Annotated in this window: 52 protein-coding genes (2 of these 52 only partly in view); 27 read left to right on the forward strand and 25 right to left on the reverse strand. The window is 71.9% G+C overall.

Annotated features, from left to right (window positions below; all coding sequences use genetic code 11):
* The 3 genes from OHA65_RS19735 to OHA65_RS19745 all read right to left on the reverse strand — a co-directional run.
* On the reverse strand, positions 1 to 1,027 hold the 5' portion of the coding sequence (locus OHA65_RS19735; protein WP_327284403.1) for a hypothetical protein. 386 nt of this gene lie to the left of the window's left edge; only the first 1,027 of its 1,413 coding nucleotides appear in the window; it begins with the start codon at positions 1,025 to 1,027; the stop codon falls past the left edge of the window.
* Entirely contained in the window at positions 1,024 to 2,256 is a 1,233-nt protein-coding gene (locus OHA65_RS19740; protein ID WP_327284404.1) for a hypothetical protein, read from the reverse strand. The genes OHA65_RS19735 and OHA65_RS19740 overlap by 4 nt, the downstream gene beginning before the upstream one ends.
* Positions 2,257 to 2,399: 143 nt before the next feature.
* Positions 2,400 to 3,341 carry an NADP-dependent oxidoreductase gene (locus tag OHA65_RS19745; protein ID WP_327284405.1) on the reverse strand — a complete coding sequence of 314 codons (942 nt, stop codon included), beginning with the start codon at positions 3,339 to 3,341 and terminating at the stop codon, positions 2,400 to 2,402.
* Between the two features lie 118 nt (positions 3,342 to 3,459).
* On the opposite strand from OHA65_RS19745, the gene OHA65_RS19750 reads away from it, so the two are divergent.
* Both OHA65_RS19750 and OHA65_RS19755 read left to right on the forward strand, forming a co-directional pair.
* Positions 3,460 to 4,464 carry an aldo/keto reductase gene (locus OHA65_RS19750; RefSeq protein WP_327284406.1) on the forward strand — a complete coding sequence of 335 codons (1,005 nt, stop codon included), beginning with the start codon at positions 3,460 to 3,462 and terminating at the stop codon, positions 4,462 to 4,464.
* Between the two features lie 2 nt (positions 4,465 to 4,466).
* Positions 4,467 to 5,321, forward strand: a complete 855-nt coding sequence (locus OHA65_RS19755; RefSeq protein ID WP_371644198.1) for an arylamine N-acetyltransferase — start codon at positions 4,467 to 4,469, stop codon at positions 5,319 to 5,321.
* A 232-nt stretch (positions 5,322 to 5,553) separates the two neighbouring features.
* On the opposite strand, the gene OHA65_RS19760 is transcribed toward OHA65_RS19755, so the two are convergent.
* From OHA65_RS19760 to OHA65_RS19780, 5 genes are all read right to left on the reverse strand, one after another.
* Positions 5,554 to 6,039: a hypothetical protein gene (locus tag OHA65_RS19760; RefSeq protein WP_371644200.1), complete on the reverse strand. Its 486-nt coding sequence runs from the start codon at positions 6,037 to 6,039 to the stop codon at positions 5,554 to 5,556.
* Between the two features lie 167 nt (positions 6,040 to 6,206).
* Positions 6,207 to 7,049: an arylamine N-acetyltransferase gene (locus tag OHA65_RS19765; protein WP_327284409.1), complete on the reverse strand. Its 843-nt coding sequence runs from the start codon at positions 7,047 to 7,049 to the stop codon at positions 6,207 to 6,209.
* Complete coding sequence (locus tag OHA65_RS19770) at positions 7,046 to 8,467, reverse strand: FAD-binding oxidoreductase (RefSeq protein WP_327284410.1); 1,422 nt, start codon at positions 8,465 to 8,467, stop codon at positions 7,046 to 7,048. The genes OHA65_RS19765 and OHA65_RS19770 overlap by 4 nt, the downstream gene beginning before the upstream one ends.
* Positions 8,468 to 8,496: 29 nt before the next feature.
* Positions 8,497 to 9,711, reverse strand: coding sequence for an MFS transporter (locus OHA65_RS19775; RefSeq protein ID WP_327284411.1), 1,215 nt, complete (start codon positions 9,709 to 9,711; stop codon positions 8,497 to 8,499).
* 72 nt (positions 9,712 to 9,783) lie between these two features.
* Positions 9,784 to 11,484, reverse strand: coding sequence for a carboxylesterase family protein (locus OHA65_RS19780; RefSeq protein WP_327284412.1), 1,701 nt, complete (start codon positions 11,482 to 11,484; stop codon positions 9,784 to 9,786).
* Positions 11,485 to 11,735: 251 nt separating this feature from the next.
* On the opposite strand from OHA65_RS19780, the gene OHA65_RS19785 reads away from it, so the two are divergent.
* The 4 genes from OHA65_RS19785 (at position 11,736) to OHA65_RS19800 (ending at position 16,428) form a co-directional block, all read left to right on the forward strand.
* Complete coding sequence (locus tag OHA65_RS19785) at positions 11,736 to 12,536, forward strand: arylamine N-acetyltransferase (protein WP_327284413.1); 801 nt, start codon at positions 11,736 to 11,738, stop codon at positions 12,534 to 12,536.
* A 102-nt stretch (positions 12,537 to 12,638) separates the two neighbouring features.
* Positions 12,639 to 13,742, forward strand: a complete 1,104-nt coding sequence (locus OHA65_RS19790) for a phenazine antibiotic biosynthesis protein (protein ID WP_327284414.1) — start codon at positions 12,639 to 12,641, stop codon at positions 13,740 to 13,742.
* A complete protein-coding gene (locus OHA65_RS19795; RefSeq protein WP_327284415.1) occupies positions 13,742 to 15,115 on the forward strand; it encodes an aldehyde dehydrogenase family protein in 1,374 nt (457 codons plus the stop codon). The genes OHA65_RS19790 and OHA65_RS19795 overlap by 1 nt, the downstream gene beginning before the upstream one ends.
* Before the next feature lie 119 nt (positions 15,116 to 15,234).
* Positions 15,235 to 16,428, forward strand: a complete 1,194-nt coding sequence (locus tag OHA65_RS19800) for an acyltransferase (protein WP_327284416.1) — start codon at positions 15,235 to 15,237, stop codon at positions 16,426 to 16,428.
* Between the two features lie 84 nt (positions 16,429 to 16,512).
* Here OHA65_RS19800 and OHA65_RS19805 read toward each other — a convergent pair whose 3' ends face one another.
* From OHA65_RS19805 to OHA65_RS19845, 9 genes are all read right to left on the reverse strand, one after another.
* Positions 16,513 to 17,733, reverse strand: a complete 1,221-nt coding sequence (locus tag OHA65_RS19805) for an FAD-dependent oxidoreductase (RefSeq protein ID WP_329314068.1) — start codon at positions 17,731 to 17,733, stop codon at positions 16,513 to 16,515.
* Entirely contained in the window at positions 17,730 to 19,121 is a 1,392-nt protein-coding gene (locus OHA65_RS19810) for an FAD-dependent oxidoreductase (protein ID WP_371644204.1), read from the reverse strand. Before OHA65_RS19810 ends, OHA65_RS19805 begins: the two co-directional genes overlap by 4 nt.
* Complete coding sequence (locus OHA65_RS19815) at positions 19,118 to 21,220, reverse strand: molybdopterin oxidoreductase family protein (protein WP_371644206.1); 2,103 nt, start codon at positions 21,218 to 21,220, stop codon at positions 19,118 to 19,120. Before OHA65_RS19815 ends, OHA65_RS19810 begins: the two co-directional genes overlap by 4 nt.
* Positions 21,213 to 22,628 (reverse strand): nitrate/nitrite transporter, encoded by a 1,416-nt coding sequence (locus OHA65_RS19820; protein ID WP_327284424.1) that lies wholly within the window; start codon positions 22,626 to 22,628, stop codon positions 21,213 to 21,215. The genes OHA65_RS19815 and OHA65_RS19820 overlap by 8 nt, the downstream gene beginning before the upstream one ends.
* A gap of 118 nt (positions 22,629 to 22,746) precedes the next feature.
* Positions 22,747 to 24,183, reverse strand: coding sequence for a 3-carboxy-cis,cis-muconate cycloisomerase (gene pcaB, locus OHA65_RS19825; protein ID WP_371644208.1), 1,437 nt, complete (start codon positions 24,181 to 24,183; stop codon positions 22,747 to 22,749).
* Complete coding sequence (locus OHA65_RS19830; protein WP_327284426.1) at positions 24,180 to 26,177, reverse strand: FAD/NAD(P)-binding protein; 1,998 nt, start codon at positions 26,175 to 26,177, stop codon at positions 24,180 to 24,182. Before OHA65_RS19830 ends, pcaB begins: the two co-directional genes overlap by 4 nt.
* Positions 26,174 to 27,379 (reverse strand): FAD-dependent oxidoreductase, encoded by a 1,206-nt coding sequence (locus OHA65_RS19835; protein WP_327284427.1) that lies wholly within the window; start codon positions 27,377 to 27,379, stop codon positions 26,174 to 26,176. Before OHA65_RS19835 ends, OHA65_RS19830 begins: the two co-directional genes overlap by 4 nt.
* Positions 27,379 to 28,989: an AMP-binding protein gene (locus OHA65_RS19840; RefSeq protein ID WP_327284428.1), complete on the reverse strand. Its 1,611-nt coding sequence runs from the start codon at positions 28,987 to 28,989 to the stop codon at positions 27,379 to 27,381. The genes OHA65_RS19835 and OHA65_RS19840 overlap by 1 nt, the downstream gene beginning before the upstream one ends.
* A gap of 89 nt (positions 28,990 to 29,078) precedes the next feature.
* A complete protein-coding gene (locus OHA65_RS19845) occupies positions 29,079 to 29,618 on the reverse strand; it encodes an SRPBCC family protein (protein WP_327284429.1) in 540 nt (179 codons plus the stop codon).
* A gap of 165 nt (positions 29,619 to 29,783) precedes the next feature.
* Here OHA65_RS19845 and OHA65_RS19850 point away from each other — a divergent pair, with 165 nt between their 5' ends.
* On the forward strand, positions 29,784 to 30,455 hold the full coding sequence (locus OHA65_RS19850) for a TetR/AcrR family transcriptional regulator (RefSeq protein ID WP_327284430.1): 672 nt from the start codon (positions 29,784 to 29,786) through the stop codon (positions 30,453 to 30,455).
* 131 nt (positions 30,456 to 30,586) lie between these two features.
* Entirely contained in the window at positions 30,587 to 31,138 is a 552-nt protein-coding gene (locus OHA65_RS19855) for a DoxX family membrane protein (protein WP_327284431.1), read from the forward strand.
* Between the two features lie 83 nt (positions 31,139 to 31,221).
* On the opposite strand, the gene OHA65_RS19860 is transcribed toward OHA65_RS19855, so the two are convergent.
* Together OHA65_RS19860 and OHA65_RS19865 are read right to left on the reverse strand one after the other, a co-directional pair.
* The gene (locus OHA65_RS19860; protein ID WP_371644213.1) at positions 31,222 to 31,428 is read right to left on the reverse strand and encodes a hypothetical protein; all 207 of its coding nucleotides are present in this window, start codon (positions 31,426 to 31,428) and stop codon (positions 31,222 to 31,224) included.
* A gap of 122 nt (positions 31,429 to 31,550) precedes the next feature.
* On the reverse strand, positions 31,551 to 32,444 hold the full coding sequence (locus OHA65_RS19865; protein ID WP_371644215.1) for a pirin family protein: 894 nt from the start codon (positions 32,442 to 32,444) through the stop codon (positions 31,551 to 31,553).
* A 292-nt stretch (positions 32,445 to 32,736) separates the two neighbouring features.
* Here OHA65_RS19865 and OHA65_RS19870 point away from each other — a divergent pair, with 292 nt between their 5' ends.
* The 6 genes from OHA65_RS19870 (at position 32,737) to OHA65_RS19895 (ending at position 39,971) form a co-directional block, all read left to right on the forward strand.
* Complete coding sequence (locus OHA65_RS19870) at positions 32,737 to 33,315, forward strand: NADPH-dependent FMN reductase (RefSeq protein ID WP_327284434.1); 579 nt, start codon at positions 32,737 to 32,739, stop codon at positions 33,313 to 33,315.
* Between the two features lie 182 nt (positions 33,316 to 33,497).
* Positions 33,498 to 34,481, forward strand: a complete 984-nt coding sequence (locus tag OHA65_RS19875; RefSeq protein ID WP_327284435.1) for an NADPH:quinone reductase — start codon at positions 33,498 to 33,500, stop codon at positions 34,479 to 34,481.
* 101 nt (positions 34,482 to 34,582) lie between these two features.
* Positions 34,583 to 36,061, forward strand: coding sequence for an MFS transporter (locus OHA65_RS19880; RefSeq protein WP_327284436.1), 1,479 nt, complete (start codon positions 34,583 to 34,585; stop codon positions 36,059 to 36,061).
* A gap of 246 nt (positions 36,062 to 36,307) precedes the next feature.
* Positions 36,308 to 37,495 (forward strand): hypothetical protein, encoded by a 1,188-nt coding sequence (locus OHA65_RS19885; RefSeq protein WP_371644217.1) that lies wholly within the window; start codon positions 36,308 to 36,310, stop codon positions 37,493 to 37,495.
* A 235-nt stretch (positions 37,496 to 37,730) separates the two neighbouring features.
* Positions 37,731 to 39,623: a C1 family peptidase gene (locus tag OHA65_RS19890; RefSeq protein ID WP_327284438.1), complete on the forward strand. Its 1,893-nt coding sequence runs from the start codon at positions 37,731 to 37,733 to the stop codon at positions 39,621 to 39,623.
* 18 nt (positions 39,624 to 39,641) lie between these two features.
* Positions 39,642 to 39,971 (forward strand): protease inhibitor I42 family protein, encoded by a 330-nt coding sequence (locus OHA65_RS19895; RefSeq protein ID WP_327284439.1) that lies wholly within the window; start codon positions 39,642 to 39,644, stop codon positions 39,969 to 39,971.
* Here the strand turns inward: OHA65_RS19895 and OHA65_RS19900 are convergent.
* Positions 39,934 to 41,130, reverse strand: a complete 1,197-nt coding sequence (locus OHA65_RS19900) for a DUF418 domain-containing protein (protein ID WP_327284440.1) — start codon at positions 41,128 to 41,130, stop codon at positions 39,934 to 39,936. The genes OHA65_RS19895 and OHA65_RS19900 overlap by 38 nt on opposite strands.
* 145 nt (positions 41,131 to 41,275) lie before the next feature.
* Between OHA65_RS19900 and OHA65_RS19905 the strand changes: the two genes are divergently transcribed.
* Positions 41,276 to 41,974 (forward strand): GntR family transcriptional regulator, encoded by a 699-nt coding sequence (locus OHA65_RS19905; RefSeq protein ID WP_405762213.1) that lies wholly within the window; start codon positions 41,276 to 41,278, stop codon positions 41,972 to 41,974.
* An 8-nt stretch (positions 41,975 to 41,982) separates the two neighbouring features.
* A complete protein-coding gene (locus OHA65_RS19910) occupies positions 41,983 to 43,329 on the forward strand; it encodes an MFS transporter (protein ID WP_327284442.1) in 1,347 nt (448 codons plus the stop codon).
* 128 nt (positions 43,330 to 43,457) lie between these two features.
* Here the strand turns inward: OHA65_RS19910 and OHA65_RS19915 are convergent, their stop codons facing one another.
* Together OHA65_RS19915 and OHA65_RS19920 are read right to left on the reverse strand one after the other, a co-directional pair.
* Positions 43,458 to 44,480, reverse strand: coding sequence for a helix-turn-helix domain-containing protein (locus tag OHA65_RS19915; RefSeq protein WP_328763252.1), 1,023 nt, complete (start codon positions 44,478 to 44,480; stop codon positions 43,458 to 43,460).
* Positions 44,481 to 44,601: 121 nt separating this feature from the next.
* Positions 44,602 to 45,432 carry a maleylpyruvate isomerase family mycothiol-dependent enzyme gene (locus OHA65_RS19920; RefSeq protein ID WP_327284444.1) on the reverse strand — a complete coding sequence of 277 codons (831 nt, stop codon included), beginning with the start codon at positions 45,430 to 45,432 and terminating at the stop codon, positions 44,602 to 44,604.
* 149 nt (positions 45,433 to 45,581) lie between these two features.
* Here OHA65_RS19920 and OHA65_RS19925 point away from each other — a divergent pair, with 149 nt between their 5' ends.
* A complete protein-coding gene (locus tag OHA65_RS19925) occupies positions 45,582 to 46,361 on the forward strand; it encodes a carbon-nitrogen family hydrolase (RefSeq protein WP_327284445.1) in 780 nt (259 codons plus the stop codon).
* An 83-nt stretch (positions 46,362 to 46,444) separates the two neighbouring features.
* Here OHA65_RS19925 and OHA65_RS19930 read toward each other — a convergent pair whose 3' ends face one another.
* The gene (locus OHA65_RS19930; protein ID WP_327284446.1) at positions 46,445 to 46,942 is read right to left on the reverse strand and encodes an LURP-one-related family protein; all 498 of its coding nucleotides are present in this window, start codon (positions 46,940 to 46,942) and stop codon (positions 46,445 to 46,447) included.
* Positions 46,943 to 46,974: 32 nt separating this feature from the next.
* Here OHA65_RS19930 and OHA65_RS19935 point away from each other — a divergent pair, with 32 nt between their 5' ends.
* From OHA65_RS19935 to OHA65_RS19975, 9 genes are all read left to right on the forward strand, one after another.
* Positions 46,975 to 47,778 (forward strand): hypothetical protein, encoded by an 804-nt coding sequence (locus OHA65_RS19935; protein ID WP_327284447.1) that lies wholly within the window; start codon positions 46,975 to 46,977, stop codon positions 47,776 to 47,778.
* 28 nt (positions 47,779 to 47,806) lie between these two features.
* Positions 47,807 to 48,334 carry a DUF4240 domain-containing protein gene (locus tag OHA65_RS19940; RefSeq protein ID WP_327284448.1) on the forward strand — a complete coding sequence of 176 codons (528 nt, stop codon included), beginning with the start codon at positions 47,807 to 47,809 and terminating at the stop codon, positions 48,332 to 48,334.
* A gap of 114 nt (positions 48,335 to 48,448) precedes the next feature.
* Positions 48,449 to 48,610: a hypothetical protein gene (locus OHA65_RS19945; protein WP_327284449.1), complete on the forward strand. Its 162-nt coding sequence runs from the start codon at positions 48,449 to 48,451 to the stop codon at positions 48,608 to 48,610.
* Between the two features lie 42 nt (positions 48,611 to 48,652).
* Complete coding sequence (locus OHA65_RS19950) at positions 48,653 to 50,227, forward strand: recombinase family protein (RefSeq protein ID WP_327284450.1); 1,575 nt, start codon at positions 48,653 to 48,655, stop codon at positions 50,225 to 50,227.
* A 468-nt stretch (positions 50,228 to 50,695) separates the two neighbouring features.
* Positions 50,696 to 50,938, forward strand: a complete 243-nt coding sequence (locus OHA65_RS19955) for a hypothetical protein (protein ID WP_327284451.1) — start codon at positions 50,696 to 50,698, stop codon at positions 50,936 to 50,938.
* 10 nt (positions 50,939 to 50,948) lie between these two features.
* Positions 50,949 to 51,467, forward strand: coding sequence for a DUF6879 family protein (locus OHA65_RS19960; RefSeq protein ID WP_328763253.1), 519 nt, complete (start codon positions 50,949 to 50,951; stop codon positions 51,465 to 51,467).
* A 12-nt stretch (positions 51,468 to 51,479) separates the two neighbouring features.
* Entirely contained in the window at positions 51,480 to 52,328 is an 849-nt protein-coding gene (locus tag OHA65_RS19965) for a helix-turn-helix transcriptional regulator (protein ID WP_327284452.1), read from the forward strand.
* Positions 52,329 to 52,417: 89 nt separating this feature from the next.
* A complete protein-coding gene (locus OHA65_RS19970) occupies positions 52,418 to 52,618 on the forward strand; it encodes a hypothetical protein (RefSeq protein WP_405762217.1) in 201 nt (66 codons plus the stop codon).
* A complete protein-coding gene (locus tag OHA65_RS19975) occupies positions 52,615 to 52,845 on the forward strand; it encodes a hypothetical protein (protein WP_327284453.1) in 231 nt (76 codons plus the stop codon). The genes OHA65_RS19970 and OHA65_RS19975 overlap by 4 nt, the downstream gene beginning before the upstream one ends.
* Before the next feature lie 6 nt (positions 52,846 to 52,851).
* Here the strand turns inward: OHA65_RS19975 and OHA65_RS19980 are convergent, their stop codons facing one another.
* Entirely contained in the window at positions 52,852 to 53,457 is a 606-nt protein-coding gene (locus OHA65_RS19980) for a hypothetical protein (RefSeq protein WP_327284454.1), read from the reverse strand.
* 186 nt (positions 53,458 to 53,643) lie between these two features.
* On the opposite strand from OHA65_RS19980, the gene OHA65_RS19985 reads away from it, so the two are divergent.
* Positions 53,644 to 55,491 carry an NHL domain-containing thioredoxin family protein gene (locus OHA65_RS19985; protein ID WP_327284455.1) on the forward strand — a complete coding sequence of 616 codons (1,848 nt, stop codon included), beginning with the start codon at positions 53,644 to 53,646 and terminating at the stop codon, positions 55,489 to 55,491.
* A gap of 50 nt (positions 55,492 to 55,541) precedes the next feature.
* Here the strand turns inward: OHA65_RS19985 and OHA65_RS19990 are convergent, their stop codons facing one another.
* Positions 55,542 to 56,077 carry the final stretch of a hypothetical protein gene (locus tag OHA65_RS19990; protein WP_405762220.1) on the reverse strand. Its footprint extends 1,030 nt past the window's final position, so the window shows 536 of its 1,566 coding nt (coding positions 1,031–1,566); the start codon falls outside the window, past its right edge — the gene reads right to left on this strand; the stop codon is at positions 55,542 to 55,544.

Raw genomic sequence — 56,077 nt, forward strand, 5'->3', positions numbered from 1 at the left:
CGCTCAGTTCACTGACCGTCAGGCCCTGCCCGTAGCCCTCCATGAGGACGGGGTGGTCACTCACGCTCAGCTGCCAGTTGGCTCCGGATTCGAAATAGGTGTAGGCGCACGTCTGGCCCGCGGGCGCGATCAGGTGGTTGTTCGGGCGTGCCGCGTAGACCCGGGCTCCGGCGGGCAGCTTGACCTGGTTCGGCAGGCGGACCGAGGGCGCTACGGACGGCAGCGCCTCCGGCGGTACGGTCGGGAGGGGATACTCGGACGGCGCGTCCTGCGTACAGGCGGTGACGGGGACCTCCTGGGCGGGCACTTCGATCGGCTTCGCCTCGGGCAGGGTGGGGACCACGAGCTTCTCCAGCACCGCGTTCAGTTCGGCGGCGTCTTGGGTGAACTGCGGGGCGGCGCTGCGGGTCGCCGACGCCAGCCGGGTCAGGACCTCCTTCTCCGCGACGGGTACCCGGTAGCCGACGAAGCGGAACTCCAGGTGCAGGCCCAGGCGGTCCATGCGGTCGCGGACCTTCTCGTTCATCGCGACCGGGTCGCCGCCGCAGCCGTCGGTGCCCTGGGTGGTCACCACGACGATCCGGTTGCGCTTGCTGCCGCGGAAGGGGTAGCGCCCGGAGAAGTCGTCGATCGCCGCCAGGAGCCCGCTGCTCAGGGTCGCTTTCCCGCCGGGCGTCAGCGCGCGTGCCGCCGCGCCGATCCGTTTCCCGTTCCCGGTCGCGCTGCTGACGAGTTCCTCCGTGTTGTCCGGTTCGCCGCAGCCGCCGCCGAAGCGGCGCAGGGAGAGCGCGTCGCCGTCCCCGGCGTTGCGGACCGCCGCGCCGACCGAGTCGGCGAGGGCGCCGAAGTCCCGCTGCGCACCGGACGGTCCGGGGTCGGAGGTGTCGACGAGGAACGCGGTGCGGTACTGCGGGGTGGACCGGACGACGTACACGACGGTCGCCCCCATGCCGATCACGACCACCGCGAGGGCGGCCAGGGCGATCCGCAACCAGCGCCTGCGAGGCCGGGCCGCAGGGGTCGTCATCGAGCCGCCGGGGCTTTGGCGCGCAGTGCGGCGAGTGCCTTGTTCATCGCTTCCACCCGGGTGTTGTAGTCGGCGGCGGCCTTCTCGAAGGCCTCGTGCCGGGGGCCCAGCGGGGCCTTGGAGCGCGCCGCCTCCAGCAGCCGGTCGGCGGTGTCGAGCACGGTCTCCTGCTGCTCCCGCAGGTCCGCCGCCCGGTCGTTGATGTCGCGTCCCTCCGGGGTCTTGGCCCGTCCGCCGAGGTCTTCGAACTCGGTGCCGATGTGCGGTTCCCGGGCCCGGTCGAGGTTGCGGCCGGCCTCGTCCAGCCGGCCGTCGGTGATCTCCTGTACGGCGGTGTTGATGCGGGTCACGGTGGGGTTGAGGACGTCCACGATCTTCGTGGCGTTCCGCAGGACCGGTTCGGTGTTGGTCGACCATTCGAGGGCCGCGTCGAGGTCCGCCTGCGTGTTCGCGAAGACCGGTTCGGTCGGGTTGGAGCCGGCGCCGGCGATCGACTTCAGGCCTTCGCTCTGGTCCTCCGGTACCTGGTAGCCGATCAGGCGGAATTCGATGTCCAGCCCGGCTGCGCGGATCCGTTCCCCGATCTCGCGCCGGACGAAGTCGGTGTCGTCGTCGCAGGCGTCCTTGCCGTGTCGGGTGACGACGACGATGCGGTTCACCTGTTTGGCGCGCTGACCGGCGCCGATCGCGAACGTGGTGGTGAAGTCGTCCACGGCCTGGACGATGCCCCGCAGCAAGGTGGCCCGGCCGCCCACCGGGGCCTGCCGTGCGGCCCGGACGATGTCCTGCCGGTTGTCGGTGCCGAAGTCCACCAGCAGCTTGGTGTTGCCGTCCGCTCCGCACTCGCCGCCGAAGCGGCGCAGGGCCAGGGCGTCGGAGTCGCCGGAGTTGCCCAGGACGGTCCCGAGGGAGGCGGCGACGGCGGCCGCGTCCGCGGCATCGGCGGCGGTGGCGTCCATGAGGAACTGCGTCTTGTAGGTCGGCGCGTAGGACGGCAGCACCCAGTGCACCACTGCCCATGCCCCGCCGCCGAGCAGCGCCAGGACCAGCAGGACGAGGAACGTGTTCCGGATGCCGCGAGGGATGCGGATGTCGAGGACGCGCATGTCGCGGCCGGCCTGGTACACGCGGGCCTCGCCCGACGCGGTGGCCTCTTGCCGCACCCCTGCCCGTTGCGCCTCGGCGTCGTCGTCCGCACCGCCGGAGTCCGATGGGGGAGATCCCTTCATGCCGACCATCGTCGGCGACAACACATGATCACTTTAAGTGGTCGTCACATGTGTTTTTGTCACCATCGCGCCACCCGTCACCACGGCGCCACCCGTCACCGCCGTACCGCCCGTCGGCCGAGGGGCGGTACGGCGGCTGCGGATCAGACCGTGAGGACGATCTTGCCCGTCGTGTGCTGCGACTCGCCGAGCTCGTGGGCCTTGCGGACCTCCTGGAGCGGGAAGGTCTCCGCGATCAGCGGGCGCAGCCGGCCCGAGTCCGCGAGGGCGGCCAGTTCGGCCAGCACCACGTGGTCGGGGGCCACGTTGACCGTGATGGCGCGGACGCCCGCCGCGGTCGCCTTCACCGTGATCTCCTCGATGGCGAGGGGGTTCGTCACGCCGATGTAGAGGCCGCCGGGGCGCAGGGTGCGCAGCGAGCGGTCCTCGTAGTCGCCGCCGATCAGGTCGAGCACGACGTCGACGTCCTGCACGGCGGTGGCGAAGTCCTGCGCCGTGTAGTCGATCAGCTCGTCGGCGCCGAGCTCGCGCAGCAGTTCGTGCTTGGCCGCGCTGGCCGTGCCGATGACGTACGCGCCGCGGGACTTGGCGATCTGGACGGCCAGGTGGCCGACGCCGCCGGCCGCCGCGTGGATCAGCACCCGCTGGCCCACCTGGATGTCCGCGCCGTCGATCAATGCCTGCCAGGCGGTGGACCCGGCGAGCGGCAGGGCGGCCGAGGAGACGTGGTCCAAGGTGCCCGGCTTGCGCGCGAAGTGGCGGGCGGGTGCCGCGACGTACTCCGAGTACCCGGCGGCCTCGTGCGGGAAGGAGGGCAGGCCGAAGACCTCGTCGCCGACCTTGAAGCGGTTCTCGCCCGCCGCGACCGCGACGACGGTGCCGGAGACGTCCCAGCCGACGCCGAACGGCGGGGTCAGCCACAGTCCGTACGCTCGGATCTTCCAGTCGATGGGATTGACGCCGGCGGCGTGGGTCTTTACCAGAATTTCCGTGGAGCCGGGAATCGGGAGCGGGGAATCCGTCAAGTTCAGTACTTCAATTCCGCCGAGGGACTCCTGGCGGACGGTGCGCATGGTTTCTGTCATGCATTCGATGATCTCAACTCGCAAAGCCGAATCCCCATCGATATCCGGCCATTCACGACCTGACAGACCGGGGTGGAATGGTTTTCGAGCCGCAGTGGCCTGCTCAATGCTGGGGTATATGACTCAGCTGCGATCACTTGGTTCGGCCGGCCCCGAGGTATCCGCTCTCGGCCTCGGCCTGATGTCCATGTCCGACTTCTACGGGCCCGCCGACCGGGCCGAGGGAGTCGCCACCGCGCACGCCGCCATCGAGGCCGGGATCACCCTCCTCGACACCGGCGACTTCTACGGCAGCGGCCACAACGAGCTCCTCCTGCGCGAGGTGCTGGAGAGCCACGACCGCGAGCAGCTCACCCTCAGCGTGAAGTTCGGCGTCCTGCGCGACCCCTCCGGCGGCATCCTCGGCGTCGACTGCCGCCCCGAGGCCGTGAAGAACTCCCTCGCCCAGACCCTCCAGCGGCTCGGCACCGACTACGTGGACGTGTACCGGCCGGCGCGCCTCGACCCGGCGGTGCCGATCGAGGAGACCATCGGCGCCATCAAGGAGATGGTCGACGCCGGGCACGTCCGGCACATAGGCCTGTCCGAGATCGGTGCGGAGACCCTGCGCCGCGCCTCCGCGGTGCACCCCATCGCCGACCTCCAGATCGAGTACTCGCTGCTCTCCCGCGCCATCGAGGACGAGATCCTGCCGACCGCCCGCGAGCTGGGCACCGCCATCACCGCGTACGGGGTGCTCGCCCGCGGCCTGCTGTCCGGCCGCTGGAACCACCAGCGGGCCGCCGCCTCCGACGACGGCCGCAGCAACTTCCCGCGGTTCAGCGGCGAGAACCTCGACCGCAACCTCCAGCTGGTCGAGGCGCTCGGCAAGGTGGCCGAGGCCAAGGGCGTCACCACCTCGCAGCTGGCGATCGGCTGGGCCATGGCCCAGGGCGTCGACGTCGTCCCCGTCGTCGGCTCCCGCCGCCGCGACCAGCTGACCGAGGCGCTCGGCGCGCTCTCCCTGGAGCTCACCGCCGAGGACGTCGCCGAGATCGAGCGGGCCGTCCCCGCCGACGAGGTCGCCGGCACGCGCTTCGACGCCGAGGGCATGGCCATGCTCGACAGCGAGAAGAAGGGCTGAGCATGCGGCCCATCGGCAGCGCCGCCCAGTGGCAGGCCGACCGCCTCGACGTCGGGGCGTACCTCGACCGCCTCGGCATCACCGGGCCGCTGGAGCCGGACGCGCAGACCCTGCGGCGGCTGCACCGCGCGCACGCCCTGACCATCCCGTTCGAGAACCTCGACATCCTGCTGGGGCGGGGCATCGACCTCGACGTGGACGTCATGCAGGACAAGCTCCTGCGCAGCAGGCGCGGCGGGTACTGCTACGAGCACAACATGCTCTTCGCCCTCCTGCTGGAGCGGCTGGGGTACGAGGTCACCCGGCTGTACGCGCGCCCGATCCTCGACGCGCCCAAGCCGCTGCCCCGCACGCACCTGATCCTGAGCGTGGCCGTGGGCGACGAGACGTACCTCGCCGACGTCGGCTTCGGAGACGAGGGCCCGCTGGAGCCGCTCCTCGTCTCCGACGGGATCGTCTCGGAGCAGAACGGCTGGGTGTACCGGTTGGCCCGGGTCGGGGGCGCCGACAAGGAGTGGGTGCTCTCGCTGAAGCGGGACGACGACTGGTTCCCCCTGTACTGGTACGCCACGGAGGGGCACCACCACATCGACTGCGTGGTGGCGAACTACTTCATCTCCACGCACTCCAGCTCGCCGTTCACCGGCCGGGTCTTCCTGGAGCGGATCGCGGAGGACTGGCGGCTCAACCTCAACCACCGCAAGCTCACCCTGACCCGGGCCGACGGCACCGGCGAGGTCCGGTACGTGGTGGACGCGGAGGTGCGCGAGCTGCTGGCCAAGCAGTTCGAGATCGAGCTGACCGAGGAGGAGGTCGCGGTGGTCGTGGCCGCGCTGCCCGCCCCCGAGCCCTCCTGAGCCTGCGTACGGACCCTGCGGGGCCCGTGGCGCGCACCCGGCCGGTGCGCACCGCGGGCCCCGTTCCGTTCGCCGTCGGGGCCGCGGGGGCGCAGCCGCCCGTTCACGGCAAAGCCGTACGGGCCCGGCTGGGGGGAGCCGGGCCCGTACGGCGGACGCCTGAGGGGGGTGCAGCGGGGGTGCGGGTGGTGCGGGGGTGGTGCGCAGGGGGGGTGCGCAGGGGGGTGGGGGGTCAGCGGGGCTGGACGGCGATGCGGGTGGCCTTGCCGGTGGAGGCGCCGCTGGTGACGAAGGAGCCGTCGAGGTTGTTGATGGTGAAGGCGAAGTCGAAGTTGGCGGTGTTCTTGCCCGTCACCGTGATGTTGGCCTTGAACGTGATGGTGGAGGCGGCCTTGCCGTCCGTGCCGATCAGGAAGGCGGTGTCGGTGTCGGAGTAGGTGCCGCAGCCGGTCTGGCGCCATTCGCCGTGCGAGGCGGTCGTGGTGTTGTTCGGCGAGGTGAAGTTGACGACACCGGTGGTGGCGGTGGCGCTGCCGTAGTAGCTGCCGAGGAAGGTGTCGTGGGTGTTGTCGTCGACGACCTTCCAGCTGCCCGGCAGGGTGTAGCAGCCGCTGCCGCCCTCGACCGCGGCGTTCGCCGAACCCGTGACGGCCGTCGCGGTGGCGAGCGCGGCGACGCCCGCGAAAACGGCGACCTTGATGCGGGTGCTCTTGCGCATGTGAATCTCTCCCAAGGAATCGATGTGTATTCCGGCAATTCCTATGATGGCGCAGTGAATTCATAGGAGGTATAGACCGGATGTCGATTCGTCAGGTCCACGAAAAACCCCTGTGCCGCACGCAGGACGCGTGCGGCACAGGGGTGTGTGAACAATGAAAAGAGAAATCAGTCGATCTGCATGATGATGCGGATCGCCGGGTCGACGTCCGGCTGCTTCGGCATGGCCGCCGGGTCGATGACGATGCCGAAGTTCTCCTCGTAAGCGGCGCGCAGGGCGGCGTCGTCCGCGAGCAGGGTCGTCACGGTGCCGTTCTCGTCCGTGCGCGTCAGCTCGCGGCCGTTGACGGTGACCCGGCCGGCGTCGTTCTGCATCGAGCAGATCAGGTTGTGCAGGAACACCGAGTCCGGCGCGCTGCGGTACCACCACAGGGTCGGGTAGAAGTCCCCGATCCGCACCGGCCGCTCGTCGAGGCGGTACTGGACGTTCCCGTTCAAGTGGACCTGGAGGAAGCCCTCCTCGGGCCGGGTCACCTGGTATGCGCCGTGCGGGTCCTTCTGGACCTCCGCCGATGCGGTCTGGAGCGGGAACCGGCTGTTCTTGCCGAAGCCCACGTCGACCAGCCAGTCCTGGTCCTCCAAGCGCACCCGCAGCGCCAGGTGGCACAGCGGGGCGCCGAACGCGCCACCGAGGAAGACCTGGCCGGCGAGGATCTCCACGGAGAAGCCGAGCGCCTCCAGGAGGTGCCCGAAGGAGGGGTTCAGCTCGTAGCAGCCGCCGCCGCGCCGGCGGGTGACGATCTTGTCGTAGAGGAACTCGCGCTCAAGGCCCAGCTCGGCGCCCTCGACGTGGTAGTCGATGTTCTCGAAGGGCACCGACAGCACATGGCGCTCCTGGAGGTGGCGCAGGGCGTGGATGTCGGCCTTCTCGGGCCGGCGCGCGCCGATGCGCTCCAGATACGCGTCCACCATCGCATCGCTGAGCATGGTCTTCGTCCTCTCCTCCGTCATCGGGACCACCCCGTCGGCGGGATGTTGTGGTTCACGCGGAACACGTTCTGCGGGTCGTACGCGTCCTTGACCGCGACGAGCCGGGCGTACGTCGCCTCGTCGTACGCCGAGCGCAGGTGCTCGGGGGTGCTCTCCAGGGCGCTGATGAAGCTGAGGAACGGGCCGCCGATGCGCCAGGGCTCCATCGTCTCGATCAGCCGCTCCTGGAACTCCCGTACGTCCTCGATGTGTTCGGGCCACACCGGGGCGCCCGCGAACAGCGTGTACGCGGTCTCGCGGTGCGGCAGGGCGTTGGGGTGCTCGGGCTGCCGGCCCAGGGCTCCGCCCAGGTGGCGCAGTTCGATGCCGGGTCGGACCGCGTCCACGCCCTCCTTGATCAGCGGGAGCAGCGTGTCGATGGCGGCGTCGTCGAGCTCGCGGATCCGGGTGGAGCGCTCGAAGTACACGAACGGCATGGTCGGGTCCATGTTGATCTCGGCGACCCGGGTGTACGGCATGTCCGCGACGGTGTCGAGGACGGCCGGGGCGATCTCGCGCAGCGGGCGCAGCAGTTCCTCGCCCTCCTCGTTCGACCCGTTGAAGGCGATCCGGACGTGGGCGAGGAAGCGGCCGCGGACCGGCTCGGGCAGGACGTCGATGTCGGGGAAGCGCATCACGGCGATGGAGGACTGCATCGCGTCGGGGACGGTCCGCGTCCAGTCGCGCCAGGTGCGCAGGATCTCGTCGATGTGCTCGCCGGGCAGGAACAGGCCGCCGCCGTAGAGCCGGGTGACGGGGAACAGGCCGATCTCGATGGAGGTGACCACGCCGAAGTTGCCCTTGCCGCCGCGCAGCGCCCAGAACAGGTCCGGGTGCTCCTCGGGGGACACCAGGCGCAGTTCGCCGTCCGCGGTGACGAGGTCGATGTTCTTCACGTGGTCGGCGGAGTAACCGTACGAGCGGCCGAGCGGGCCGAGGCCGCCGCCGAGGGTGTACGAGACCACGCCGACGCCGGGGGAGGCGCCGTTGAGCGGGGCCAGGCCGAAGGCCGCGGCCTCCTCGATGACCCGGCTCCACTGGACGCCGGGCTCGATGCGGGCGGTGCGGGTGCGCGGGTCGATCCGTACGCCGCGCAGGTTGCGGGTGTTGATCAGCAGCGCGCCGTCGGCGGGCCGTGCGACGCCGTGCCCGGTGGCCTGGACGGCGAGGGCGATGCCGCGGCGCGCCGCGAAGCGCACGGCGGCGATGATGTCGGCGGTGCCGTCGGCGAGGATCACGGCGGCGGGCCGGCTGTCCGCCAGGATCCGGTTGAAGCCGGTCTCCGTCTCGTCCTGGTAGGCGTCGGTGCCGGGCAGGAGCAGCGGCCCGCGCAGCTCTGCGGCGAGCGCGGCGAAGTCGTCGGTGGTCACGGCGGTGGTGGTCTCGGCGGTGTTGGTCACGGATGACGTTCCTTTCGCTGACGGGGTGCTCACCGGGCGTCCTTGCCGGCGGTGCGCAGGCTCGGGAGCGTGAGCGCGGTGAGCAGCACCACGACGCCGCCCAGCCATGCCACGGTGATCAGCTCTACCTGGTCGACGATCAGACCGCCGACGAGCGCGCCGAGCGCGATGGCCAGGTTGAAGACGGAGACCCACAGGGCGGAGGCGGCCTCCATCGCGTCGGGCGCGGACTTCAGCATCCAGGTCTGGAGGCTGACGGAGACGCCGCCGAAGGCCAGGCCCCACAGGACCAGCAGGGCGATGCCGCCGGCCTGGGTCTTGCCGAGGACCGGGAAGAGCAGCATCGCGGCGGCGAGCGCGACGATGATGACGGCCATGGTGCGGCCCAGGTTCTTCGCGACGGCCGCGCCGGCGACGAAGTTGCCGATGATGCCGGCCACGCCGAAGCCCAGCAGCAGGACGCTGATCAGGTCCTCGTCGATGCCGGAGACCTGCTGGAGCATCGGGCTGACGTACGTGTACGCGGCGAGGTGCCCGGTGACGATGAGGGCGGTGGCGATGATGCCGGAGCGGACGCCGCGGTTGGCGAACTGGCCGATCAGCTCGCGCACGCTGACGGGCTGGGTGGCGGGCAGCGAGGGCAACAGGGCCAGCAGGGCGACGAGGACGACGAAGGCCAGGACGCCGAGCGTGGCGAACGCGGTGCGCCAGCCGGCGAGGCCGCCGATCAGGGTGCCGGTCGGTACGCCGAGGACGTTGGCGGCGGCGACGCCGCCGAAGATCAGCGCGGTCGCCCGGGGGATCGCCGCCGGCTGCACCAGCCGGAACGCGAGACCGCCCGCGACGGCCCAGAAACCGCCGATGGTGACGCCGACCAGGACGCGGGAGGCCAGCAGGATGCCGAAGCTGGGCGCGAGGACGGTGACCAGGTTGGCGACGGCCATCACGGTCATCAGGCCGACGAGCAGGAAGCGGCGGTCCATGCGGCCGACGACCACGGGGATCAGCGGCGCGGACAGTGCGGCGACGAGGCCGGGCACCGTCACCATGAGGCCCGCGGTGCCCTCGGAGACGTGCAGGGCGCCGCCGACCGAGGTGAGCAGGCCGATGGGCAGCTGCTCGGCGGTGACGAGGGTGAAGATGCCGACGGCGACGGAGATGACGGCGAACCAGCTCTTCAGGGAGGTGCGTTCCGGCACCGGTGCCGGTGTGACGGTCTCGGCGGGTGTTTCGAGTGTTGCCATGACAGGAACCTCATTCGTGTCTGGGGGCGGGAGCCGGCCTGCTGGGAGGCGGCAGGGCGGCCGCGGGGCAGGTCAGGTGCGCGGGACCCAGCCGGACTCGTCCCAGAACCGCAGCTGCCGCAGCTTCGACGTGGTGGCGATCTCGGCGATCCGCTCACCGCCGAGGACCAGCGTGCTGGGGTGCTCGGGATCGAAGACCGGCCAGGCGGGGGCACCGGGGCCGGTGGGCACGCCGTCGCGGGCGAAGGCGGCCACCAGGTCCATGAAGGTCTCGGAGACGGCGCGCTCGTGCGGCCCGTCGTGGAACAGCGGAGTGGTCTCGGGTACCGGGTAGGTGGCGGAGATCGCCGCGGGGTCGGCGTACGTGCCGAACAGGAACGGCGAGGTCGCCTCGTGCGGGGTGCCGTGGTGGGGGGCCCGGACGGGCTGCGCGAACTCCATGACGTACTGCGGCGAGCGGCCGTGGCGGGCGTGCCGCTCGGACAGCCGCACGATCTGGTAGCGGAACAGCGCGTCGCCCCAGATCTCCGTCCACAGCGACAGCGGGTCCCGGGGCAGCCCGTCGGCCTCCGCGGCCTCGCGGTACGCGGCTATGCAGGCATCGGTCAGCTCGTACGGGACCTTCTCCATCCCCTTCTCCAGCACGCCGCGGACGGCTTCGCGGAGCTCGGCCGCGTCGGTGGGGGGCGGGGTCGGGGTGGGCTGCGGCGGGCAGGGGCCGGTGTAGAACGAGCCCTCGGTACGGGTGTGGACGGCCAGCACCGGGACCTCGGGGGTGGGCAGTTCGTAGTCGAAGGCGCTCATCCAGCGCCCGTCGACGACCGGGCCGCGGAACTCGCGGCCGCTGCCGACCTCGCGTTCGCCGGGCAGGCCGCCGAACACCTCCTCCCAGGCGTCCATCAGGGCGGCCGCGGGGACCTCCCGCAGGCCGGCCACGGTCGTGCCGAGCCGGCGCGCGACGGCCTCGTACGCCTGCCGGGAGTCGGCGGGGGACATTGAGGTGGCGGGCTCCCAGACGTGGCAGGCGCTGATGGGGACGATGCGGCGGATGATGCCCCGCAGTTCGGGCAGCAGCGCGAACTGCCAGGTGCTCGCGCCGCCGGCGGAGGTGCCGGCGACCGTGATGTTGCCCGGGTCGCCGCCGAAGGCCGCTGCGTTCTCGTAGACCCAGCGCAGCAGCGCCGCCTGGTCCTGGAGGCCCCAGTTGGCGAAGTCGCCGGTGTCGGAGTCGGTGAACTCCTCGTGCAGCCCGAAACCGAGGGCGCCGAGGCGGTAGTTGAAGGTGACGACGACGAGGTCGCCGCGGTCGGCGAGGCGGGCGCCGTCGTAGACGGGCAGGCTGCCGCCGCCGACCATCCACCCACCGCCGTGGATGTAGACCAGCACCGGCTTGGCGGCTTCCTCGTCGGCGTCGGCGTCGGTGTCCGGGCCGGCGTCGACGGAGCCGGTCGGGGCGGGCGTCCAGACGTTCGCGTACAGGGAGTCCTCGCCGCTGCCGGGGATGATCGGCTGGAGCGACTCGGGGGCGAACGCCGTGGCGTCGCGCACCCCGCTCCACGGTTCGGGCGGCCGGGGCGAGGCGAAGCGCAGGGTGCCGACCGGCGGCGCGGCGTACGGGACGCCGCGGAAGACGGACAGCCGGCCGGAGCGCTCCCCGGCGATCACGCCGGCGCTGGTGCGGGCGAGCACGGCTCCGGCGGGCGCGGCTGCGGCTTCGGCTCCGGCTTCGGCTCCGGTTTCGGGCGAGGGGCTGGGGGCGGCAGAGGTAGCCATTGCCGTGGGTTCTCCATCGTCATCGGCGGGCGGTCAGTCACGCCGACTCCACGGTGCCCATTCGAACCGAATGTGCCGCGTCGGATGACTCCGGACCATCCGATGCTGGTAACCGCGCAAGAACCCGGCAACAAGTGGCGGGGCACTTTGTCAGGTGCCGGATTGTCCGTCAGATCGATTCGGGTACCACCGGTGGCCGTGTATTTTCATTCGGCGTACGCTGCCGGGTTCGAATCGTCAAGGAGAATGCCATGCTGGACGACGCAGGAGTGGCCGAATACCTCGACCGAATTGGCGCGAAAAGGCCGGAGCGGCCCGATTTCGCGGGTCTGCGCCACCTTCAGGAGCGGCATGTCCTCTCGGTGCCCTTCGAAAACATCGACTACCACCTCGACCGCGAGATCCACCTCGGCGAGCAGGTCGTCGACAAGATCGTTCGGCAGCGCCGCGGCGGCGGCTGCTACGAGGTGAACTCGGCCTTCGCGGTCCTGCTGGAGGCCCTCGGCCACCAGGTCGAGATCCTGCCCGGCCGGGTCTACCGGCCCGACGGGCTGGGGCCGGCGATGTGCCACCTCGCCCTGCGGGTGACCTTGGACGGGGAGCCCTGGCTGGTCGACGCCGGGTTCGGCCGCAACAGCCGCCATCCGCTCCGCTTCAGCACCGCTGACGTGCAGCGGGACCCGCACGGCGAGTACCGGGTCGAAGCGGCCGGGGAGGGCGGGTTCGACGTGTCCCTGAACGGGAGCCCGCTCTACCGGATCGACGACCGTGCCTGCCGCCTCGACGACTTCGGGCCCACCCTGTGGTGGTGGCGCAGCAGCCCGGATTCGCCGTTCCTCCAGGAGCTGTTCTGCTCGCTGGCGCTCGCGGACGGCCGGGTCACCCTGAAGGGGAACCGCCTGGTCAGGGTCGAGGGCGGACAGCGCACGATCGAGAAGCCCGAGAGCGACCAGGACCTTCTGGACGCCTACCGCACCCACTTCGGAATGGTTCTCGACGAACTCCCCGACAGCGGTGGCGCAAACCGGACCATCGGGATCCAGCTGACCTGACACAGACAGTTGACGTACTCACCCGAATAACGTGGACCGCCTCGTTCGGCCCGGCGCACGATGCCCGGAGTACGGCGTTACTCCGTATCCGGAAGGAGCATTGTGTCCATCGTTGATCCCTTGCTGGAATTTCCACTCGACACCCAGCCGGACCCCGACGAATTCCTGCGCGCCGCCCTGCGGTGGCATTTCTCCCCGGAAACGGGTTCGCCGTTCTGGCTGGAACGCGCAGGAACTCTCGGGTTCGATCCGCTGACCGACATCAGCGGTTTCGCCGACCTGAACAAGTTCCCCAACCTCGCCAACGAACTGCGCGACGTACGGGCCGAGGACCTCATACCCCGCGGCTACGGGGACAAGCCCGAGGTCGTCGGCGTCTACGAGAGCGGCGGCACCACCGGCGCCCCCAAGCGGATCGTCCTGCTGCAGGAGTGGTTGGACCGGCTGCTCGCCTGGAGCAGCGCCCAGCTGGACCGCCACGGTGTTCCGCAGAACGTGAACTGGCTGGTCGTCGCCCCGACCGGACCCCACATGGTCGGTGACGTGATCAAGCGGCAGACCGCCTTCCGCGGTGGCCTCGCCTTCACCGTCGACCTCGACCCGCGCTGGGTCAAGAAGCTCATCTCCGACGGCAAGGGCGCCGAGGCCGGCGCGTACGCCGAGCACATCGTCGACCAGGTCGCCTTCCTGCTCCAGACCCAGGACATCGGTGTCCTGATGTGCACGCCGCCGGTCCTGGAGCGCCTGGCCCGCCGTGACGACCTCGCCAAGCTCATCGACGAGAAGGTCAAGGCGATCAACTGGGTCGGCACGCAGATGGACGCCGACACCCGCTACCTGTACCGCACCGAGGTCTTCCCCAAGGCCCACCTCTACAGCGGCTACGGCTCGACGATGATCCTCGGAAACGCCAGCGAGCGCCCGGGCCTGTCCGACGACGACCCGTGCGTCTACGACCCGTTCTCCCCCCACATGATCTTCGACGTGGTCGACCCCGAGACCCGCGGGACCGTCCCGTACGGCGAGCGCGGCCAGGTCGTCATGCACCACATCAGCAAGAGCCTGTTCATGCCGAACAACCTGGAGCGCGACTACGCGACCCGTGTGCCCGGCCCCGAGGGCATCTGGCAGCTCGGGGACTCCGTGGCGGACATCGCGCCGGTCCAGGAATTCGACAACGAGACCGTCATCGAAGGGGTCTATTAATGAATGCCGGCCTGATCACGCTGGACGCGCTCGGGCCCGCCGGACCGTTCCGCGCGCGCAAGCGCACGACCGTCACCGATGTGACGGGCGCGCCGGTCGCCGAACTCAGCCTGGTCCCGAAGCTGTTCGTGACCCGTGCCATGGACGCCCTGCGCAAGGCCGACTCGCTGCCGGCCGACGAGCGGACGGCGGCGCTGGCCCGCGCCGGGAAGATCTTCGCCGAGGAGACGATCGACGGGCTGTCGTTCGCCGAGTACGAGCGCACGGTCGCCCGGGTCTCCGGCGTGCCGATCGGCGTCGTGCAGGCCGCGACCGCCGCCATCATCGAGGCGACCGAGCAGTCCCGGTTCGCCGCGTACCAGGCCCGGCCGGCCGGCGCCGTGGACGACTGGCGCGCCGAGGACACCCGCAGCGGCAGCGCCGTGTGGACCCGGCGCGGTGACGTGTTCGCGGTGCACGCCGCGGGCAACCACCCCGGACCGCACTCGCTGTGGGTCGAGGCCCTCGCGCTCGGCTACCGCGTCGCGGTGCGGCCCTCGCGCCGCGAGCCGTTCACCCCGCACCGGCTGATCTCCGCGCTGCGGGCCGCGGGCTTCGGCAGCGACCAGGTCGTGCTGCTGCCCACGGACTACGAGGCGGCGGACGAGATCCTGCGCAGCGCCGACTACGGCCTCGTGTACGGCGGTGACGACGTGGTGCGCAAGTACGCGGGCACCAACGTGCTGCCGCAGGGTCCCGGCCGCTCCAAGATGCTGGTCCCGGCCGGTGTCGACTGGCGCGACCACCTCGACACCATCGTGGACTCCATCAGCCACCAGGGCGGTGTGGCCTGCATCAACGCCACGACCGTGCTGATCGACGGCGACCCGGAGCCGCTCGCGCAGGCCATCGCCGAGCGCCTGGCCACGATCCCCAGCCTGCCGCCGGAGGACGAGAAGGCCGTCCTCGCGGTGCAGCCGGTGGAGGGGGCGCGGGCGATCGAGAAGTTCCTGCTCGCCAAGGCGGCCGGGACCACGGCGCACCTCGGCGGCGACGGCGTCGTGGAGGAGCTCGGCGACGGCAGTGCCGTACTGCGTCCGGCCGTGCACCGGCTGGAGCGCCCGGACGCCGAGCAGGCCGGCATCGAACTGCCCTTCCCCTGCGTGTGGGTGGCTCCGTGGTCGCCCGCCGACGGGATCGGGCCCCTGCGCAACTCGCTGGTGCTGACCGCGTTCACCGAGGACGAGGCGCTGATCGACGCGCTGCTCCAGGAGCCCACCATCAGCAACGTCTATCTGGGCGACCACCCGACGTACTGGATCAGGCCGGGCGTTCCGCACGACGGCTACCTCGGCGAGTTCCTGATGCGGACCAAGACCGTCATCCGCGACTGACACACCCGACGGGTCCGGGCCGCGGCGGCCGCCCTGCCGGCCGCCGCAGCCCGGACCCGCCTTTCGTACGGCCACCGTTCCCGCCACCTCCCCGTCACCGCACAAGGAGCACTGTTGTCATGCCCATGAACGGAACGACCGGTTCCAGACCTGCGAGACCGCCGCGGCTCCCGTCGCTCACCGGACTGCGCTTCCCCGCGGCCCTCCTGGTCTTCTTCTTCCACGCCTCCCTCGGCGTCCCGTGGATCCGCCTCTTCGCCGACGACTCCGCCAACGACGCGTTCGCCACGTACGCCTCGCAGGCCGGCGCCCTCGGCGTCACCTTCTTCTTCGTCCTCAGCGGCTTCGTGCTCACCTGGTCCGCCCGCGACCAAGACACGATGCGCGCCTTCTGGCGCCGCCGCTTCGTCAAGATCTACCCGAACTACGTGATCACCTGGGCGCTCGCGCTGGTCACCTTCGCGGCCGTCATGACCAAGCCCTGGCAGGCCGTGGTCAACCTGCTGATGGTGCAGGTGTGGGTGCCCGACTTCGCCACCAACTTCAGCGTGGACCCGCCGAGCTGGTCCCTCGGCGCCGAGGCGATCTTCTACCTCGCCTTCCCGGCGCTGTTCCTGTTCATCAAGAAGATCGACCCGGCGCGGCTGAAGTACTGGATAGGCGGCGTCGTCGCCGCCATATTCCTCACCCCGACGCTGACCTACGCGGTCATCCCGGGCGGCGGCATGCAGATGCCCGGCGCCGACGGGACCTCGACCGTGCAGTACTGGTTCGCGTACGTCCTGCCGCCCGTCCGGCTGCTCGACTTCGCCCTCGGCATCCTCGTCGCCCGCGCCGTGCTGGCGGGCCGCTGGCGCAACATCGGCACGACCTGGTCGGCGCTGCTGCTGGCCGTCACGTACGGCATCGCGATGAACGTGGAGCACCTGTACGCGCAGCGCGCGGTCACCCTCATCCCGATCGTGCTGCTGATCGCGGCCGTCGCCCAGCGCGATGCGGAGAACAAGCCGACGCCGTTCAACAACCGGTTCATGATCTGGCTCGGCGAGATCTCCTTCGCCTTCTACCTGCTCCACTACATCGTCCTGGCCTACTCCCGCGAACTGCTCGGGGACCAGCTCTACTCGACCCCGGTCGCCGTCGCCCTGATCGCCGCCCAGATCGTCGTCGCGGTGCTGCTGTCCTGGGCCCTGTACGCCTGGGTGGAGGCGCCGATCACCCGCCGCTTCTCCAGCTCGCGCAAAGCCAGGGCCGCGAAGGCCGCGGCGGCCGAAGCAGCCGTCCGGGACGACCGCACCCTGGAAACCGTCTGACCCGCCGTTCCCCGCGCCGCCCTTCGGGTTCCCCGGAACCCGGAGGGCGGTGTCGTGCGTCCCGCCCCGCACGGCGTGCGCCGCTCAGGCCGCGGGGGCCAGCACCCGGTGTCCCGCCGCCGGCAGGCCCAGGCCGACGTACGGCCGCAGCTCCCCGTACGCACGGGCGTCCCCGACCAGGATGCCGCCGAGCAGGGTCGCGCAGTCCGCGTCCAGCACGAGCTTCGCGTACGTGCCCGCCGCCTCGTCCAGCCGGCTCAGCTCCACCGCGCCCGCGGTCGCCGCATGGGCGTCGCCGAAGCTCGCCACCTCCACGCCGAGCAGCTTGAGCTTGGTGGACAGGTCGGCCTCCCCAAACGGCTCCCCCTCCTCGCCCAGCAGCTGCCGGGCCACCGAGGCCGCCATCCGGTAGCCCGGTGCGGCCAGCCCGTGGCAGCGCCCCGACACGGCCGCGCACTCGCCGATCGCCCAGATCCGCTCGTCCTGCGTCCGGCACCGTTCGTCGACGAGGAACCCGCCGCGCTCGCCGGTGGCCAGGCCCGCCGGGCCCGCGAGCTCGTCCCGCGGCCGCACTCCCGCCGAGAACACCACCACGGAGGCGTCCAGGGTGCTGCCGTCGGCCAGGGCCACCGAGGCCACCGCGCCGTCCGGGCCCGCCTGGAGCGCGGCCGTGGCGACCCCGCAGTGGACGTGCAGCCCCTGCTGAGCCACGCGGCGCCCGAGGACACCGCCGCCCGCCGCATCCACCTGCAACGGCATCAGTCGGGGGGCGAGTTCCACCACGTGCGGCTCCATGCCGAGCAGCCGCAGCGCGTTCGCGGCCTCCAGGCCGAGCAGCCCGCCACCGATCACCACGCCGGGGCGGCCCGGTACGGCGGCGGCGCGGATCGCGTCGAGGTCGGTGAGCGAGCGGTAGCCGAAGGCGCCGGGCAGGTCGTGGCCCGGCACGGGCGGGATGAAGGGCCGCGAGCCGGTGGCCAGGACGAGGGCGTCGTACCCGAGGACGTCGCCGGCGGTGGTGGTCACGGTGCGCGCCGCCCGGTCAACGGCGGCGACGCCGGTGTTCAGCCGCAGCTCCAGCAGCGGGTCGTCCGCGAAGCCGGGTCCGGCCAGGGCGAGGTCCGCGGCGCTGCGGCCGTCGAGGTACGAGGACAGCGCGACCCGGTCGTAGGCGGGGTGCGGCTCTTCCCCGAGGACCACGATCCGCCAGAGCCCGGCGGTGTCCAGGGACCGCAGGTCGGCCACGAGCCGGTGTCCGGCCATGCCGTGCCCGGCGATGACGAGGGTACGAGCGGTACGGGTCATGACGTGCTGCTCCCTTCGGTGCGTACGACGCCGCAGAGGGCGCGGACGACGTCCGTGCAGCCCCCGCAGCCGGTGGTGGCGCGGGTCGCCGCGGCGACCCGCGCCAGATCGGCGGCCCCGGACCGGCAGGCCTCGGTGATGGTGTGCTTGGTGACGTTGTTGCAGCGGCAGACCACCGCGTCGTCGGGGAGCGCGTCGGGCCCCGGCGCGGCCGGTGCGATGCCGAGCAGGAACTCCAGCCGTCCTGCCGGCACCGGCAGGTCGAGCTCGTGGAGCCGGCTCACGGCGGCGATGGCCCGCGGCAGTCCCAGCAGCACCCCCCCGGTGATCCGCCCGCCGTGCAGGGTGAGGCGGGCGTAGCGGCCGCGCGCCGGGTCGGTGAACGCGACCACCTCCGCACCCTCGGGCTCCGGCCCGCCCCGCCCCAGGCGGACGAGGTCGATGCCGGGCACCCGCAGCCGGGTGATCTGCCGGGTGCCGTGGTGGTGCACCGGGGTGTGGGTGAGGGTCCTGGCCAGGGACTCGGCCTGCGCCCAGGCGGGTTCGAGGTACCCGGCGGTGTCCCCCGGGTGCTCTGCGCAGTCGCCGATGGCGTGGACGTGCGGGTCGTTGGTGCGCAGCAGCCCGTCGACGACCACACCGGTGCGGACGTCGAGTCCGGCCCGGCGGGCGAGCCCGGTCTCGGGGACGGCGCCGGTGCACAGCAGCAGCGTGTCGGCGGCGAGGACCCGGCCGTCGTCGAGGGTGAGCTTGCCGGTGCAGTACGCGGCCGCCGTGCGGCCGGTGTGGACCTCGACCCCGAGGCCTTCCAGGCTGCGGGCGAGCAGCGCGCCCGCGGTGGCGTCCAGGTGCCGGTCCAGCAGGTGCGGGCCGCGGTGGACGAGGGCCACCTCGTGCCCGGCCCGGCGCAGCGCGGCGGCCGCCTCGATCCCGAGCGGCCCGCCGCCGATGACGACGGCGGCCCCCGTGGGCTCCGCCGCCAACCGCTCGGCATCGGCGAGGGTCCGCAGCACGGTCGCCGCGCCGGCCGGCAGCCCGGGGATGCGGGGGACGGCGGGGCGGGACCCGGTGGCCAGGACCAGCGTGTCGTAGTGGTGCACGGAGCCGACCGTGCCGTGGGTGGAGTGGACGAGCCGGCGGGCGCGGTCGATCCGGGTCACGGTCACCCGGGTGTGCAGGCGGGTGCCCGCGGGCAGCGCGGGCAGGGCGAGGGCGGGGGCCGGCAGCGTCCCGTCCAGGACGGAGGACAGCAGCGGCCGCTGGTACGGGGCCTGCGGCTCGGCGCCGAGCAGGGTCACGCCGCCACGGTGTCCGTGGTGGTGCAGCCGCTCCGCGAACCGCTGCGCGGCAGGTCCCGCGCCGACCACCAGCACCTCGCCCACGCTCACGGCCGCACCGCTTCCGCGTTCTGGGGCGCGGGCTCGATCCGTACCGCGCACACCTTGAACTCCGGCATCTTGCTGCGCGGGTCGAGCGCCGCACTGGTGATCAGGTTGGCCCGGCCCGCCCCGGCGAAGTGGAACGGGAGGAACACCGTGTCGGTCCGTAGCGAGGGGACCAGCCGGACCCGGGCGAGCGTGCTGCCGCGCGCCGAGCTGACCCGGGCTGCGGCGCCGTCGGTCAGCCCGTACCGCCCGGCCGTGTCGGGGTGCACCTCCACGAAGGCCTCCGGCGCGGCCGCGGCCAGCTCCGGGACCCGACGGGTCTGCGCGCCCGACTGGTACTGGGCGAGCACCCGCCCGGTCGTGGCGTACAGCGGGAACGCCGCGTCGGGCGTCTCGGCCCCGTCGCGGTGCTCGACCTCGGCGAACCGGGCCAGCCCGTCCGGGTGGGCGAAGCCATCGAGGAACAGCCGCGGGGTGCCGGGGTGCGCCGCCTCGCCCTCGGCGGTCGCGGGGCACGGCCAGTGCAGGGCCTCGCCCGCGTCGAGCCGTTCGTAGCTGATGCCGGAGTAGTCGGCGCGCCCGCCGTGCGAGGCCCGCCGCAGCTCCTCGAAGACCTCGCGCGGCGCGGTCGGGAAGCGGTGCGCGGGCTGGCCGAGCCGGACCGCGAGGCCGTGCAGCACCTCCAGGTCGCCGCGGGCCTCGCCGGGCGGGAACAGCAGCCGGCGGCGGCGCAGCACCCGGCCTTCGAGGTTGGTCATCGTGCCCTCCTCCTCGGCCCACTGGGTCACGGGGAGGACGACGTCCGCGATCTGCGCGGTCTCGGAAGGTACGAAGTCGGCGACGACCAGCAGGTCCAGGGACTTCAGCCGGTCCCCGATCCGGGCCGCGTGCGGCGCCGAGACCACCGGGTTCGAACCGAAGACGAGCAGGGCGCGCGGCCCGCCCTCCGTGCCGAGCGCGTCGAGGAGTTCGTACGCGCTGCGGCCGGGGCCCGGCAGCGCGTCGGGGTCCACGCCCCACACCTGGGCGACGTGGGCGCGCGCGGCCGGGTCGGTCAGCATGCGGTAGCCGGGCAGCTGGTCGGCCTTCTGGCCGTGCTCGCGCCCGCCCTGGCCGTTGCCCTGGCCGGTCAGGCAGCCGTAGCCGCTGCCCTCGCGGCCGGGCAGGCCGAGGGTGAGGGCCAGGTTGATGAACGCGGCGACCGTGTCGGTGCCCTTGCTGTGCTGCTCGGCACCGCGCCCGGTCAGTACGTACGCCCGCTCCGCGCCGGCCAGCAGCCGGACCGCCTCCCGCATGTCGGCGACGGGGACCCCGGTGACCCGCTCGACCCGCTCGGGCCACCAGGAGGCGGCCCGCGCCCAGGCGGTGTCGAAGCCGGTGGTCCGCTTGTTCAGGTAGCCCTGGTCGGCGTGGCCCTCGACGACGGCGAGGTGGAACAGGCCGAGCGCCAGAGCGAGATCGGTGCCGGGCGTCGGCTGGAGGTGCAGGGCCGCGCCCTCGGCGGTGGGGGTGCGGCGCGGGTCGATGACGATGAGCTGCGCCCCGGTCAGGTGGCGCATCAGCGGCGGCATGGTCTCGGCGGGGTTGGCCCCGGCGAGCAGGATCACGTCGGCGCCGCCGAGGTCGGTGGCGGGGAACGGCAGGCCCCGGTCGAGGCCGAAGGCCGCCGAGCCCGCTGCTGCCGCCGAGGACATGCAGAACCGGCCGTTGTAGTCGATCTGGCTGGTGCCCAGCGCGACCCGGGCGAACTTGCCGAGCTGGTAGGCCTTCTCGTTGGTGAGCCCGCCCCCGCCGAACACGCCGACCGCGTCGGGTCCGTGCTCGGTGCGGATCGCGTCGAGCCGGGTGGCGATCAGGTCGAGCGCGGCGTCCCAAGTGGTGGGGGCGAGCCGGCCGTCCGCGCCGCGGACCATCGGCCGGGTGAGCCGGCCGGGCGCGTCCAGCAGTGCGGGCGCCGTCCAGCCCTTCTGGCACAGGCCGCCCTGGTTCACCGGGAACGAGGTCGGGGCGACGGTGGTGCGGTCGTCCTGGTGGGTGAGCCGGGTGCCGCACTGGAGGGCGCAGTAGGGGCAGTGGGTGGTGACCTCGCGGACGTCAGACACGGGAGGCCTCCGCGCGGACCGTGGCGGAGCCGGCCGTCCCGGCGGCCGCTGCGGCGGCCGCCTGCGCACCCGGGCGGCGCCACAGGTACACCGTCCAGGTGACCAGGACGCACACCAGGTAGAAGCCGAGGAAGGCGATGAAGGCGGGTTCACCGGACTGCCCCGCGGAGCTGTAGGCGCTGCGGAAGACCAGGTTGACCCCGACCCCGCCGAGGGCGCCGACCGCGCCGGCGATGCCGATGACGGCGCCGGAGAGCCGGCGGGCCCTGGCGAAGGCCGCCGCCGCGTCGTGGCCGGAGGTGACGTCGTCCTGCGCCTGCCGGGCGAAGACCGCCGGGATCATCTTGTACGTGGAGCCGTTGCCGATGCCGGTCAGGACGAACAGGGCGGTGAAGCCGGCGACGAAGAGGCCGAAGGAGCCGTTCGCGGAGGCCAGCAGGAGCACGCCGGTCCCGGCGGCCATCGCGCAGAACGCGGCGAGCGTGACCCGGGCTCCGCCCCACCGGTCGGAGAGCAGTCCGCCCACGGGCCGGAACAGGGAGCCGAGCAGCGGCCCGAGGAAGGTGTACGAGGCGGACTGGAGCGGGGTGGCGCCGAACTGGCTCTGGAGCACGAGGCCGAAGGCGAAGCCGTAGCCGATGAAGGAGCCGAAGGTGCCGACGTACAGGAGGGAGATGAACCAGGTGTGCGGGTTGCGGGCGGCCTCGCGCTGGGCGCCGGGCGCGCTGCGCACCACGGCGAAGTTGTCCATGTGGAGGGCGGCGAGGAGCGAGGCCAGCACGATCAGCGGCAGGTAGACGGCGACGACGTACGCGGGGTGGGTGCTGCCCGCGGTGGCTATGACCAGCAGGCCGATGAGCTGGACCGCGGCGACCCCGAGGTTCCCGCCGCCCGCGTTGATGCCGAGGGCCCAACCCTGGAGGCGCTGCGGGAAGAGGGCGGTGATGTTCGTCATCGAGGAGGCGAAGTTCCCGCCGCCGACTCCGCCGGCGGCGCCGATCAGGAGGAACACCCACAGCGGTGTGCCGGGTTGGCGCACGAACCAGAAGGCGGCGAGGGCGGGTACGAGCAGGATGCCGGAGGCGAAGACGGTCCAGTTGCGGCCGCCGAAGCGGGTGACCGCGTAGCTGTAGGGCAGCCGCAGGGCGGCGCCCACGAGGGTGGGGACGACGACGAGCAGGAACTTCTCGGAGGGCGCGAAGCCGAGGCCGATGGCCGGTGACATGAAGAGCACCAGCACTGACCACATGCTCCACACCGAGAACCCGATGTGCTCGGAGAGGACCGAGAGGGCCAGGTTGCGGCGGGCGGTGCGCTTGCCGGTCCGCTGCCAGAACTCCTCGTTCTCGGGGTCCCAGTCCTCGATCCAGCGTCCGGCTGCGGGACGTGCGGGCGACGGCGACGTCATGGCTCCTCGGCTTTCTCTGCTCGGTGACTACTGACTTGAACCATACAGTTCAGTTCAGTTGAGCTCAATGGCAGATCCGCCGAAGTCGTCAAGTCGACGGCTCCGTCCCTGCGTACGGTCAGTCGCGCCGGGCCAGGGCCCGGTCCACCAACGGCCCCGCACCGCCCGTGTAAGCGGCCGGATCGCACAGCCGCTCCAGTTCGTCCTTGCTCCACCGCCCGCCCGGTACGGGCTCCTCGGCTAGCAGTTCGCACAGCGGCCGGCCGCTCTCCCCGGCCGCGGCCGAGACCCGGGTCAGCAGCTGCTTCGCCGCCGCCTTGCCCAACTCCGGTGCGAGCACGGCCGCGATCCGTTCGGACACCACCTGACTGCCGGTCAGCAGCAGGTTGGCCCGCATCCGCTCCGGCCGGGCCGTCAGCCCCTCGGCCAGCTCGACCGCCGTGTGGGCGGCGCCGCCGACCAGCCGCAGACACTCGCGCAGCAGCTGCCATTCGGCGTGCCAGGCCCCCGCCGAGCGTTCGTCCTCCGAAACCAGGCACTGCACGAGGCCGGTGGCCAGGACCGGCACCTGGAGGGCGGCGCTGCGCACCAGCGTGCTCAGGACCGGGTTGCGCTTGTGGGGCATGGCCGAGGAGCTGCCGCGGCCGGCCACCGCCGGCTCGGCGACCTCGGAAACCTCCGTGCGGGCCAGGTTCTGCACGTCGATCGCGATCTTCCCGAGGGCCCCGGCGGTGAAGGCGAGCGCGGCGGCGAGATCTGCGATCGGGGTGCGCAGGACGTGCCAGGGCAGTGCGGGGCGGGCCAGTCCGGTCTCGGCGGCGAACGCCCCGACCAGGTCGTCCAGGTACGCGCCGGGCTCCGACGCTCGGTCCGCGCCGTCGATCCGGGCGTATTCGAGGTAGCCGGCCAGCGTGCCCGCCGCGCCGCCGAGCGACACGGGTAGCCCGTCCTCCTGCACCCGGGCCAGCCGCCGGTCGGCGTCCAGGACCAACTGCCGCCAGCCGGCCGCCTTCAGCCCGAATGTGGTGGGTACGGCCTGGAGGGCCAGCGTCCGTCCCGCCATCGCCGTGTCCCGGTGCGCGCCGGCCAGCTGGGCCAGGGCCCCGGCGGTACGGGCCAGATCGGCCCGGATCAGCTTCAGCGTCCGGTCGGCCACCAGCATGGCGCCGGTGTCGAAGATGTCCTGGCTGGTGGAACCGCGGTGCACGTACTCGGCGGCGCCGGTGCCCTGCGTGTCCTGCTCCGCGACCACCCGGGTCAGCGCCTGCACCAGGCCGACCACCGGGTTCGCGGTCTCCCGGGCGGCCAGCGCCAGGGCCCGCAGGTCGAGGTTCTCCGCCCGGGCCGCACGGGTGATGGCGGCGGCGGCGTCCTCGGGGAGGGTGCCGAGTCCGGCCTGGGCCCGGGCCAGGGCGGCCTCGGCGTCGAGCATGGCCTGGAGCCAGGCCAGGTCGCTGACGGCCTCCTCCGTGGGGGTGCCGACCCGTACCGGCGACAGCAGCCCCGCGTCGGTGAGCGCGTCCTGCCCGGCCCGGTCCTCAGGGGCCGTGCTCATACCAGGACCCCGGTGAGGTCGGTCTCGGCCGGCAGCGGCGCGACACCGCTGGGGACCACGCCGGCGGCGGCCAGGGCCAGGACGGAGCGGGCGATGGCGTCGGAGTCGCCGAGGGTGACCGAGTCGACGCCCGGGCGGATGCCGGCCGCAGTGACCCAGTGCACGGATTCGGTGGGCACCCCGTAGGCGAACCGGCGCGGGTGGGCCCGGCCGCGGGCGTCGAGCAGCCGGTACGGGCGCTCGGTGACGGCGAGGCCGCCCGACTCGTAGCTGCTGCCGTCGGAGCCGGCGATCCGGTAGGTGGTGCACTGTTCGGTGTCGAGCAGGTGGCGCAGCAGCGGGTCGTCGGTGCGCCGCAGGTCGGGCTCGGGCAGCCGGGCCTCGATCAGGACGGCGGCGCGGATCGCGGGGCCGGGGACGGTACGGGACTGGGCGATGAAGGTGGCGTCGTCGCCGGCGGCGGTGTCGACGCGGATCTCGGTCCCGGGACCGGTCAGGACGAGCACCCCGGCGTCGATCAGGGCGATCATCTCCTCGATGCGGGAGGCCGGCGGGCCGATGGAGAGGAAGGCGTTGAGCGGGGTGTACCAGCCTTCGAGGTCGTCGCGGTGCGAGTGGCCGTCCAGACCGCCGTGGTCCACGGCGAGCCGGATCTCGTTGCGGAGGTCGCGCATCACGTCCAGGGCCGCCTTGAGCGGGCCGCTCAGGTTGCCGGCCTTGGCTTCGGCGACGTCCTTGGCCAGGTAGCCGACCAGCCAGTCCCGGAACTCCTCGCGGCTGGTGAACTCGCGGTCGCCGTACGGGCGGGAGAGCTTCTCCCAGTCCCAACGCTGCTCGTACTCGAACCCGTAGACGTCCAGCAGCGAGGCCCGGTCGTCCGCGTCCTCCAGCGACAGGTACCGCCGGGTGAAGCCCTCGCGCTCGGCGCCACGGCCGCGGGACTCCAGCAGGGTGCCGTAGTACACGCTCTCCGTCTCGCGGGAGATCAGCGGCCACAGGTCCGCGGAGAAGCTGATGCCCTCGCCGTCCTGGGAGCGGCGGCGCATCTCGGCGATCTTCTCCGGGGTGAGCAGCCGGGGCAGGTAGCGGCCGTACGCTCCCTTCTCGTTCTCGCCGCGGGCGTGGTACGGGATGCCGCGCCGCGAACTGGCGTACAGCGTGGGCTCGTTGCCGGAGGCGCGGTAGGTCAGGCGGCCGTCCTCGGCGCGGACGAAGGTGCCGCCGCGGCCGGAGGTGAAGAGCGCCATGTGGTCGAAGAAGTTCAGGCCGAGGCCGCGCAGCAGGACGTTCTCTCCGGGCTTCACGACGTTCAGGTTCAGGTCCGCCGGGTTGGCGGGCGTGACGTACGTGAGGTGGTGGATCCGGGCGAGGCTCGCGGTCTTCGCCTCTCGCGGCGTCAGCCGGGCCGGTACGTGGCCCTGCGCCATCACGATCGCGTCGAGCTTGTTGAGTCGGGTGCCGTTCTCCAGCCGGACGCCCTGCTCCCCGCCGGGGGTGCCGTGCGTGTCGGCCATGGCCACGGCCCGGGAACGGTGCACCTCGATGCTGACGTGGGCGGGGGCGCTGCGCACGACGCGCTCGAAGGTGGCGCGCAGGTAGCTGCCGTAGAAGGCGCGGGTGGGGTACGTGTTCGGGCCCAGCCGGCGGGCCTCGGCGAGGGTCGCCCCGTCCGCGGACTCGCAGGCGATGTCCTTGGCCCATTCGTACAGGCTCGGGCCCGGCTCGATGGGGCCCTCGGTACGGACGCTGTCGTCGGTGTAGATGGTGATCTGGGAGGCGACCGTGTTCATCAGCAGGTGCTGGGACTGGTCGGAGCGCCAGACCTGGCCGGCGCCGGGCGCCGAGGGGTCGACCACGTGGACGGTGACCGCGGAGTGCGTGGGGTTGCGGCGCTCGTTGGCGCACAGCCGCTCCAGGACCGACAGGCCGCGGGGGCCCGCGCCGATGATGGCGATCTGGATCCGTCCGGTCTCGCGTACCTGGTGCGTGCTCATCGCTGCTCTCCGTCCGGGGTGGTGTTCTCGTCGAGGGTGCGGGCGCCGTGCATCCAGGCCACGTAGTCGTGGAGCTGGTCGGGGGTGAGGGTCGAGAGGTACTCGTTGCGGGCCGGGACGGCCTCCCCGGCGGTGTGCCAGAGCTTGATGCTCTCCCGGGCGAGGAGCTGGATCTTCGCGGTGCGCTCGCGCCGCTCGGCGTTGAACTTCTCGAAGCGCTGCGGGAGTTCGTCGGAACCGCAGTCGAGCAGGTCGCCCAGGATCACGGCGTCCTCAAGGCCCTGGCAGGCGCCCTGCGCCACGTAGTGGAGCATCGGGTGGGCGGCGTCGCCGAGCAGTGCGACCCGGCCGTCGGTCCAGGTGTCGACCGGGTCCCGGTCGACCAGGACCCAGGACTTCCAGCCTTCGCCGAGTGCCAGCAGGCGCTGGGCGTCCTCGCCGAGGGCGGAGAACTCGCGGCGGATGTCTTCCGGGCTGGCGGGGACACCGGCGAGGGTCTCGGTGGCGTGGTTGTCGCTGCTGGCCGCGAGGTTGAGGTACTTGCCGCCGGCGATCGGGTAGTGCACGAAGTGGCAGTGCGGCCCGGTCCACCAGGTCACCGAGGTCAGGTGGCGCAGCTCCTCGGGGACCTGTTCCATCGGTATGACGGCCCGGTAGACGGTGATCCCGGAGTTGCGGGGCGCGCCGTCGCCGACGAGCTGGGCGCGGATCGCGGAGTGGATGCCGTCGGCGCCGATGAGGGCGTCGCCGGTGATCCGCTCGCCGTCTTCCAGGACGACCGAGGCGCCGGTGGCGTCCTGTTCGTACCCGACGGCGGTGACGGCGCTGCGCAGTTCGATGGCGTCGGAGGCCTGGCAGGCCTCCAGCAGCTTGGTGTGCAGTTCGGCGCGGTGGACGACGGCGTACGGGTTGCCGAACCGCTCGCGGTAGCGCTCGGTCAGGTCCATGCTGACCACGTGCCGGCCGGTGACCCCGTCCATGAACCGGAGCTCGTCCATCTGCACGGCGGTGGAGCGGACGGCGTCTCCGAGGCCGAGGCGGTCGAGGGCGTGCAGGCCGTTGGGGGCGAGCTGGATGCCGGCGCCGATCTCGGCGAACTCGGGGGCGCGCTCCAGCACGAGGACCTGGTGTCCCTGGCGGGCGGTGGCGAGGGCGGTGGCGAGTCCGCCTATTCCGCCACCGATGATGATCAGCTTCGACATCAGACCTTCTCCTCGGTGCGGTCGGCGGTGGCGCCGGTGGTTGCGGTGGTGGCGCCGGCGGTGAGCAGTCGGGCGAGCTCCAGCCGCTTGATCTTGGTGGTGGCGGTCTGCGGCAGCTCGGACTGGCGCCACTGGACCGGTTCGGCCATCGGCGGGAGCCCGGCGACGGCGGCCTTCCAGGCCTCGGGGTCGAGGGGCTCGTCGTCCTTGGTGCAGACGACGGGGACGGCGCGACCGCTCTCGTCGGGGATGATGATGACCTCGGCGAGTGCGTCCAGCCGGGTGAAGAGGGTGTCCTCGGCGGCGAGGGTGGAGCCGAAGCCCTCGATCAGGTCGACCTCGCGGTCGAGCAGGTGCACGCAGCCCCACTTGGTGCGGTAGCCGACGTCGCCCATGCGCCACCAGCCTTCGTTGACCTGCTTGTCGTAACGTTCCTGCTCGCCGAGGTAGGTGACGATCCGGCCGTCGCTCTTGACCTCGATGAAGCCCGGGTTGGTCTCGGACGGCGGGAGCCCGTTGCGGCTGACGACGCGGACGTCGGTCATGCCGGGGAAGGGCATGCCCACGCAGCGGCCGTCGGCGTCGAGCCCGCGGCGCTTGGAGAAGGAGCGGGCGACGGCCGGGCCGATCTCGCTCTGTCCGTACAGCTGGCCGAAGACCGGGGCCCTGCGCTTCGTAGCCTTGAGCAGCCGCTGCACGGTGCGCGGGTGGATGGCGTCGAAGGTGCTGCTGAAGAGCTTCACGTTCGCCAGCGGCCCGCGGGGGTCGTCGACCATCTCCTCCCACTCCATGAAGGAGTTGGGGTGGGCTTCGAGGATGCCGGGGCGCAGTTGGGCGAACAGGTCGGCGGCCTTCTTGGGGTCGGAGTCGGCGAGGACGACGATCGGGAAGCCGCGGAAGAGGGAGATGGCGAGGGCGGTGATGAGCCGTGAGTGGACGAAGGAGACGTGCAGGGCGATCGTCTCGCGGCCGGGTATGAGCGGCTTGGTGATCGTGGCCTGCGGTCGGTAGCGTGCCTGGAGGGTCGCGCCGGTGTGGACGGCGAGCTTGGGGGTGCCGGTGGTGCCGGAGGTGTGCGTGATCAGGGTCGGGTGTTCGGGCGGCATGGTCACGGCGGGGACCCGGGGCGCCCCGACGAGCGAGGCGAGCTCGGTGGCCTCCTGGTAGCTGCCGGAGGTGAGCAGGACCTGCTCGGCCTCCTCGAAGACCGAGGCGGGCAACTCGGTCTCCAGCTTGTCCTGGTCGGTGAGCAGGTAGGGCTGGTCGGTACGGCGTACGAGTTCGGCGACGGTCTCGCCGTCGAGTTTGGGGGACAGCAGCACCGGGACGGCGCCGATGCGGGCGACCGCGCAGGCCAGCAGGGTGATGTCGAAGCCGTCGGACTTGTAGACGACGACCCGGCGGCCGGGGCGGACCTTGGCGGCCCAGAGCCGGGAGGCGAAGTCGTCGATCAGGTCGGCGACCTCGGCCACCGTCGCCCGGCGCCCCAGGGCGGGGGCTATGTCCAGGTCGTGATCGAGGATCACGACGTTCGTCGGGTGCTTTCTCGCGGCCCGCTCGAAGAGCGTCCCGAGCCGGATTCCCTTGTTCCCGATGCGCTGCAGAATCATCGTCTGGCCTTTTCCCAAGTCAGGTGTGGTGGAGGTGAGTTGCCAACCGGATTGCTCGGGCGCCCGGGCGCCGGTCCGGATGGGTCCTGCTAGGCGAGGTCCTTTTCGATGACGACCTTGATGCGTTCGAGGGTCGTGGCGAGGTCGCCGGCCACCTTCTCGCCCCACTCGGTGAAGAACTGCTGCTTCTCGCCCCCGTCCATCTCGGCGGTGATGCCGGTGATCCCCTCGGTGGCGGCGCCCATCCGGAAGTGGTGGACCAGGAGGCTGCCTTCGCCGTCGGCCTCGATGGAGAAGCCCCAGATGCTGTCCTGCTTCTCGCCGGAGCTGTTGTGCATGGCCCACTGGAAGGTCCGGCCCGGCTCGGCGGCGACGACCTCGGCGTAGGTCGACCACTTGCCGCGCACCACCGGCGCCCAGGAGACGACGTCCTCGCTGCGCTCGTTCTCGCCGTGGAACACCGAGCCGACCGCGCCGGGGGTGCCGGTGGTCCATTCCCCGCCGAGGCACTCGGGGCTCCACTCGCCGCTGCGGGCCAGGTCGGTTACCACGGCGTACACCTCGGCCGGCGTGGCGGACACGTGGATCTGGGCTCGCGACCGGAAGAGGGGCGTCTGGGTGTCGCTCATGGGGATGGGCCTCCTTTGGACTGGAACGTCTCAACTGCGGTGTATTGGCGCCGTGTTTGGCGCCTCCCACTTCCTGAACCATACAGTTCAGTTCAATTGAACGCAACGGTACAGTTCAGTTGGGATCTAGACTGGGGCCCGCACCCCCGAGGAGTAGGGATCGACATGACCGCACGGACCAGCGCACGGACCAGCGCCAACGACGCCCACCAGGCCGTTCCCACGGGGGCGCGCGCGGCGCGCAAGCGCGAGGCCATCCTGGAGGCGGCGCGCACCGTGTTCCTGCGCGAGGGCTTCGGGGCCGGAGTGGACCAGCTCGCCGCCGAGGCCGGCGTCTCCAAGGTCACCATCTACAACCACTTCGGCAGCAAGGAGAACCTCTTCAACGCCGTGATCGGGCAGACGCTCGACGAGGCGCTGGAGGTGGCCCAGTCGGTGATCCAGGCCAAGCTCGCCGAGTCGGACGACGTCCGCACCGACCTGCTGGAGGCCTGCCGCACCTGGGTCGCCGGCCTCACCACCCCGGAGGTGCTAGCGCTGCGCAACGTGATCGCGGGCGAGCGCCACCGCTTCCCGGAGCTCGGCACCACCTGGCAGGAGGAGGGCCCCGGCCGCCAGCACGCGGCCCTGGCCACGGCCCTCGGCCGGCTCGACGACCGCGGCCTGCTCCGCATCCCGGACATGGAGCTGGCCGTCCTCCAGCTCTCGGGCCTGGTCCTGTCCCCCCACCTCGTCTACGGGGTGTACGGCACCGCCCTCGACGCGGACCTCGCGGAGCGCCTCGTCCAGGGCGGCGTGGACATGTTCCTCCACCAGTACGCCGTGAGCGAGGTCTGACCGGGGCCGAAGGGGGCCGAACGGGTCACCGCGCCTGCCGCCCGCCGTTTCGCCGGGGCCATGGCCTCCGGGCGTCCTAGGGTGGCCGTCGCGCACGGGTGACGCAGGAGCGGAAGAACGGACGGACGTTCATGACGTCGCAGCAATGGGACCGCTCGCTCCTCAGCGCCGCCTCGGGCCCCGCCGTTCCCGTCACCACCGTCGCCCATGACGTCGGCCTGCTCGTGCTGCGGCTGGTCGTGGGCCTGACCATGGCCGGCCACGGCACGCAGAAGCTCTTCGGCTGGTTCGGCGGCCCGGGCCTCGACGCGTTCGGCAAGGGCTTCACCGCGAGCGGTTACCCGGCCGGGAAGACCACGGCCGTCGTCGCCGGCCTGTCCGAGACCCTGGGCGGGCTCGGCCTCGCCCTCGGCCTGCTCACCCCGCTGGCGGGTGCGGCACTGATCGGCGTGTTCGTCAACGTCCTCGCCGTGCGGGGCCTTGGCGCCTACTTCGCCCCCAAGGGAGTGGAGCTCGAATTGGTGCTGCTGGCCGGGGTCGTGGCCCTGACCCTCATCGGGCCGGGCCGCTTCTCCGCGGACCACTTCCTCCCCGTACTGCGCGAGTCGCGGCCGAGGTACGGCGTGCTCGGCGTCCTGCTGGGCGTGATGGCGGGCCTCGCGGTCGTCCTCCTGCGCGACTGACCGCAGCCGTTTGCGCCGGCCTGCGTCTGTGCCGGCCTGCGTTTGCGCCGGCCTGCGTTTGCGCCGGCGTCGCGGCGGCAGTGTCAGTGCAGGGCCAGCCAGGTGATTCCCCCGACGCCCACCACGGCGCCGGCGGCCAGCGCGGCCACCTCGTGGCGCCGCAGGGCGTACCCGAGGAGCAGGGCGCTGAACGGCGTGGCCGCCGTGCCGATCGCCCCGTGCAACGGCCCTCGGCTGTAGCCGAATTCCCCGAAGTGACGCGCCAGCCACACCAGCCAGAACAGCCTCATGACGCCCCCTCCGAGCCCTGCACCTGCCGAAGATCGTATCTTCGGGCCCCGAAATGCCACCGGGGGCACCCGCCGGGAGTCGGCGGGGTGCCCCCCGTTGTGGTCTGTTGTGCGGGTCGGGATCAGTCCTCGTAGCGGCCCAGGCGGTCCGCCGCGTAGTCGTCGAAGGCCTGGTCGATCTCCTCGGCGGTGTTCATCACGAACGGGCCTGCGCGGAACACCGGTTCGCCGATCGGCTCGCCCGTCAGGAAGAGCAGGTCGGCGCCGATCGGGCCGCCCTCGACGTGGACCGTGTCGCCGTCGTCGGCGAGGACGGCCAGTTCCCCGTCGGCCAGCTCGCTCGCGGCGACCCTGCCGCTGCCCGACAGGACGTACACCGCCGCGTTGCGGCCCGCCGGCGCCGGGAGTTCGGCGCTTGCGCCCGGCGCGATGGAGGCGTGCACGACCGTCACCGGGACCTGCGTGTCGAAGGGCCCGGTCACGCCGAGCGCGGAGCCCGCGATGACCTTGAACCAGGACCCGTCCAGGGTGCGGACCACCGGGATCTGCTCCGCCGTGCGGTTCTGGGTGCGCGGACGCAGTCCCTTGCGGGCGGCCGGCAGGTTCACCCAGATCTGGAGGTTGTGCTGGAGGCCCCCCGCCGCGCGGAAGGCGTCGGTCGGCTGGGCCGAGTGCACCACGCCCGCGCCCGCCGTCAGCCACTGCACGGCCCCGGGCGGTACGACGCCGCGGCTGCCGGTGGAGTCCGCGTACTCGATGTCGCCCTCCAGGACGTACGCGATGGTCTCGAAGCCGCGGTGCGGGTGGTCGGGGGCGCCCTTGGGCTCGCCCGGGCCGAGGTCCACCGGGCCGACCTGGTCGACCATCAGGAACGGGTCCAGCTGCGGGATCCGCGGGGTGGGGAAGGGGCGGCGGACCGGGAAGCCCTCGCCCTCCAGCGTGTGCACCGGCTGCAGCACGTCGACCACCGAACGGATCGCGGTGGCGGTGGCGGTGGCGGAACCCAGGGTGGTCATGATGCCTTCTCTCGTTCGTTCGCGGTCGTCGCGGTCCGGCGGTGATGAGCTGACGTGTGGGACGTGAACCATACAGTTCAGTTCAGTTCGAGGTCAGTTATACGGGAGAGACCGTCCTCGATCAAGTCCTGAGCACCGACCCGCCCGCCGATAGATGACAGATACGGCCGTCCGCCGTTGTCGGTGCGTCCCGTGCGCGGACAGACTCCAGCTCATTCACCGACGTTCATCTCGCAGGGGCATGCCGGGCACGGCATTCGCTGCGCATGTCACCTTCGCGGAAGGACAGTTCATGCCCGAGCTCAAGATCCTGGCCATCTCCGGCAGCCTGCGCGGCGCCTCGTACAACAGCGCCCTCGTGCGCGCCGCCCAGAAGTTCGCCCCCGGTGACCTGGCCATCGAGATCTACGAGGGCCTGCGCGACATCCCGCCCTACGACACCGACCACGACGTCGACCCGGCGCCGGTCGCCGTCGCCGACCTGCGTCGCCGCATCGCCGAGGCGGACGGCCTCTTCATCGCCACCCCCGAGTACAACTACGGGATCCCCGGTGTCCTGAAGAACGCCCTGGACTGGGCGAGCCGCCCGGCCCTCGCCTCCTCGCTGACCGGCAAGCCGGTCGCCATCGCCGGCGCCGCCCCGACCAACTTCGGCACCGTCCGCGCCCAGCTCGCGCTGCGCCAGATGTTCCTGTGGACGGACTCCAAGGTCGTCGGCAAGCCCGAGCTGCAGATCTTCCGCGCCCACGAGCGCTTCGACGAGCACGGCAACCTGACCGACGACACCACCGTCGAGATCCTCCAGCAGCTGCTCTCCGCGCTCGGTACGAAGATCCGCGAGACTCGCGCCATCGCCGAGGCCGGCCTCTGATCCACCCCAGGCCGGAGTCGCCAGCTCCTGCACTGCTCCCCCCTCTCCGAAGGGCCGCTCACACCCCCGTAGCGGCCCTTCGGCCATGCCCGGATCCCGGTGCCGCGCGGCTGCTTCCGGGAGTTGACGAAGCCTTCGCCGCACGCTGCCCGAACGCCGCCGGCCCTTGCGAGGATCGCGCCATGCGTGCAGCTTTCATCGAAGAACTGGGCCCCGCCGAGAACATCCGCTACGGCGAGATCGTCCCTCCGGCCCCCGGCCCCACGGATGTCCTGGTCGAGGTCGAGGCGGTGTCCGTCAACCCGGTGGACACCTTCGTACGGTCCGGCCTCTTCCGCACCCCCGTCGAGTTCCCGTTCGTGATCGGCCGCGACCTGGTCGGCACCGTGGTGGCGGCCGGCCCCGGAGCGGCCGGCTTCGCCCCCGGGGACCGCGTCTGGTGCAACAGCCTCGGCCACGGCGGCCGCCAGGGCGCCGCCGCCGAGCTGGCCGTCGTCCCCGTCGACCGGCTCTACCGCCTGCCCGCAGCCGTGGACGCCGCCGAGGCCGTCGCGGTCGTGCACCCCGCCGGCACCGCGTACCTCGCCCTGTTCACCCACGGCCGCGTCCGCCCCGGCGAGACCGTGCTCGTCGCCGGCGCCGCCGGGAACGTGGGCAGCGCCCTGATCGTCATGGCCGTGGAGGCGGGCGCCCGGGTCATCGCCACCGCCGGTGCGCGTGACGCCGGGCACTGCCTCGCGCTCGGCGCCGAAGCCGTCTTCGACTACAAGGACCCGGACCTCGCCGACCGCATACGGGAGTTCAGCCCGGAGGGCATCGACGTCCACGTCGACACCTCCGGGACGAACGACCTGGCCGGCGCGGTCGCGCTGCTCGCCCCCCGCGGCCGGATCGTGCTCCTCGCCGGCGCCCGCTCCCAGCCCGTCCTGCCGGCCGGGCCGCTCTACATGAAGGACGGCTCCGTCGTCGGCTTCGTGATCTCGCACGCCACCGCGGCCGAACTCGCCGAGGCCGCCGGTTCGATCAACCGCCTGCTGGCGAACGGCAGGCTGCGCGCCCGCTCCGTAGAGCGGGTCCCGCTGTCGGACGCGGCCCGTACGCACCGGCGCATCGAGGACGGCGAACTGCACGGCAGCCGCGTCGTATTGCTGCCGAAGGAGTCCTGACGACGGCTCCGCCCCGCACGCGGCGGCGCAGCTGCCGGCAGACCTGACGGACTGAGCCGGCGGCGCCCCCCGCTGCTGTCAGCGACTGCCAGACTCGCGGCATGGACGATTCCCCAGAGGCCCGGGCCCTGGCCGCCCCGCGCAGCACCTGGGCGCGGTTCGCGATCCTCGGCGCCGTGCAACTCCTGCTCAACGCCTCGGTGTCGGTGACGTTCGCCGCCGGTCCGGCCATGCAGCGGGAACTCGGCCTGAGCCGGATCGACCTCATCCTCGACAGCGCCGCCTACGGCCTCGCCTTCAGCGGCCTGCTGCTGCTCGGAGGCCGGCTCACCGACCGGATCGGACAGCGTCGGCTGTTCTCTCGGGGCACGGCCCTGTTCGCCGTCGCCTCGCTCGCCGCGGCGCTCGCCCCCAGCTCCCACGCCGTCCTCGCCGCCCGCTTCCTCCAGGGCTGCGGGGCCGCCCTCGCCGCCCCCGCGGCCATGGCCCTGCTGCGGGTCGTCTTCCCCGAAAGCCGGGCCAGGGCCGCCGCCCTGGCCCGCTGGGGCCTGCTGGCCAGCCTCGGCGCCGCCGTCGGCATCGTCCTCAGCGGAGCGCTCGTCACCTGGCTGACCTGGCGGTGGAGCTTCGCACTGCTCGCCGCCGCGGCCACGGCCGTACTGGCCCTCGCCCCCCGCTCGTTGCCGACCGGGCCGGCTCCCGTACGGGTCCCCGTGGACCTCCTCGGTGCGGTGCTCGCCACCCTCGGGCTCTCCACCCTCGGCTACGGCCTCGTGATGGTCGGCCCGCACGGCTGGACCGCCGCCCAGGTCCTCGCCCCGCTCGCCCTCGGAGCGGTCCTGCTCGCTGTGTTCGTCGCCGCCCAGCAGCGCGTCCGCGCACCCCTGCTGCCGCTCGGCTTCCTCGCCTCGCGCCGCCGGGCGACCGCCCTCGTCTGCGCGCTGCTCGGCCCGGCCATCGGCGCCAGCACCGCCTTCCTGCTGGCCCTCTACTTCCAGCAGGTACGCGGCTATTCGGCCTTCCAGAACGCGCTGGCCTTCATCCCGTACAGCGCGATGCTGCTCGGTGTCGGCTTCGTCGCGGGGCGGATCGTCGCCCGCCACGGGGTCCGAGCGGTGGCGGTCGCAGGACTGGCCGTCATCGCCGCCGGGTTGTTCCTGATCGGCGGAGTGGGGCTGCGTACGGGCTCGACCCCCTGCGTCCTGGCCGGCCTGGTCATCCTGTCGGCCGGCATCGGCACGCTGATGTCCGCCGCGGTGGTGGGTGCCGTCAGCGGGGTCCCGGAGGAGCAGTCCGCGCTGGCCGGGGCGGTGGTCAACACGGCCATCCTGGCCGGGCCGACCATCAGCCTCGCCCTGATCACCTCCGCCGCCGACGCCCGGACGGCCTCCCTGCTGGCCGCCGGGGATCCGGCCGCCGCAACGGGCGGGTACGCGTTCGCCTTCGAGGCGGCCTGCGTGGTGTTCCTGCTGGCCATCGGCCTGGCCGGGTACGGGCTCGCGCCGGACCGGCGCTCCGTCCGCCGGGCCGGGGCGCGGGCCGCCGACCGGCAGGCAGAACACTCCTCCACTCCGGCCTGACCAAGGGGGGCAGGCCGGGGTGGAGGTCCCGGACACCGTGACGCTCACGCAAGGTGATGGCTTCACGGGTGCAGCAAGCAGTGGAGTGAAAGAGATTCATGCAGGTCACGGGGGCTAAAACGGCCGGTCCGCGGTGCATTTCCAGGGGTGCGCGGCCCGGTTTCCGGTTGCCGAATGTGACCGGGTGGCGGTGAGTGGACAGGGGCAGGTCCCGTGCCCCTCCCGACTCTGAACAGGAGTGAGCTCTTGCACCGCATCACCCGCTACACCCTCCCCGCGGCCCTCTGCGTGTCGCTGCTGACCGTGTCCCCCGCCCTGGCCGGTGCCGCCGACGCCCCCACCAAGGCGGCCCCGCCGGCGGCGAAGAAGGCCATCCCCGGCGCCGAGGCGCTGACCGCGCAGGTGGAGTCCTTGGGGGCCGCCGGCAGCCTGATCACCCCCGTCACCAACTTCCTCGGGGAGGTCCTGAGGTCACCGGACGGCAAGCTTGCGGACGCGGACCTGGCCGCGCACAAGCAGAAGATCGAGGCGGCGCTCGCCGGCCTGAAGAAGACCTTCGCGGCAGCCGCCCCGGCGGCGGCCCCCGCGGCGCCCGGGGCCGCGACCAAGCAACCGGCGAACCTGCCGGTGACCCAGGTGGTCCTGCCGAAGTCTCCGACGGACGACACCCCGCCGGACGAGCCGCCGTCGGAGGTCGCAAAGCCGCCGGTTGAGGCCGCGAAGCCTCCGGTGGAGGCCGTGAAGCCTCCGGTGGAGGCCGCGAAGCCGCCGGCCGAGGCCGTGAAGCCTCCGGTGGAAGCTGCGAAGCCTCCGGCCGAGGCTGCGAAGCCTCCGGTTGGGGCCGCCAAGCCTCCAGTGGAAGCCGCGAAGCCGCCGGCCGAGGCCGCGAAGCCTCCGGCTGAGGCTGCGAAGCCTCCGGTGCAGGCAGTGAAGCCGCCGGCCGAGGCCGCGAAGCCTCCGGTTGAGGCTGCGAAGCCGCCGGTGGAGGCCGCCAAGCCGCCGGCCGAGGCCGCGAAGCCTCCGGTAGAGGCTGCGAAGCCCCCGGTGCAGGCAGTGAAGCCGCCGGTCGAAGCCGCGAAGCCTCCGGTCGAGGTGGCCAAGCCGCCGGTCGAGGCCGTGAAGCCGCCTGCCGAGGCCGCCAAGCCCGTCACGCTCCCGGCCGCGGTGCCGGCGGTCGTCCCCGCCGTCTCGATGCCCCGGGCCGTGAACCGCACCCGTCTGGACGTCGTGACCGCCGCCGTCGACCACCTCAAGGCGTCCGTCGACGAAGTCGCCAAGGCGGCCGGCCCCTGCGGCTGCACGACCGACGCCAAGGCCAAGGCCACGAACGTCGTGGCCGACCTCGGCGCCACCGTGGCCGCCCTCTTCACCGGCCTCGGTCTGCCCGGCATGCCCGCCGCGGCCCCCGCGGCCCCGGCGGCCCCGCTCGACTAGCGCTGCGCGCCATGCGCCCGTCCGCCCCCGGTGTCCCTCTGATGCCGGGGGCGGACGGGCGACCTCCGTACACCCCCCCCGTGCGACCGCGCGACCTCGTGAACACCCTTGACGCGCCCCACCGCCCGGTGGACGCTCCCGGGTCTCGCATCAGAACGGTTGCAGCTGGGGGGCCGGTATGCCGGAGCAGTCTGTCGAGTCAGGATCAGAGTCGGAGTCAGGATCCGTTCAGACGGTGGGGGAGCTGCGTGCACAGCTCGTGGAGCACGGGGCGCGCTGGTCCGTCATCGAGCACCTCGCCGACGAGGAGGCCGTGCCGCGGCCTTCCCTCGGCCTGGAGCCCGGGGCGAACCTCACGCCCGCCGAGGAGGCGGGCGCCGTCGATCTGCGGGAGCTGATCGGGCACGAGAGCGGTAATCCGCACCTCACCCGGCGCCGGGCCGCCCACGGGTTGCTGCCCGACGCGCGGGGACCGGTCGTCGGAGGCCGTCCCGCCGCCGTCGACTGGCGCAGCCGCTGGGGCTGGCCCTGGATCACCAAGGTCAAGGACCAGAACCCGTGCGGTTCCTGCTGGGCCTTCGGGGCCGCGGGCCTGGTCGAGTCGATGGCCCGCATCGAGCACGGCGTCTGGGCGGAGCGGTCGGAGGGGGACGTCCACGACGGTCTGAAGTCCACCTGTGGCCAGGGTTCCAACCCCGAGACGGCCCTCGACTGGATCAAGGGGAACGGCGGTCTGGCCGACCCGGACTGCTGGCCCTATTCGCCGCCCCCGTCCACCGTCCCGGCCGACCGCCGTGACGCCTGGCGCGCCGAGTACACCCCCAGCTGGGACCGGTCGGGCCGTACCGTCCGGATCACCGACTACGTCCGCCTCGGTGAGGTGGAGCAGCAGAAGGTCTGGCTCGACACCGTCGGCCCGCTGACCGCGTGCTTCGACGTGTACGACGACTTCTTCGGGCTCGGCTCCGGCGTCTACCACCGCACCAGCGACCGCCTCGCGGGCGGCCACTGCGTGCTGATCGTCGGCTACGACGACGCCGCGGGCTGCTGGCTGTTCAAGAACTCCTGGGGGCCGGGCTACCACGTCGGCGGGTACGGGCGGATCGCCTACGGCGAGGTCAACATCGACCACTGGGCCAAGTGCGGGCTGCGCGGCACCAACATCGATCCGTGGAGCAAGCGCCGTCTGCACGCCGGAAACGTGTACGAGAGCGGGAACGGCCGCGCCCACCGCAACTTCGAGATGCTCGCCACCGCCGACGGCGGCCGCCTCCAGCACTGGTGGCGCGAGGGCGACGCCCCCTTCCCGTGGGCCCGCGCCCGGGCGTACGCGAACGACGTCTCCGGGCAGCCCGCCTTCACCGGGACCACGTACAACCGGAACATGGAGTCGCTGCACGTGACCACCGGCGGCCGGTTGCGCCACTTCTTCTACGAGCAGTCCGGCGGGGTCTGGCGCGACGGCGGCGCCTTCGGGCCGGGCGACGCGGCGATCGGTTCGACCCCGGCGTTCATCCAGAGCGACTACGGCAAGCCGGGCAACTTCGAGGTGGTCGTCCGCACCGCCGACGGCCGGCTGAACCACTGGTGGCGGATCAACGGCGCCCCCTGGACCTGGAACGACGGCGGGCGCTTCGCCTCCGGCATCGCCCACTTCGGGCCCGCCCTGGTCCAGACGCGCAGCCGCCACCTCGACCTCGTCGCCACCCGTACGGACGGCCGGATGCAGCTGTGGTGGCGCGACGACCCGAACGGTTTCGTCTGGCGCCCCGGTGAGGTCTTCGGCAGCGCGATCACCTCCGCGCCCTGTCTGATCGAGGCGCAGTACGGGGCGCTGGACGAGGACACCGCCGGGAACTACGAGCTATGTGCGGTGGGCGCCGGCGGCCGGGTCGAGCACTGGTGGCGGGGCAACGCCTCCGGCTCCGCCTGGAGCCGCAGCGCCGTCTTCGGTCACGACGCGCTCGCGGTCACCGGGATGCTCCAGGGCAGTTTCGGGTTCAACCTGGAGGTCATCGTCCTGCGCGCGGACCGGCAGCTGCAGCACTACTGGCGCGGGGGCACCTCCTGGACGGGGTCTGGGGGAGGGTCGGGCTGGCACGAGGGGCCGGTGATCGGTTCCGCCTGAGCGGGGAGGTCGTCGCGGGTGGAGGTGCGCAAGGTAGCGCTCGGCGCCGGTGAGTCGTACGAGCTGCGGCTCACCGGGCGCGGGGCACGCGGGTACGTGTGGACCTGGCAGGTCAGCGGGGACGCGGACGCCGTCTCCGTGGACGAGGCACCGCCGCCGCCCGTGCAGGTCCTCCCGGGTGCGCCGTTGGAGCGGACGTACGTCGTCCACGGCCGCTGTCCGGGCGGGCGGGCCCGGATCCGCTTCGCGCAGATCCGCCCGCCCTACCCGCAGGAGGCCCCGTACGACGAATTCGTCCTGGAGGTGGAGGTCACGGCTGCGGACGGGGGCGCGGCGCCCGCGCCCTGAGGGCCCGGTGCTGTACGGCCTCCAGCGGGCCCCGGTCGAAGTGGCGCAGCCACAGTCGGGACGCGGTGAGCAGGGCGAGGCTCACCGCGGCCCACAGGCCCATCACCCACCAGGGCCCGCTCCCGGCCATCCGGTCGGCGAGGCCCAGCCCGATGCCGTAGCAGAGCAGCATGCAGAGCAGGTTCTGGCCGACGTAGCAGGACAGGGCGGTGCGCCCGACGGAGGCGAGGGCGCCGGCCCCGGGCACCCGGAACCGGTCCAGGGCGCAGCCGATCAGGCCGATGTACCCGACGGAGATCAGCGGGGCGATGCCGTAGCGGCCCAGGACGAAGAGGTCGTGGCCGCCGAGCGCGGCGGCGGCGCCGAGCGGCAGCCCGAGGCCGAGGCCCCAGGCGGCCATCCGGACCCGGATGCGGCGCCCGGCGGCGGTCGGTGCGAAGGCGCCGGCGCGGTGCAGTCGGACGCCGAGGAGGAAGAGGAAGACCAGCAGTCCGAAGGAGAAGACGGGCTCGATGCGCAGCGCGAGGGCGTGGTCGAGCCGGAAGCCGATCTGGTCGAGGTAGCCGCCGTGGGCGTACAGCTCGACCGCCGAGGGGTCCGCAGCCTTGGGCCCGTGGTCCGGCTCGGCCAGGTTCCCGAGCGTCACGAGGCCGATCAGGGCCAGGTGGAGTGCGCCCGCGGTCCACATCGCGGCCCGCTGCACCGTCTCGGAGCGGGCGAGCAGCCGGGCCACGAGCAGGGCGGTGACGGCGTACCCCATCAGGACGTCCCAGGCGAAGACGAGGACGAAGTGGACGGTGCCCTCCAGGAAGAGGAACGCGGCGCGTCGCGGGTAGCGGCCCGGCCACGGTTCGCCGCGGCGGGCGGCGGAGTCGTACTGGATGGCCAGGCCCACCCCGAACAGGATGGTCAGGAGGGACAGGAACTTCCCGTCGGCGAGGAACCGGAAGAGCGCCTCGGCGATGTTCGCGGCGGAGGGGTCGGAGACCGGGTCGGGCAGGGTCAGTCCGCCCTGGAGCACGGCCCGTTCGGAGCCGGGGGAGGCGAAGATCCAGACGTTGGTCATGAGCGTGCCGAGGATGGCGGCCCCGCGCAGGACGTCGAGGAGGGGGAGCCGGGTCGTGGTCACCCCGGGGGCGGGGAGGGTGGTGTGGGCCATGGCTCCAGCGTCCCGGCGGGCGGTGGCCCGTACGTCCTGCGGGTGAACGAAGACCGGGTACATCCTTCGATGCAGCGGCGCGGGCCCGCCGTCCGCATCGCGGACGGGGAAACCGTTGCACTGTTCATGTATCTATCCTGTGCGCATGCCATCAGCCGCACCCGCCGCTGCGACCGCCGCGACCACCGCCCCGGCCACCGGGTCGACCTCCGTCACCGCCGCCGAACGCGTCTACCGGCACGTCAAACAGGCCGTACTGGTGGACCGCCGCTACGAGGGCGGCACCCTCCTCACCGAGGGCGAACTCGCCGACGCCGTCGGGGTGTCCCGTACGCCGGTCCGCGAGGCGCTGCTGCGGCTGGAGACCGAGGGGCTGCTGAAGCTGTACCCGAAGAAGGGCGCTCTGGTGCTGCCGGTCTCCGCACAGGAGATCGCCGACGTCATCGAAACGCGGTTGCTGGTCGAGGAGTTCACCGTACGCAGGGCCGTGCCGGCGCCGCCCGGCCTGCTGGAGCGGCTCGCCGCCCTGGTCGAGGAGCAGCGCCGGCACGCCGAGTCGGGGGACCTGCCCGCGCTGATGGCCGCCGACCGGGGCTTCCACGCCGAGATCGTGCGCAGCGCCGGCAACCAGATCCTGAGCCGGCTCTACGACCAGCTCCGCGACCGGCAGCTGCGGATGGGCGTGGCCCTGCTGCACGGGCATCCCGAGCGGGTGGAGCGGACGCTGGCCGAGCACACGGAGATCCTGGACGCGCTGCGGGCCGGGGAGGCGGAGACTGCGGCCGCCGCCGTCCGGGCCCACGTGGGCCGCGTCGAGGCGCTGGTGCGGAGGGCCGACCGTTGAGCGGGCCGGTGAGCGCGCCAGTGGGCGGGCCGGTGAGCGGGCCCGCACTGTTCCGGGACCCCCCGGGAGGCCGCACGGCGGTGGCCGTCTGGTCCATCGGCGTCGCCGTCTACTTCGTCGCGGTGATCTTCCGTACGAGCCTGGGCGTGGCCGGGTTGGAGGCGGTGGACCGCTTCCACGTCAACGCATCCGCCCTCTCGGCCTTCTCCCTCCTCCAACTCCTGGTCTACGCGGGCATGCAGGTTCCGGTGGGCCTGATGGTGGACCGGCTCGGCACCAAGCGCGTGCTGACGCTCGGCGCGGTCCTGTTCACGGCCGGGCAGATCGGCTTCGCCCTCTCGCCCTCGTACGAGATGGCCCTCGCAGCCCGCGCCCTGCTGGGCTGCGGCGACGCGATGACCTTCATATCCGTACTGCGGTTGGGCACCCGGTGGTTCCCGGCCCGGCGCGGCCCGCTGATGGCCCAGCTGGCCGGCCTGGTCGGCATGGCCGGCAACCTCGTCTCCACGCTGGTGCTGGCCCCCGTCCTGCACGGGGTCGGCTGGGTCCCGGCCTTCGCGGGCAGCGCGGTGGCGGGCCTCGTCGTCCTGGTCCCCCTCACCCTCTTCCTGCGGGACCACCCGGAAGGCCACGAGCCGCCGCCGGTGCGCCGGGGCGGCGGGGGCTTCGTACGCCGCCAGATCCGCGACTCCTGGCGCGAACCCGGCACCCGCCTGGGCCTGTGGGTGCACTTCACGACCCAGTTCCCGGCGATGGTGTTCCTGCTGCTGTGGGGCATGCCGTTCCTCGTCGAGGACCAGGGGCTGGCGCGGACCACCGCGGCGGGCCTGCTGACCCTGGTGGTGGCCTCGAACATGGGCTTCGGCCTCGTCTACGGCCAACTCATCGGCCGCCGCCAGTCGGCCCGCATCCCGCTGGCCCTGGGCACGGTCGCCCTCACGGCACTGCTGTGGGCCTCGGTCCTGGCGTACCCGGGTGCCCACGCCCCGATGTGGCTCCTCGTCACCCTGTGCGTCGTCCTGGGCACGTGCGGCCCGGCGTCGATGATCGGCTTCGACTTCGCCCGTCCCGCGAACCCCGCGGAACGCCAGGGCACCGCGTCGGGCATCACCAACATGGGCGGCTTCCTGGCGTCGATGACGACCCTGCTGGCGGTGGGCCTCCTCCTGGACGCCACCGGCGACGACTACCGGATCGCCTTCTCGTCGGTCTTCGCGGTGGAACTCCTGGGCCTGACCCAGATCCTGCGCCTGCGCCCCCAGGCGCTGACCCGCGAACGCACCCGCCTGGACGCGCCGGCGCCCCGGCCCGTGTCCCAGGGCCGGGGCGCCGACGCGTCCCCCGTTCAGTTGTAGGTCGGGAGGACCCCGTTCCGTACGGGCGTTCCGTGCCGGACCCCCACGTGCGCCGGGCGGGAGAGACCCCCGTCCCCTCCGGCCCGCCGGCCGCGGTGGCCCCGGCATCCGGCCAACGGCTGCCGACTCTACGGCCGGACCGGGCCCCGGGATGTGCCGGGCGTGCACGGCTCGTTGATCTTGCGCGCAAGTGCCTCCCGGACCGCCCACTGCCGGAACTCGGTGGGGCTGGCCCCGTACGCCTCCCGGAACGTCCGGCTGAAGACGGCGGGGTTGGTGAACCCCCACCGCCGTGCGACGGCGTGGACGGGGCTGGTGAGGAGCCCCGGGGCCGCGAGATCGGCCCGGCACCGCTCCAGCCGGCGCTGCCGGATCCCGGCCGCGACGGTCTGCCCCTGCTCCCGGAACAACAGCTGGAGCCACCGCAGCGAGATGCCGTGCCGGGCGGCGACGGCGGACGGCGTCAGCTGGGGGTCGCCGAGGTTGTGGTCGATGAAGGAGTTGATCCGCTCCATCAGCGCGCGGTTGCGCGCCTCGGCGGACAGCTCGTCCTCGGCGCCCAGCTGCCCGGCGAGGCAGGCGCCCACGAGGTCGAGGGCGACCGTTCCCAGCCGGTTCAGTTCCGCCGGCCCGCAGTCCGCGCCGTGCGCCGCCAGCGAGCGCATGTACTGCGCGAGGATCGCCCCCAGGCCGTGGCCGCCGGGGATGCGCCGGGCGAGCAGCCGCTCGACCCGGGCGCCGCGCAGGGGCATCGCGTCGCGCGGGAACGACAGGGTCACGGCCCGGATCAGGCCGTCGTCGCCGGGCAGCGCCAGCGACTCCATGGGCAGCGAGGTGTCCCAGAGGACCATGTCACCGCTGAACAGACCCGTATCGGAACGATTCTGCGCGAGTGACATCGCGCCGTCGGTGACGAGCCCGATCTGGTACTGCTCGGGGTCGCTGCGCCGGACGTGCGCGGCCGTGCGCCGCGAGTGCAGCGAACTGAAGTCGAAGGTCGACACCTGCACACCGCCGAGGTCCAGCACGGAGGCTTCCGCCCAGAACTTCCCCGGCCGCCCGCTGCGGATCGCGGTGGAAACGAGTTCCTGCGCGACGACGTCGGTGAACCAATCGAGCCGTTCCGCCTCCGGCACGACAGCCGACGACAATCTGGACCACACCTCTGGAAACCTCCTGCCGCGGCGGCCGTCCCGCCCGTGACAGGGACGAGAAACCGCGCACGCCGGTTCTCGGAGGTCCGCGCCGGCTACCGGCGGGCCGCCCGGCGCGCTACGGGGTCACGGCGAAGTTGGCCAGGATGGCGGCCGCCAGCTCCGCATCGCCCTCGATCTTCACCCGGTCCGCGACTGCGCCCGCGCGGACCCGCCCCGCCGCGAGCCGTACGTACGTCTCCCAGTCCGTCGTCAGCGTCACGGCCGGCCCCAGCGAGGGCGCCTTGTCGATCGTCGCGCGTCCCTCGGCGTCCACGCGTACCGTCCGCATGAACTCCACCGGCCCGTGCACGTCGATGACCACCGCCGAGTTCGCCGGCGCTCCGGCCAGCTTCGCGACCACCTTCGGCAGCCCGGCGAGCAGCATGTCCCGCGCCACGAACGCCCCCGGCGAGTCCCAGTTCCCCGGCGCGCCCAGCGCCGCCCGCAGGTCCTGCTCGTGGATCCACACGTCGAACGCCCGCAGCCGCAGCGCCAGCTCCAGCGTCACCTGTTCGCCCAGCGGCCCGCGCACCATGGTGGCCGGATCCCGCTTCTCGTTGCGCAGCTGACGGGACCTCCGGATGATCGTGTATTCGAGCTCCGAGGTCATCTCCGGCGCGGTGTGGTGCCGCCGGACGTCCACCTGTACCTCCATGTACCGGGTGAACTCGTCGACCACGTGCCGCAGGTCCCTCGCGACGGTGTGGATCGGCCGGGGGTCCCCCAGCTGCTCGCACTCGATGCCGATGATGTGGGACACCACGTCGCGGACGGACCACCCGGGGCACGGCGTCGCCCGGTTCCACTCGCCCTCCGTCAGGGGGAGGACCAGCTCGGATATCGCCTCGATGGAGTGCGTCCACGCGTCGGCATAGGGCTGGAGGCTGGGATGCGGCTGGACGGTCAACGGGACCCCTCGCGTGCTGTTCAGTGGCGCGTTTTCTGGAAGCGTGTGGACTGCTCCCAAAACTACGCTGCCGGTGAGCGCCCCGGCAGTGCTTTCGTGTGACGATCGTAGGCCCGAGTTGACGGCTTGAAAGCCAGGACGGTGGTACTGTGCGCGCCTCTCTGATCCAAATCGCCGTGACCGACGGCGAGTCGGTCGCTTCACGCCGTGCCCGCGTGGCCGATCTCGTACGGGATCAGGCCGGGTCGGACCTCGTCGTCCTGCCCGAACTGTGGACGGTGGGCGCCTTCGCCTACGAGCAGTTCGAGACCGAGGCCGAGCCGCTGGACGGCCCGACGTACGAGGCGATGTCCAAGGCGGCGAGCGACGCGGGGGTCTGGCTGCACGCCGGTTCGGTCGTGGAGCGTGCCGGCGACGGGTCGCTCTACAACACCGCCCTCGTCCTCTCCCCGTCGGGCGAGCTGGCCGCCACGTACCGCAAGATCCACCGCTTCGGCTTCGACCAGGGCGAGGCCGTGCTGATGACGGCCGGCGACTCCCTCACCACCGTGACCCTGCCGGAGCAGACCCTCGGCATCGCCACCTGCTACGACCTGCGCTTCCCCGAGCTGTTCCGCGGCCTGGTCGACGCCGGGGCCACCACGATGGTCGTCGCCGCGGGCTGGCCGGCCCGCCGCCGGGCCCACTGGACCCTGCTGAACCGGGCCCGGGCCGTCGAGGACCAGTCGTACGTCCTCGCCTGCGGGCTGGCCGGTACGCACTCGGGCGTCGAGCAGGCCGGGCACAGCCTGGTGGTGGACCCCTGGGGCGAGGTGCTGGCCGAGGCGGGCCCCGGCGAGGACGTCCTCACCGTCGACCTGGACCCGGCGAAGGTGGCCGAGACCCGGGAGCAGTTCCCGGCCCTCAAGGACCGCCGCCTGAACCGCTGACCCCGCTGTTCGCGGTGGTCCCGGCCGAGGAGACCGTGCGGCCGGGCCGTGCCGCCGCCGCACGGTCAGGCCCCTTCCCTCCCCTACGCCGGGTGCTCGCGCTCCTTCTCGGCCATCCGGATCACGCACACGGCGACGGCGATCAGCAGCGCCGCGTCCGCGTCCTCCCGGATCACGTCCACGGCGTACGTCTCGCGGATCCGGTACCACTGGCGCGAGACCAGCGCGAGCAGCTCCCCCTCGTACTCGATCTTGAACTCGCGGTCCAGGAGCCGCCCGCTGACATCGAGCTCGGTGCCCTCGACCAGCGTCACGAGATAGTGGTTGCGCAGCAGCGAGAGCCGCTTGCGGCGGATCACCGCGAGCCGGAGCTCGTCCCGTTCCAGCGTCATCGCGTCGCGCAGGCTGAACAGCTTCTCCCGCAGCGTGATCAGGATCTGCCCGTCCGGGTTCTTCAGCTCCAGCGTGTCCCGGACGCGCAGCGCCTTCCCGTCGACGAGGAACGCGTGCCTCCCGTCCTCGTCCTCGATCCAGTAGTCGTCCCCGACGGCCAGCACTTTGTCCCGAACCAGGTATTTCATGCCCGCATCGATGCCCGCGATAGGTTGCCGCCATGCCCCTGCTCTACGTGACCGACCTGGCGTACCCGGCGCGCGGCCGCCGCTACTGCGACGAGGACATCCTCCTCACCTCCCGCCTGCGCGAGCACTTCCCGCTCGCCCTGTGCCACCCGCTCGACGCGGCGGCCATGATGGCGGACTTCGACGCGGTGATCGTCCGCAACAGCGGACCGGTCCTGCACTACCAGGAGGCGTACGACGCCTTCCGCGCGGCCGCCCTCGCCGCCGGCACCCGCGTCTACAACCCGCTCACCGGCCGCGGCGACATGGCCGGCAAGCAGTACCTCCTCGACCTCACGGCGGCCGGCCACCCGGTGATCCCCACGATCGACGACCCCGCGGACCTCGCCAAGCTCCCGTCGGCACCCTCGTACGCGGTGAAGCCCAAGCAGGGCGCGGACTCCATAGGCCTGACCTTCACCCCGCACCCGGCCGGCCCGGCGGGGGAGAACCTCATCCAGCCGCGCATCGACTTCTCGTACGAGGTGTCCTTCTACTTCGTCGACGACGCCTTCCAGTACGCCCTCTACGCCCCGGACCCGGCCCGCCGCTGGGAGCTGGTGCCGTACGGGGCCACCCCGGCGGACCTCGACTTCGCCCGCGGCTTCATCGAGTGGAACACCCTGTCGCACGGCATCCAGCGGGTGGACGCCTGCCGCGCCCCCTCCGGCGAACTCCTCCTGGTCGAGCTTGAGGACCTGAACCCGTACCTCTCCCTGGACCTCGTCTCCCCGGCGGAGCGGGAGTCCTTCATCACCGCTCTCACCGAATCCCTCCACTCCTTCCTCACCGTCTGATGTCAGAGGGGGATGCCAGGCTTCCCCCATGGACAAGCACACGTTCTGGAAGCTGATCGAGACGGCCCGGTCGGAGGCCGATCCCGACCAAGTCGCGTCATACGCCTCGGAGTTGCTGGCGCGCCGTCCCGAGGTCGAAATAGCCGCGGCCCAACAGGTGCTGTGGGACCTGCTGGCGGAGTCCTACCGCAGCCCCCTGTGGGCCGCGGCCTACGTCATCAACGGCGGCTGCTCGGACGACGGCTTCGACTACTTCCGCGGCTGGCTCCTGACCCAGGGCGAGGCGGCCTTCGCCCGCGCCCTGGCCGACCCCGACTCCCTGGCGGACCACCCCGCGGTCCGCGAGGCGGCGGCGGAGGGCCTGGAGCTGTGGGACGAGGAGGCCCTCTCGATCGCCTGGACGGCGTACGAGGCGCGCACGGGGCACGAACTCCCCGCGGACTCCTTCACGATCAGCTACCCGCCGCTGGACCCGGCCTGGAACTTCGACTTCGACGACACGGCGGAGACCTCCACCCGCCTCCCCCGCCTGAGCGCCCTCTTCGCCTTCGCCTAGAGCCGGTGGTGTCGGGGCCGATGCCGAGGGGCGCCGCCGCGCTCCGTCGTCACCCCGCGGGTGTCTTCATACCGCCGCGACGGGGCGTTCACGGGCGGATGGCAAGCTTGAAACATGAACGATGCTGCCCCGGCGCCCACCCCTGCGCCCGCGCCCCGCCGCCGTGCCCGTGTCCGTGCCCCCGAGCTGATCGGCAAGGGCGGCTGGCTGAACACGGGAGGCAAAGAGCTGACCCTCGCCGACCTGCGAGGACGTATCACGATCCTGGATTTTTGAAAATAGACAACAGAGCACCGAACTCTTCGCCACACTGAGTGTGTGCACCAAGACACGATCTGTGATCTCTACCTCCGCCTGTCCCTCGACCGGGACGGCAAGACCGCAATCGAACGGCAGGAAGCCGACTGCCGTGCCTGGGCCGAGCGCAACGGACTGACCGTCCGCAAGGTCCACATAGACAGAGGGCGCTCCGGTTACAAGACCGTTGAGCGCAAAGGCTTCGACGCCGCGTTGGCGGCTGTCACGGCGGGCGTCGTCGGCACGCTGATCGTCTGGAAGCTGGACCGTCTGTCCCGCAAGGGGATCGGCCAGGTGGGCAAGGTGCTGGACGACATCGAGAAGGCCGGCGGTCGCCTCGTCTCAGTCCTGGACGGTCTCGATACTTCGAACGACTCGGCGCGTATGGTCGTCGCGATGCTGGCTGAGCTCGCCCGGTCCGAGTCGAAGAACCTCGGCACGCGTGTCGGTCATGCGAAGCGCTACCTCCGCAGCAAAGGGCAGTGGATCGGCGGACAGCCCCCGTACGGACTGCTCATCGACGCGCAGACCAAGAAACTGGTCCACGACCCGGAGCACGCCGTCTACGCCCGCCTGATCGCGGATGAAGCACTCGCCGGGACATCGTTGGTCAAGATCGCCCGACTCCTCAACGAGTACGAGATCCTGTCGCCCAGGGGTGGTCAGTGGAACGCGGCCAGCATCATGCAGCTCCTGCGCTCCCCAGCGTTCGCCGGCCTGATGCCTGAGACCGAGAGCGTCGAGACGGATGACGGCGAGCGGAAGTACACCGGCAGGGTCTTCCCGTACCGCGATCCCGAGACGCTGGACACCGTCGAGATCGGCGAGGGGATCATCACGGTCGGAGAGCGGGAACAGATCATCCGCACGCTGGAATCCAGAACGTTCGTGCACGCAGGAAAGCGGCGGCCGAAGCCCGAGGGGACGGCTCTGCTCACGGGACTCGTCTTCTGCGCGGTTCCCGGATGCGGTCGCCGGATGCACCGTGTGGGCGGGAGCTACCAGTGCATGGCCCGCCGCGCGGGCAACCAGTGCATCGGAGCGTCGGCGTTGGCTGAGGCGGTGGATCAGTACGTGACGGAACAGTTCCTCACCAAGCTCCCGGCGCTCGAACCGGACGACCCGCTGCTTGTCGCGATCGCAGATCGCTGGGTGCATCGTGTGGATCCGGAGACCTTCGCGAAACGTGATGCCCTCACTGCGGAGATCCAGGACGAGGAAGCCCGCCTGGCTGATCTGGAGGATGCACGCTACGTGCGTGGCGAGTTCAGCGGCGCCGCAGCCGTGGAGCGCTACAACCGGCTTTCAGAGCGCCTGAGGGGGCGCGTCGAGGGGCTTCGCGCCGATCTGTACAAGCTCCCCATGCCGTCCGTGGACGTGTCGCCGATGCTCGACGGCCTCACCTTGCGTGAGGCATGGGCTGATGCGACGAACGAAGACCGGCGCAGTCGGTTGTCGCTCGCCATAGACCGGGTTGAGGTGAGCAAGGGAGTACGCGGCCAGCGGATCATCCCCGAGCAACGCATTGAGATCCATTGGGCGAGGCTGGCGGAACCCGACACCGCCGCAGCGCCCGTCGGCAGCGCGCAGGCGTGACGAAGTGACGGAATGACGCTCTCGCCCGGTTACCCCTTATAGAAGTGTTGTTGCTTCTATGAGTGGATCAGAAGTAATCGTCATTCCGTCACTTCGTCACTCGGGATGTGCAAAGTTCAGGCGAAGCCCTCGCAGCGGCCCCGGCCCCAGCTCGAAAAACGCGCCCTGGGTGTGACGCATTTTTTGGGGCCGTATGCGCCTTGGCCTGGGAACACCTGCCACTAAAGGTTCGCGAACGACCCGGTTAACGCCCTCTAGGGCCGCTGAAGGCCCTGTGAAACCGCCCGGCGGGCACTTCAACATCCCTGAGCCCCCGCGCTCGTCACCCTCACCAGGGCGGCGGGTGCGGAGACCTTCTTGCATCCCGAGTCAGTTCAACCACCTTGCCTGAAGGCCCTCTTGCGCAGCTCGGCCCCAAGGGTGAGGCTCGTGCACGCTGGTGCAACCCACTCGACGGCGGGAGCGACCATGACTCTAAAGTTCCTCGGCATCATCCCGAACACGCCGACTGACGAGTCTCCGACGATCTGGCTCCACGAGGAGACCGGCGACCTTTTGATTCAGTCGTACAAGGCGACGGAGGACGAGGTGAAGGTGTGCCAGGAGATCGGTTCGATCCCGGGTCACTCCACGGACGTTCCGGACCACGAGACGATCATCCGGCTTCCCGAGGTGATGCTGAAGTACATCCCGCGCCCCGACGACAACTGAGAGGCAGGCCGTGCAGCCACCCGCCCGTCATGCACTGGCACGAGCACAGCACTCGGCGGTGCACCTTGAGTTGCGTGACAGCTACATGCTCGATGACCCTGAGTTCATCGCGTGGCAGCAGGGGAAGCGGCTTGACCCCGCCGACCGGTCCTCGTGGTGGGGCGGCTGGCACGACGCGGTGAGAGAGGCAACCGCCCGGGGGGTCGTGGTCCGGCGGCTTCGGATCGTGTCCGAGCCGATCAGCGACTACGTCCGGTACGAGTACGACTGCACGTTCACGAACCTCGCTGCGGGCGAGCTGGTCCGGTGGCTGCCCCGACGCCAGACGACGGACGTGGCCTTGCCGGGTACGGACTTCTGGCTATTCGACGGCACGCAAGCCCTCTTCCACCACTTCACCGGAGACGGGCAGTTGGACGAGGACGGGCGGGAGTACACCGACGACCCCGCGAGGGTGAGCCTGTGCACCACAGCCTTTGAGGCTGTGTGGCAGCGAGCCGTTCCGCACGAGGAGTACAAGCCGCGCTGACCGGTCACGATCATGGCTGTCTCTCCCTCTTCGAGTGCCCAGCAAGCCCGGCAGGCTCTGGCGAACCGACTCGCTGAGCTCTGCCGGGACGCCGGGCTGAGTGGACGCGATCTCGCTCGGCTGTGCGACTGGCATCCGTCGAAGTCCTCCCGGATCATGAACGCCCGCACGCCCCCGTCCGCCGACGACATCCGGGCGTGGTGCCAGGCGTGCGGTGCCGAGGGGCAGACGGACGATCTGATCGCCTCGCTGCGGACCGTCGAGGACATGTGGATCGGCTGGCGGCGCATGGAGCGCGCCGGCCTCAAGCAGGCTCAGGAAGCCCGCCTGCCGCTCTTCGAGCGCACCCGTCGGTTCCGCTCCTACTCCTCGTGGCTCGTCCCGGGCCTGATCCAGACCCACGGATACACCGAAGCGGTCTTGCGGGCCGTCCAGCGCAGGCGCGTGGAGGTGGACGACGTCGCCGACGCGGTGGCCGTGCGCATGGAGCGTCAGCGCGTCCTCTACGAGGGCGACCGGCGGTTTGCGTTTCTGGTTGAGGAATCGGTCTTGCGGAACGGGCTCGGTGGGACGGACGTGCAGGAGGAACAGCTCAGCCACCTCCTCACCGTCGGCTCCCTGCCCAGCGTCAGCCTGGGCCTCGTTCCCACTCGGACTGACCGGTCCCGGATGCCGGTGGAAGGGTTTTGGATCTTCGACACCGGACAGGTCAATGTTGAGCTTGTTTCCGGCTACCTCACGCTGACCCAGCCGAGCGAGGTTGCCGCGTACGCGGACACCTTCACCGAACTGGCCGGCATGGCCGTCTATGGAGTGAAGGCCCGCGCGCTGATCACAAGCGCCATTCAGTCGCTCAGGTGACGACTGTGCAACCTCGTGCAATCTCCTGGGAGTTGCAGCTCCGGCGTTCCTAGCGTGGTCGCTACACGGACGACACGAGGAGCGGGGCCGTGAAGGCGATCACGTATGCGCAATCCCCGGTAGAGCTGCCGTTGCGAACAGACCCGGAGCCCGTACCGGTGGCCGGCTGCGGGGTCTGCGCCGCCCTGGCCGCACAGCGCCGGGAAGCCCGTCTCCGGGGCGACCACTCCACGGTCAGCGATTGCAACGTGGAGCTCCGGAACCACCCGCACCTCAAGGAAGCGGCATGACCGTGAGAGCCGTGCTCCGGTACGTCAGCTACGTCATGCACCGCCACCCCTCGGCGGAGACGACGGCCACCGCACGGTGCCTGAACCCGGACTGCCAGTGGTCTGCCGCGCCGACCGGGAACGCGGACGTGTGCACCGACATGTGTATCCAGCACACGGGCCGAACCGGTCACATGACCTTCTTGCGGGAGTTCTCGGAGGTCGCCGTGGTCGAGCGTGCCCAGTGATGGGGGTCAGCCGCCGACCTGGTGTTCCACGCGGTGGCGGATGTACTCGTCCGGATGAGACCGGGCCGTCGCCACCGCCGCGTCCACCAGGTCGTGCAGCTCCGGCGGATAGACAGACTTCCGGAGCGACAGCCCCGGCAGGATGCAGCGCCGGACGTCCACGTGCTCGTTGGTCACGAACTCGCGCAGAGCGGCCTCGTTCCACTCGGCGACCACGGCCGAGCCGTCATCGGTCTCCGGCTGGCTGGCGGCTCCGCCGTTCTCCGCCCGCACGACGGGCATCCGCAAGGGCAAGGCTGACCAGTACCAGGCGCGCGCGGCGCCCGCCCGCTCAAGGTCTGTGCCCGTTCGCAAGTACCCGAGCAGCGCGACCTGGACGCGCCTGCGCCCGAACGCGTTCAGCGCGGGCTCAAGGAACACGCGATTGAAGCTCGGGTCGGGGTCGTGGACGGCCGCCCTGACCAAGGCGTCGAACGACTCCCCGGAAACCGTCAGGCCCTGCCGGCAGGCCTTGCGCACTGCCGTACGGACCCGTGACACCCAGGCCCCCCGATCGTCGGACTCCGACTCGGGAGCAAGGTCGAGTGAGAGGACGCGCACGACGTCCGCCAAGCACTCAGCGAATGCCTCCCGCCGCTGCTCCGTACGTCCCGGCAACGCCATGAATCTCGCTGCCGCCCCCGCCGCCCCGTCGGCCGCCGTCCCGTTCCCGTCCACAGCCATCCGCCGCCCCCTGTGTCGTAGGCCCTGCCGTACGCGCGTGATCCGACCTTCATACCAGGATGGCAAGCTTGAAGGATGAACGATGCTGCCCAGGCGCCCACCCCCGCGCCCGCACCCCGCAAACGTGCCCGTGTCCGTGCCCCTGAGCTGATCGGCAAGGGGGGCTGGCTGAACACCGGCGGCAAGGAACTCACCCTCGCCGACCTGCGAGGTAAGTGCGTTGTTGTAGATTTCTGGACCTTCTGCTGCATCAACTGTCTGCACGTCCTGGACGAGCTGCGGGAGCTGGAGGAGAAGCACCGCGACACCGTCGTGATCATCGGCGTGCACTCGCCGAAGTTCGTCCACGAGGCCGAGCACGCGGCCGTCGTCGATGCCGTCGAGCGGTACGAGGTGCACCACCCCGTGCTGGACGATCCCGAGCTGGCGACCTGGAAGCAGTACGCCGTACGGGCCTGGCCGACGCTCGTCGTGATCGACCCCGAGGGGTACATCGTCGCGCAGCACGCCGGTGAGGGGCACGCGCACGCCATCGCGCAGCTCGTGGAGGAGCTTCAGGTCGAGCACGAGGCCAAGGGGACCCTGCGGCGCGGGGACGGGCCGTACGTGGCACCCGAGCCGGTGGCGACCGACCTGCGGTTCCCCGGGAAGGCGCTCGTGCTGCCGACCGGGAACCTGCTCGTGTCGGACTCGACGCGGCACCAGCTCGTGGAGCTGGCCGCCGACGGCGAGAGCGTCGTACGGCGCATCGGCAGCGGGGAGCGCGGCTTCACCGCTGACAGCTTCAGCGAGCCGCAGGGGCTGGCGCTGCTGCCCGACGGGTCCGTGATCGTCGCCGACACCGTCAATCACGCGCTGCGCCGTTTCGACCCCGTGACGGGCGCCGTCGAGACCGTCGCCGGAACCGGTCGGCAGTGGTGGCAGGGGTCTCCGACGTCCGGGCCGGCCCTGGAGGTCGACCTGTCCTCGCCGTGGGACGTCGCCTGGTGGCGGGACAAGGTGTGGATCGCCATGGCGGGCGTGCACCAGCTGTGGACCTGGGACCCGCAGACCGGGACCGTCGCCGTCGCCGCCGGGACGACCAGCGAGGGCCTGCATGACGGGCCCGCCCTGGAGGCCTGGCTCGCGCAGCCGTCCGGGCTCGCGGCCGCCGGGGAGGACCGGCTGTGGATCGCCGACTCCGAGAACAGCGCCCTGCGGTACGTCGAACCCACGGAGGAGGGCGAGGGGTACGCCGTACGCACCGCCGTCGGGACCGGCCTCTTCGACTTCGGGCACCGGGACGGCGACGCCGGCCAAGCCCTGCTCCAGCACCCGCTCGGGGTGACCGCGCTGCCCGACGGCTCGGTCGCGGTGTGCGACACGTACAACCACGCCCTGCGCCGCTTCGACCCGGCGACCGGCCAGGTCTCCACGCTGGCCACCGACCTGCGGGAACCCAGCGACGCCGTGCTCGTCGGCGAGGACATCGTCGTCGTCGAGTCCGCCCGGCACCGGCTGACCCGGCTGCGGCTGCCGGAGGAGGCGGTACGGGTCGACGCCGTCGCGCACCGGACCCAGCGGGCCGCCACCGAGGTCGCCCCGGGCACGCTCCGGCTCGACGTGGTGTTCCAGGCGCCGACCGGCCAGAAGCTCGACACCCGGTACGGGCCCTCGACGCGGCTGCTGGTCTCCTCGACCCCGCCGGAGCTCCTGGTGGCGGGCGAGGGGGCCGGGACGGACCTGTTCCGGGAGCTGGCCCTGAACCCGGACGTCACCGAGGGCGTCCTGCACGTCTCCGCCATGGCGGCCTCGTGCGACGACGACCCGGCGAACGAGTACCCCGCCTGCCACGTGCACCAGCAGGACTGGGGCGTGCCGGTCACCGTCACGGCCGACGGCGCCGCCCGGCTCCCGCTCGTGCTCGCCGGGCTCGACGCCTAGCGACAGGACGGCATCCGGCCGGGGCCCGCAGCGGGCCCCGGCCGGACGGCTCAGCTCCCGGCGCGGCTGCGGCTGCCGTCGTCTTCGTCCTGGGCGCTGTCTTCGTCGGCGGCCTGGTCTTCGTCCTGGGCGCTGCCTTCGTCGGCGGCCTGGTCTTCGTCCTGGCTGCTGTTTTCGTCGGCGGCTTGGTCTTCGTCCTTGGCCTGGTCCTCGTCCTTGGCCTGGTCGTCGCGCCGGCCGTGGTCCTCGTCCTGGCGGTGGTTCTCGTCGGTGGCCTGGTCGTCGCGCCGGCCGTGGTCCTCGTCTCGGCCGTGGTCCTCGTCCTTGGCCTGGTCGTCGTGCCGGCCGTGGTCCTCGTCCTTGGCCTGGTCGTCGTGCCGGCCGTGGTCCTCGTCCTTCGCTTGGTCCTTGCGCCGGCCGTGGTCCTCGTCCTTGGCGTTGTCCCCGGTCTTGGCGTTGTCCCCGGTCTTGCCGTGGTCCTCGGACTTGCCGTGGTCGTCCTTGCCCTCCTTGCCCTGCTTGCTCTCCTTGCTCTCCTTGCTCTCCTTGCTCTCCTTGCTCTCCTTGCCGTTCTCGGCCTTGGGCT

It is taken from the genome of Streptomyces sp. NBC_00045 (genome assembly GCF_045041095.1).
Lineage (GTDB): Bacteria > Actinomycetota > Actinomycetes > Streptomycetales > Streptomycetaceae > Streptomyces.

Bases quoted from the DNA above. Each gene is read 5' to 3' on its own strand.
- OHA65_RS19775 (WP_327284411.1), bottom strand. From the start codon at position 9,711: ATGGCAACACTCGAAACACCCGCCGAGACCGTCACACCGGCACCGGTG.
- OHA65_RS19975 (WP_327284453.1), top strand. From the start codon at position 52,615: ATGACCGTGAGAGCCGTGCTCCGGTACGTCAGCTACGTCATGCACCGC.
- OHA65_RS19870 (WP_327284434.1), top strand. From the start codon at position 32,737: ATGCCCGAGCTCAAGATCCTGGCCATCTCCGGCAGCCTGCGCGGCGCC.
- OHA65_RS19930 (WP_327284446.1), bottom strand. From the start codon at position 46,942: ATGAAATACCTGGTTCGGGACAAAGTGCTGGCCGTCGGGGACGACTAC.
- OHA65_RS19765 (WP_327284409.1), bottom strand. From the start codon at position 7,049: ATGACGGAGGAGAGGACGAAGACCATGCTCAGCGATGCGATGGTGGAC.
- OHA65_RS19965 (WP_327284452.1), top strand. From the start codon at position 51,480: ATGGCTGTCTCTCCCTCTTCGAGTGCCCAGCAAGCCCGGCAGGCTCTG.
- pcaB (WP_371644208.1), bottom strand. From the start codon at position 24,183: ATGAGCACGGCCCCTGAGGACCGGGCCGGGCAGGACGCGCTCACCGAC.
- OHA65_RS19865 (WP_371644215.1), bottom strand. From the start codon at position 32,444: ATGACCACCCTGGGTTCCGCCACCGCCACCGCCACCGCGATCCGTTCG.
- OHA65_RS19795 (WP_327284415.1), top strand. From the start codon at position 13,742: ATGAATGCCGGCCTGATCACGCTGGACGCGCTCGGGCCCGCCGGACCG.
- OHA65_RS19900 (WP_327284440.1), bottom strand. From the start codon at position 41,130: ATGGCCCACACCACCCTCCCCGCCCCCGGGGTGACCACGACCCGGCTC.
- OHA65_RS19830 (WP_327284426.1), bottom strand. From the start codon at position 26,177: ATGAGCACGCACCAGGTACGCGAGACCGGACGGATCCAGATCGCCATC.
- OHA65_RS19940 (WP_327284448.1), top strand. From the start codon at position 47,807: ATGGACAAGCACACGTTCTGGAAGCTGATCGAGACGGCCCGGTCGGAG.
- OHA65_RS19905 (WP_405762213.1), top strand. From the start codon at position 41,276: ATGCCATCAGCCGCACCCGCCGCTGCGACCGCCGCGACCACCGCCCCG.
- OHA65_RS19750 (WP_327284406.1), top strand. From the start codon at position 3,460: ATGACTCAGCTGCGATCACTTGGTTCGGCCGGCCCCGAGGTATCCGCT.
- OHA65_RS19935 (WP_327284447.1), top strand. From the start codon at position 46,975: ATGCCCCTGCTCTACGTGACCGACCTGGCGTACCCGGCGCGCGGCCGC.
- OHA65_RS19840 (WP_327284428.1), bottom strand. From the start codon at position 28,989: ATGATTCTGCAGCGCATCGGGAACAAGGGAATCCGGCTCGGGACGCTC.
- OHA65_RS19740 (WP_327284404.1), bottom strand. From the start codon at position 2,256: ATGAAGGGATCTCCCCCATCGGACTCCGGCGGTGCGGACGACGACGCC.
- OHA65_RS19835 (WP_327284427.1), bottom strand. From the start codon at position 27,379: ATGTCGAAGCTGATCATCATCGGTGGCGGAATAGGCGGACTCGCCACC.
- OHA65_RS19860 (WP_371644213.1), bottom strand. From the start codon at position 31,428: ATGAGGCTGTTCTGGCTGGTGTGGCTGGCGCGTCACTTCGGGGAATTC.
- OHA65_RS19850 (WP_327284430.1), top strand. From the start codon at position 29,784: ATGACCGCACGGACCAGCGCACGGACCAGCGCCAACGACGCCCACCAG.
- OHA65_RS19760 (WP_371644200.1), bottom strand. From the start codon at position 6,039: ATGCGCAAGAGCACCCGCATCAAGGTCGCCGTTTTCGCGGGCGTCGCC.
- OHA65_RS19945 (WP_327284449.1), top strand. From the start codon at position 48,449: ATGAACGATGCTGCCCCGGCGCCCACCCCTGCGCCCGCGCCCCGCCGC.
- OHA65_RS19800 (WP_327284416.1), top strand. From the start codon at position 15,235: ATGCCCATGAACGGAACGACCGGTTCCAGACCTGCGAGACCGCCGCGG.
- OHA65_RS19785 (WP_327284413.1), top strand. From the start codon at position 11,736: ATGCTGGACGACGCAGGAGTGGCCGAATACCTCGACCGAATTGGCGCG.
- OHA65_RS19875 (WP_327284435.1), top strand. From the start codon at position 33,498: ATGCGTGCAGCTTTCATCGAAGAACTGGGCCCCGCCGAGAACATCCGC.
- OHA65_RS19745 (WP_327284405.1), bottom strand. From the start codon at position 3,341: ATGACAGAAACCATGCGCACCGTCCGCCAGGAGTCCCTCGGCGGAATT.
- OHA65_RS19820 (WP_327284424.1), bottom strand. From the start codon at position 22,628: ATGACGTCGCCGTCGCCCGCACGTCCCGCAGCCGGACGCTGGATCGAG.
- OHA65_RS19855 (WP_327284431.1), top strand. From the start codon at position 30,587: ATGACGTCGCAGCAATGGGACCGCTCGCTCCTCAGCGCCGCCTCGGGC.
- OHA65_RS19805 (WP_329314068.1), bottom strand. From the start codon at position 17,733: ATGACCCGTACCGCTCGTACCCTCGTCATCGCCGGGCACGGCATGGCC.
- OHA65_RS19880 (WP_327284436.1), top strand. From the start codon at position 34,583: ATGGACGATTCCCCAGAGGCCCGGGCCCTGGCCGCCCCGCGCAGCACC.
- OHA65_RS19755 (WP_371644198.1), top strand. From the start codon at position 4,467: ATGCGGCCCATCGGCAGCGCCGCCCAGTGGCAGGCCGACCGCCTCGAC.
- OHA65_RS19955 (WP_327284451.1), top strand. From the start codon at position 50,696: ATGACTCTAAAGTTCCTCGGCATCATCCCGAACACGCCGACTGACGAG.
- OHA65_RS19985 (WP_327284455.1), top strand. From the start codon at position 53,644: ATGAACGATGCTGCCCAGGCGCCCACCCCCGCGCCCGCACCCCGCAAA.
- OHA65_RS19780 (WP_327284412.1), bottom strand. From the start codon at position 11,484: ATGGCTACCTCTGCCGCCCCCAGCCCCTCGCCCGAAACCGGAGCCGAA.
- OHA65_RS19845 (WP_327284429.1), bottom strand. From the start codon at position 29,618: ATGAGCGACACCCAGACGCCCCTCTTCCGGTCGCGAGCCCAGATCCAC.